We start from the raw sequence: 57,671 nt of genomic DNA, 5'->3' as shown, positions 1-57,671 counted from the left end.
TCGGCCGAGACCTCCGCATTCACGTATCCTTTATTGATAAAGAACCGCCTCAACTCATCCGTCGATTGCTCCACCAATGTAGTATCCAGAATGACAGGCGGCTCCCCGATCCGGCGAAGCTGCTTGCTGAGCCAACGTTTTTCATTCCGGCCCGACCAGTCATAAACAAAAAGCTGCCATTTCATCAACCCGAACACTTTAAAGTTCGGTTGCTGTCTGAGATATGGCTTCAGCTCATTTGTTTTATATGATTTATTATCGGAGACAATCTCTACTTTATCCAGCAGATATTCACCGTCACCGACATATTTCGTCGTACTACAGGCGGCCAGTATCCAAACAAGGCATATGAAATATAGTATATGGAGGATTCCCTTCATTATTCGAGCTTTTACGCACGCAAATGTAGCTGAAATTATTCAGAAAGCCAACTAGTCGATACAAGATACAATAAAGGGAATGCCTTTTTGAATAAAAAAATGGCGGCCATTAATAATATGACCGCCATTCAGTTACAAATATCTATGAAGATTTATATTGTATCCACAATTACTTAACCTCCATTTTTTCCGAACATACCTGTGTTACACTTTCGGCTTTGACGATATAAATTCCGGGAGCCAAGTCTTTGACATAGACCGTCTGCATATTCAGATTATCCAAATAGCGCAAACGTTGTCCGGAGACGCTATAGACGGAGATCCGGGTAAGCGGATCAACCGATGAGACCACAATCTGACCGTTTCCATTGGCATAACATACGATCTCGTTGCGAGCGATCACCTCGTTCGACGTAGCGATCGAGCCATTCAGGAAATAGCGTCCGGAAGTATTGCCGGAGACAGTCAGGGTCAAACCGTCAGTCACCGGATAGACCTTGCCACTCTGCTTGTCTACTAATGTGACATTCTGCATATCTCCCGACAACTTGAAACTCAGCTCTACCGGAGAAGCATCTTTACCATAGATACCGACCGGAATATCTTTCAGTTCCGGCGTCACGTTGATAGCCGTCATCTGATTACCGGCAAGCGTATACACTTGCGGAGCGGCGACTTCCTCATTGATCAGCAAGGCTGCATCTTCACCTTCTATATAGCTGTCTGATGCTGTAACAAGACCTGCCACAAGCGCTGTGTTATGTACACCACCACGGCTGGCAGTGATATGCAATTGAGGCAATGTCTTTTCTGATGCCGCAGCAGTAGCAGAACGCAAGCCGACTTTCTTTCCTGGTGTAGCAGGAGCTTTTGCTATCATAGCTGTAGTAAATACAGCATTTTTCAAATCATTTTTAATAAATGATTGAAGAGGAGCTACATAGTTTGGATCGTAATCGCTATCCGTAGATAAGTTATACTCGACACCTGCAATATTAGTTATCGTAGTATTGCCATTTAAAATATAATATGTACTACCCGATCCGTTCTCTGCTATGAATTTTGACATATCCAAATGTGACATAAATGGATTTCCGAACATACCTGTTGTTTGAACAGTCAAAGATTCTTTCTCATCCGGACTAAAATAGAAACGACCCTTCCCTGTCCGATTTTTAGAGATATCTATATAGTAGTCTTTAATATTACCATCATTACTATAATAATAATACTTTGAATCTTCTTTCGGCAAACGGAATAACACTTTTTCCTGTCTATTCAGGAAATCAGTCGAAACTTTTGTCCCAATAGAGAAACCGTGCCCTGGAGCAAACGAGACATTCACATCGTTATACAGATTCGACCAATTGCCCAAAACTGCATATTCAACCGGTTTATCTTTAGGATAAACAACTGTTACAGAAGAATTATTCCAACCGCGCATATAGACAGCAGGATTCCAACGAGTATAATCCGTATTGTTATAATAAATCTCTCCAAACGCCGGAGTTTCTTGCCGTGCATATTCACCGATATTGTTCTTTCCTGCCGGCAAATACATATCTCCCGAAACAACCCCTTTCAAAGGTGAAGCAAGCATATACCAACGGTTCGGATCCATTTCGTAGTCTACATGAGCTTTGTTGTAGGTCAGGTATTCCGTATGCAGGATTTCCGATTCGGGTTTAATATAGATTTCGTCGCAAGCGTTGCCGTAGAAGCGGACACAGGCGAAAGAATGTTCGGATAGGGTATTAACCGGTTTTCGGTTTAGTTCCACTTCAAAAGCCGGATCGGCCAACAAGTCATATTCGATGTTTTTAGTGGCGGCACCGATTTCATCCGATACATTTATACCAGGCTTCATATTCAACAAGACGTTTTCAGGATCTTTTTCCTGGTCACCGGTATTCTTCTCCAGCTTGTATAGATGAGGATAAGCGGCATAAGCAGCCCCCTTATCGCCATAAGAATAAGAACCATCTTTTTCTTCTACTGTAGCTTTGCCATGAATTGTCACTTTCGTGAAACGCATCGGAGTGTAAGCTTCGGGATGTGTGCCATTAGCCTCGGCTGCTACTTTATCACCTAATATATAAAGTTCTGCATTTGTAGAACGTCTCCAATGATTCTGGTCGTCATTATTCCAGTTGTGCTTTGTCTTTTCACTACCTACCCAAGTCACGTATTCCGGTACGATTTTGAGGGTAAGTTTAAAAGAATTTTCGTAAGCTATTTTGTCTACATTATCCTTATAAACTACAGCGTATGGTATATCAACCATATACCAGAAGCCTTCACGGAAATTACCGATAGCCTTGTCTGTAAATCTAATCTCGAAATAATTCTCCTTCCAATTAGCAGTAGTATTTTTATCTACAAGCTTATCCAATGTCGCAATTACAAGATCTTGATTGTTTACAAACTCCTTATCAGCAGTCAGGACTACTTTTATATCCGCATTATTTTTATTCTTAGAGAATATTCTATTTGCCTTTCCCGAATTCCGGAAATGAATAGGAATACGCAACGTTCCATTATTCTTCACCATCTCCTGAATCTGAACCAAGCCAACACGAACCGAACGAACATACGAACCGGTCTCCGGATCTTTATCCGGTTGAGGGTTATCGGGATCATCAGGATCTTCCGGATCGAGTTCTGGTACATCCGGATCACCCGGCGTAATTGTCGGAGGTGTTCCACCTAATTTGATCACTACAGGCTCCGTGCAATACAAATCACTTTCAATTTCCTCACCGGTTGTGGGATCTTTTTGTTTAGCTCGTGCCAGACCAACTACAGATTGGTATCCTCCAACCATCTCATAATCAAATGAAGGAACTTCTAAGACAAACAAACCGGTAGGATTACTTTTACTATAGAAACCATATTCTTTTTGTAAAGCATCTTTCAAAAGATCTCTATTATTGTTTGCATTAGTTGAAATCTCATTTAAGGCTCCCCATATCGAATAAGATTTTCCCTCTACCTCTACTGTTAATTTTTTAGCTTCTTCAAGAGTTCCAATAAACCAGTCGAAGTTGGCATTTTCCAATATATTCCATTTATCGTCTTTGAAATATTGAAAATTACCGACAATACGATACGTATTTTCTTGTTCTACATCTTCTTCCGATATTTCAGTTTGCGTATCATCCGAACCATATATTTTAAAGCGATCTTCCGCAACTGATATCTCAAACGGATCTCCAATCAAAGCACAAGCATCACATACAGGCGATATCTCCCCTGCTCCATTACCTATCGGTTGTGTTGAAATTCTAGCTATATACTTCTTACTCTTAAAATATTGACCGATTTCCAGAGACATAGAATAGATTTTATCCGTATTGTCTTTTTGTTCAGAACCAAAAGATGAATAATCAACCCATCCCATGTCTTCCTTACGTGTGGAAAGATAAGAGACACGACAATACTCAGGTTCTCCATCACCGTTATAATCTATTTTGAGAGGCTCATTCGTATTTTCAGAGTCATAAATAGAATAATAAATCTTTGTGAAGTAATTTTCTACAGCACCTTTCGGATCATCTTTGTAGTGTGCTTTTATATATTCAACTAACGCCTTCGGCAATGATTCTTCATTCCATACGACATCTTGATTCACACCCGATACCGGTTCACCTTTCGTCAGTCCCATTACATCTATTATATTGCTATAACTTGTCACAAACCGGACCTCTTTTAACTCCGCATCACACAAATCCCCAGCTTGAACAATTCCCACTTCCGGTTTTCTTTTGAAGATACGGATATCGTCGATAGCATAGTCGGCCCCATCAGTATGAGGCTCGTTGTTCTGAACTTCCAAACGAAAATCAGAGCATCCAGCGATCTTTTCTTCTGAAACAACGAACTTATAATGAAATTGCTGCCATTGCATCAGGTATTCATTAACCTCAGTTTCTTTGTTATTAGAACCTGTGCTTGAGACATAGTGATCTAATGCATCACCTGTTGTAAATCGATGAAGTACAACTTCTTCCCCATCTTTAGTTGCCTTAAAAAGCAAATTCAAATTAGGACGTAAAGGTCTATTCCCATCTGCATTACAAGGACGCGTCATATCCGCAAGCCACCCCGTCACTGTCAACTCCGTATTTCCACAAATAGTGCCATCTATCGGTACAGCCACCAATGTTCCCGGTTCATCCGTTGCATCAATATAATAAAAAAAGCCATATTTTTCATCATTTGTGCCTTTCGTTATTTCATATGTTCGATCATACAAAGGCTTTTCTTGATACATCTGAACAGTATGATTATGCGCTTTTTCGATATAAGGAGTTATCCACTTATAAACTCTATTCACACCGTTTTCTGTCGAACAGTTGTCTCCATTTTGGGAATGCCCAAAAGCATTTGCACTTCTGAACAAGCCATATATACCCGGAGCTGAAGTAAAACACTTCCCGTCTTTATCCAATAAAGACTTACCATTTTTTGCTAAAAATCCGTAAGTCGTATAAGAGTCACCAAATGAACCTAATGGTTCATTTGACATATTATCTCCCTTTTGAATCCCTTTTGTTGTATTGTTTTGGTCAAAATCAACCAATCCAATCAGTTCATATTTTTTTGTATTACCTCTAGGCCACCTTACACTTTGTTCTGTTTTATCTATATCTTTTTCTAGCAAAAAATTTGCATTTTCAATCGGACGAAAAGTAAATCGGGCGATAATAGGACTTTCACCCGTATGCCCCGGCGTTTCACATACAGCCCGAACCTCCACTGTGAAATCTTCAGTTACATTTTTCACATCTAGTTTCTGATTTTGCTGCAAAGTAAGAGAAGCTGTTTTCGTTATCAGTTTAAAATCTTCAAACACATCACTTTCTCCTACTATCCTGTACTGAAATTTCGCACCTTGATGTACGAGGTTTCCCTCTTTCCAAAAATAATTATCCGGAGCATAAGGCATCGAGAAATTTATATACTCAGAACCTTTTGGAAAATATATTGAATCTGGATCCGGATTACCATTAATTTGAGAAATACATTCTTCTGCCGTTTTGATTTTATAAATATATCGCTTCAACAATGTAGGTTCCTGATAATTATTATTTGATATTTTTTTTCCATCTTTATAAATACTCACATCACAATAGACTATATCATTCCCAGTATAAACACTGGGTAATTCATAAGTTATAGTAGAAGCATCAATACCCAATCCGCCAGTCACTACATTATCTTCTTTTAATCTATTTGACCAAATCAAACCATCTGTTTCTTTTACTTTTGCAAAGAAATCCTTTGTAACATATGAGTTATTACCATCAGTTTTTATACCCAGATATCCTCCACGTGCTTGAGCCTGATCACTGGTAACAGTTATTACCTCATGTCGAATAGTTCCTTTGCCTTTTACATACCAATGAACAAACCAGTTATAAGAGACATCACTACCAGATCTGGTGTTGATATTCAATTCAGGAAGAGATAACTTACGAGGTTTTAGAGGATCGACATAAATTGTCTTTACTTCATAATGAACATTGTCATGATTTTCTGAAGGAAGCAAACTAATTTCAGGTCGCTGCTGCCCCCATGCAGTCATTCCCCCCGCCATCAGCAAGGTGAATGACAAAGCCAGCGTTCGCAGCCACCTGTCATATTTTATTTTATTTCGTTTCATCGTATTCTAATTTTGTTATTACATCTGTTGTTTTTTATATTTTAATCTACTTATCAAGTAAACCTTTGCTTACTCGGTAAGCAAGCGAACGATTACTCGATAAGCAGACGGACAGCTACTCGATAAGCAGACGTCCGCCTGTTCGATAACCAGCAAATTACCGGTTTTATAACTACAACTATTGCTTGTTGAATATTTCCTCAAATTTCAGCGTAACAGGAAAAACGGATATCGTCTGACCGTTGCTTGTTGCTTTCAACTTAAATCCAAGGCTCTTTCCATTATCAGCATATCCAACCATACAACCCTTTATCGTCTTACCTGTTAATTCTAACTGTTCTATTAACAAATCAGAATTTTCAACATCTATGATTGACCATTGGATATCATTCGGTACAGTCAATTGATTTTCCGGCGATTTCAACATTCCGATTTCAAGAGTAAACGGACCACCACCATACAGCGTACCGTTCAAACCTTCCATCACCTCCGACGTCATCACAGGATAACCACCGATCGGCGGATTTTCTCCTTTCAACTTCAAAGTCAACGTGTAACCACAAACCCACAAGTTCAGACTCCAAATATGATTGCGTTCGACTTCCGTGTTTTTAGTATATCTTATTCCACTATGCATCTTGGCATCATGAAATATCTCCCCCTCACTTGTCGTATTAAAATCAAGCCGAAAACCTTTTGCCTGAGCTGTCTCAAAAACATACATCCACTCGGAGGTATATTCTTCCGGCTTATTCCCCATCGGTTGCAGCGTTGTCTTCGCAGGTAAAAAACTCACATCACCTTTTTCATACCAATCCTTAATAGCCCCACCAAACAAAAGCGTTCTATTATTAAAAGAACCAAATGTAAGGTCATCCAACTGCAACTTATGACTTGTGGCATTAGCCACCTTCACCTGCAAACGACTCACTAAACGGGTAAGTTCGATTCTTTTCTTTACCGAAAAGGCCTCCCACGTCTCAACGTAACTCATCGGAAGATAAACTCCATTCTTTGGGTCAAAACCACCTTCAGGCCAGGAGACCTCTTCCGGTAGCATCGGCATCTCATCACCTTCTTCTGCCTCGATAGCAGCTTTCAGCGTCTCATTCTTCAGCGACTCCCAATTGGCAAAGGCATAAATTCGTTTCGTTCCTTTGGGCAACCGGAACTCTTCGGAACTCCAACTTGTCAGTTCACCCTTCAAAGCCTTCTCATCATTCGTTAAATCGGGCAAAAACTTCTTCTCAATCTTTTGGGTAGAATTATTGACAATCAGCACGGCCAGTGAATGAATCTGTTCACCCGGCAAAGCATTCTCGTCTTTCTTTTCCACCTCCTCACCTTCGTCAGCTTTCGTTTGCAACGAGGGCGCAACATCCGCTATGCCCACTTGCAAATCCACCTCCACTATTTCGGGAAGGTCCAGGTCGCCGGAGCCACCCTTCTCGCCACTCACACAACCGAAGGCGAGAAAAGCAAGCAGGCAGACAACCGCTGACAGGTTCCTATATGGATTCAATCGACCTTTCATAATGTCATCTCCTCATTTCCAAGTGTCAAGTCTTCCAAACGAACAATCCAGTCATCAACGATCACTTCAAGACAGTGTGCCCGTCCGCCGACAATGTCGACGTATGCGGTGATCACATATTCGTCTTGCCGATCCAAATACTCCTGTCCCGGTAGTTTATGAGATGCTATCTGTGTCAATTTCAGGAGCTCCGTGAGACTGACGTTGATAAACGGCGTCTTCTCACTCGCATAACGGATACGAAGCGTACCGGTAGTGTTGTCGATCAGACGAAGTGTATTCAATTCCGTACAAACAGCTTCATACTTAATCGTTTCGTTACCGGAGGCTTTCACTTCCTCTACTTGTTGCAAATAAGGCAACCAGGTGATTCGTGTAGGAGAAACCGGTTCATTGTGTGCATCAAGATCGCCGTTTGTGGTAGTAACAGCAAAGTCGAATGCATCCGACGTCAGTTTCGTTCCCCGGTTGGCATCGATCAATATGAAACGTATCTTATTGGTATTCTTTACCAATGGGAACTCGGTATCGGTAGTACCTCCGACAGGTATCGTATATTCCAGTTCTCCTTGAAAAAGACCGGACAATTCGCGGTCGACACGATTTTCCACCATTTGTACCGACATACGGAAGTCATCGATAGAAGAACCGGGGGCCGGTTCCGTCCACGTATAATCCTGAGCGTTCAAACCGGCCCAAGCCAACAGGCGGTAATCGCCCGGGGCAAGTTCGCTCAGATCCACTTCGTTCTTTTTTAACTCTTCCCCCTCGATCAGGCGAGATGAAAGAAACTTGCCATCAGCACTATAAATATACAAACAAACATTTTTTGCTGCCTCCTGATTCTCCATTTCATAGGCAAATGCATCGGCATGTTTGATATTATGCCGGTAAACAAAACGGAGTGTATGCCGACAAAGAGGTAGTTCGTCATGGATATAATCGCATGAAGCCAACCCGGCCAGGCACAACAGTACCAGTACCGGGAAAAAGATATATTTTGTTGTTATTGATTTCATCGTTTTCTTATTTTAACGGTTAGAAATAAAACGTTTCAGGGTCGATTATCAACCAAGGTTTCACAACCACCTCGATCTGGATAAGCGGATCGGTATCCGGGTCATCAGGATCATCCGGTCCGGGTGGCGTTGGTGGATTATCCGGATCATCAGGCCCTGGTGGCGTCGGTGGGTTATCCGGATCGTCCGGGCCGGGAGGTGTAGGAGGATTGTCCGGGTCATCCGGACCGGGAGGTGTCGGATCGACAGGTTCCGGATCGAACGGCGGTTCGTATGGGATATCATGTCCCAGGCCATAAATGTCACTAAGACGCAATTTGTAAACATTATTACGCACAATCGCATATTCCATAATCCCTTTTGATGGATCATTGTTGTTAGAATGACGAATCCAGTGAGTATAATAGCAAACTCCATCAGCATACGTATGTAGTCTGTAACGCGCCAACAATCGGCGAGTGTCCTTGCCATTCAGATTAATAATGGATGTACCGTTCGTACCCAACGAGTACCCAAAGGTGACATACATATAATTATTCCAGGACAACTGGTAGGCTTCTGCTTCGGTCAAACGGTCGGTTGCCGTCTTGCCTTTTGCCTTCTGAGTAAGAAAACGACGGTAACCCACCGGATCGTTTTCCTTTAACTCCTTCGTCAACTTCTCGACATCGCCCCAAGTCTTACCGGCAAAATCATAGCCGACCACATTCGTGCCGTTACCTGTAAATGCGGCCATAACAGCTTCCGCCGAGTTGTATATAACGCCTTTGTATGCAAAGAACGTGAACGGTGTTCCATCCAAGCCCGTCCGTTCGATCGCTTTACCGGAAACCGGATCATAAACAATGCATTTCTTAGGTCCATAAGAAGCTTTAAATACGACTCCCGTATTGATGTAAGGCGATTGTTCCGCCTTTGCCACCGTATTTTCTTTCGTGTAACCCACACGGTACCAGTCACCCACACGTTCACCCAAACCGGGAGCAAACTTCCAGTTGGATACCGATGTACCGTAGCTCGTAAAATAGTTTTCATAAAGTGAAGCAAGCGGTTGTCCGGAACCGGAAGGCTGTTCCGGATTAAAAACGCGACGATCCACATTGGCCAGCGTCTTCTTGCGACTCCACGGATCCAGCACGTAGTTGGTCTGGTGATCGCCCCATTCAGGTAATTCCAAGCCGAGGTATTTAAGCGTACTTTCCGCACCGTACGAACCGTCCGATGCTGCACCTATCACTCGTTTGAGCATATAGGAACCGGCATCCAGTTTGTTCACGATCAAAGCCCCGGTAATGGAAACCTGGGCCTCGCCGGCTGTCTTGTCCGTCACATCATAATATTTGTGTACCAATTGATAATCGATGCGTGCCGCATGACGTTCCACCTCAACTGTGGCAGAAGCCGGATTATCGATCGTATTCTCACCACAGATATACACTTGTGTGTCCAAATGACCATCCGAAGCCATCACAAAACGAGAATATTTTCCTCCATTCTCCGTCCAGGCGCGCTTTTGCAAATAGTCACGCACACCGCCGAGCGTCATTCCCTGAAGCTGCGAACGTATGTTGCCGGTGTTGGTAATGACCAACAAGTCATACCAACCACCCGGAAGCCCCACTAATACTGGTTCGGTGCGATTATCACCCTCCATGGCGTCACGATCCAGATACATAATTTTATCTATCGGGGTCGAGGCAGGAGAATTCACACCGTCTGTCCCTTGATAAAAGAGTAGCATCAGATCGTCGATGCGCGTCTCGTAGTCCTGTCCCGGCTCATAGCCGTCACCATTCTCGCCACCGGTGGGGTTTGAACGGGTTAAGTGTTTGGCTTCCGGACTACTGATAGTCAGACGAAGGTAGTTTTCCACCACCACATCCTCCTCTCCGTCATCACGGTTCAAATGAACTTCGTCAGTACAGCCAACCTGCATAAAACAGGTTGCCATACAGACGTATAAAAGATATTTATAGGCTATGTTCATAATCAATCATTTTTTGACGTTTTTCATTCTTCACGTTTTGCTTTGATCTGTTCGAGGTTTGCCTGGGCTGCTTTTCCTGTCACCGGACTATTCTGCAACGTATTCAAGATCTTTTCCGCACCGTCCAGATCGCCGCGAAGCATCAGAATAGATGCACGTGCCAACTGTTTCTCATCTCCTTCGGCTGCTTTCTGAAGGTAACGTTCGGCTTGATCCAACTGGCCTCTTTGAATAGCAGTGTTGGCAGCATTCAGGTTCGATACCGGATCTTCCGGGAACATGCGGACAGCAATTTCGAACACTTCGTTATATTTCTCACTTCCAGCCTCATAACTTTGAGCCACCATAAACATTTCATTCAGACTCAACTGCTTCGGATCAGTATAGATAAGCGACCGGGCTTCTTCGGCTGTGAAATTGCGGATGTTATACTTCACCACATAGTCCGAATGGCGTAACGCCGGATAAACATCCCTGAGCAAAATTTTATAAGAGTTACCACCATTCAAGACTTTCAACTTCTGTTCCTTCTTATCGAGGTCGCGTGGTTCCTGATCACGAATAATAGCCAGCAACTCAGCTTTGTCCGGTAAATTCATTTCTTCCAGACGCTTTTCCAATCCTTCCCAGTCTTCCGGTTCGAAATCTACGCTGAATGTAGCATGTTCGAAACGATAAAGACTTTTCACGTAGTCGCGCAAGGCCTTGGCACGGTTTTCCGCTAAATATGTGTTATTGGCGTATGAGCCTTCGGGAGAAGCAAAACCTTTGATCCACACCTCCGTGATGGTAGCATACGGATCGTCTTTCACGGACTCGACCGTCGCACGGATAGCTGCCAGCTCACGCGGATTGTTTCGGTAGTCGGGATAAATCGTTATTTTGTTAACCGGGAAATCCAGAAACGCTTTTCCTTCGATCGAACGCGCCTTGACCGCCTCGGCTTCAGGCGTACGATAGGCAAGCAACGGTCTCAAAACAACCGGCTCTGACAAATTGATCGGAAAGAGTGGAGAACGGTCGTTCTGCAACGCTTCCCAACCACAACCGCAGAGGTCGGTTACGAGAGCCACTTCCGACTTCTTCATCCAAGGCGCCATTGGTGTGCGAGTGGTGTATTCAAAGAATTGTTCCTCACCATTATTACGACGCAGTTCATATTCCCCGTGTGTCGAATAAGTACGCCCTGTGCGGTCGTACAAAATATGACGATCGCGACCATTGAGAATAACCGGTGTCAAAGGGCGGATACTATCCCCCGAAACAACCACCGGTGTGCATACCAGACTACGGTCAGCAGGAACCTTCACTTTACCAAAATCGAACGTCATACCAATAATCAACGCATTGTCCGATTTCTCTACAATCTTATCCTTTACTTTAATCTCCTGTGCCTGCAAAGCAGTTGCCGCCAGCAGACTCGTTACTATAAGTATATGTTTGTTCATTTTCATAAGGCGGCGAAAATTAAAATTGATAAATCAGGTTAATTGCAGCCTGTGTTGGACCGAAATAATGTTTCTTGACGTATTCCTGACGACGACCGCAGTTTGTACAGGGGTATTTCTCCGATTCGAGATAGAGATATCCCACACCGACCGTCGCTTCCAGATTCCAATGCTTGGAAAGCAACCATGAATAACCGTAGCTAACTCCTACTCCTGCCCCCCAACCTTGATGGCGTTCATTCTCGGTACCCAGTATTTTGATGTCCGATATATTATATAATATGTAAGGGACATGCAGACCGATAAAATGTTTGTAGGAAGTTTCACAAAACCAATAACGCAACTCCGGATGAAGTCGCCAATGCTTAAGAGATTTACCATAGCTACCATCCTCTTTCTTTCCGTCGAACGGGTTCAGACCGGTCTCTATATCTAATGACCAATGACGTGCCAGACGGAATTCAACTCCGGCATTGAAAGTCGCCATCGCTCCCCAATACGGAATATTCGTTTTCAGACCGACGACTGATCCTTTCTGGCCACTCAATCTATCCTGTGCATAAAACGACAATGGAATCACAAACAGGAAGATCATGATAACAAGTTTTCTCATCATACTTTTTGTTTTTAGTTATTTTGTTTTATTCGTTTATTATCTTCTTCACATCGCTATCAATCTATTCATTTCATTCATATCCAAACTACATGCATTAGGGTTACATGTAAATTAAGTAAATAAAATATATATAATTTTTTGCTGTGCATACAGCAAAAAACCCTCATGAGGGTTACTGGATTTATCCATCAATACTAATTTTTCGAAAACTTCGCCTTAAAATTATAAATTATAAAAAGAGATTATTCCAAATACCATCAATTTCAAGACATATGGTATCATAATAGAGAAATTTGTTCCTTCATTAGTTCACAAAGACAATAGGCACAATCCTCCTAAAAGAAGAACTGTAATGTATTTACCTTATATCCACTTTTCAATGAAATGTAACTGAAATTAAATAAATTCCTGTACTTTTGCTTTGTAAAAAGAGTAAAGATGCTGAGTAAGTCTAAAGTAAAACAGATCCGTTCACTGGAATTAAAGAAGTTTCGTAACGAGTTAAATGCATTTGTTGCCGAAGGAAATAAGTTGGTGGCAGACATGTTACATGCATTCGAATGCGACCTGCTGATAGCCAAACCGTCATGGATGGCAACACAAGGCGACATTCCCGCTAAGGAATTATTGGAAGCTGACGACGATGATATACGGAAAGCCAGTTTCCTGAAAAACCCGCAGGACGTACTGGCCGTCTTCAAACGTCCGGCTTGGTCATTGGAAGATGCCGACCCGAAAACCCAGTTAATCCTTGCCCTCGACGGGATACAAGATCCCGGTAATCTCGGTACGATCATACGGCTGGCAGACTGGTTCGGCATCGAACATATTGTTTGTAGCCAGGACACCGCTGACGTATTCAGTCCCAAAACAGTACAAGCCACTATGGGAGCTCTCGTCCATGTAAAAGTACATTATACGGATTTGCATGGCTACCTGAAAAAACAGGCAGAACAACAAATCCCGTTATACGGAACGTTTCTTGACGGAGAGAACATGTACACGAAAGAATTATCGGAAACAGGTATCATCATCATGGGAAATGAAGGAAACGGTATCCGTCCCGAAATAGAAACACTTGTCAATGAAAAGTTGTATATACCTAATTACCCTCAGGACAGGGAAACATCAGAGTCGCTGAACGTAGCAATCGCCACTGCTGTAGTCTGCGCCGAGTTCAGGCGTCGCCGGGGAAATGCGGGGTAAATGGCAGACTTGTACCAGAGAGTCTACGGTTACTGAATCCGTAACAGCCAGCCATTCCGCTAAAGAAGAAACTCCAACCGGAGGAAAAGTAATGTCTGACGGTACCGGCAATAAAGTACCGTCATAAAATTCTGTATTCGCAATCTCCTGTTCCAAAGGATACACACCGGTCAAACGTCCCTCCGCATCCAATTCGAGATAATGCATACGGTACCATTTACGCCAGTATATATAATGCGAAGCAATCCTGCGCATATTTTGATCTAATTCTTTATGGAATCCTTACGTGCTACTTGTATGGAGTCGTTTTCCGGTAACCGACCGTAGTTATACCTCATCAGATTCAAACTATCCACATAAACTTTGAAATAAGAGGTGGAATCATCTTTTCCGTTCAGGCGGATAAAACCATACACGCTCTTTACCTGTTTGGTAGGCAAAGTCCTTAACGTTGTTTCATGATAACCGTCGCGAAGAATTTTGTCGTTTACGGTAATAATCGTATCGCCCTGATTTGCGCTCAGACGGATCTCCGGACGATTCTTCATCGCATCGTTCAATCCCCAGACGCGCATTCCCAATACAAACGTACTGCCGGACGGATAGTTGGTTTCCGGTTTAATATCGACCGCTATCCCGTTAAACAAGGCATTCGGTTCTAAGGTAAGATAAGTAAGACGCGGCCAGATATCTACCGAATCCTGTTTAGATACAGGGGCGGCATTTGCCTGCACATCTCCCAGCGCCTTTTGCCGTTCATTCAGTTCGGCCAATACCAGATCGTACACCTGCATGTACACATCCAGGTTACGCCCATACCAGACCAGCGAACTGTCATAAACAGCCTGTTCTATTTTATGCTTGCGGAATACAGACTGGTAAAGCGCATCTTTCTCAGCATCGTCGCTATACTTTTTATAATCCGTGCTGATCATAGCTTCAGCCAGTTGCATATCGATCAGGACAGCCTTCATTTCCTTTTCCGACAAAATACCATCAGGCACTTTACTACAGGAAACCAACAAAGCTGCCGTCAACAATGCGACACCATATCTGCGCAATTTATTCCGCATTTATTTATTACTTTCTTTTTCTTTAGAGAGACTGGCCGACAAGGTATGCCGGTAAAATATCAATAATAAGAAAACACCTACGCAGATTGCTGAATCCGCCAGGTTGAAGATAGGACGGAAAAAGACAAACTCCTCCCCTCCCCAGATAGGAAGCCAGTCAGGCAATACCGTCTGAATCAACGGGAAGTAAAACATATCCACTACTTTCCCGTGCAGCCATCCCGCATACCCTCCGCCCGCAGGCATAAAAGATGCGATCTGACCGAAACTATGATCAAATACCACTCCATAAAATATAGAGTCGATAATATTACCGATTGCTCCTGCAAATATCAACGAGACACAAGCAATAAAACCGAAGTTATATTTGTCTTTTACAAGCTTATACAGATAATAACCGATAAAGCCGACCGCCACAATACGGAATATCGACAAAAACAACTTACCTATTACTTCTATACCGAAAGCCATTCCCGGATTCTCGGTAAAATAGAGATAAAACCACGGGGTAATCTCTATACTCTCATGCAACTGCATGTGTGTCTTGATCCAAATTTTGAGAGCCTGGTCAAGAATAAGGAGCAGCATTATAATCAACACTGCTCCCCAACCTTTAGAAAATTTCATTTATCTCTTACCTCCTTGTTTTGCTTCGATACTCAAAGTAGCATGAGGAACGGCACGCAGTCTTTCCTTCGGGATCAGTTTACCCGTTTCACGACAAATGCCATACGTTTTATTTTCTATACGGATCAAAGCAGCCTGTAAGTTCTGTATGAACTTCATCTGGCGTTGTGCCAAACGTCCGGCCTCTTCCTTCGACAAAGTTGCGGCACCTTCTTCCAACACCTTAAATGTTGGTGATGTATCAGCCACATCGTTACCATCAGAATTGGTTACACCCGATCTCAACAACTCGTAATCCTTCTTGGCTACCTCCAACTTCTCTAAAATAATGGCGCGGAACTCCTCGAGTTCAGCATCCGAATATCTAGTCTTTTCTGCCATGGTTCATTTAATTTTAGGTTCCACAATTCATAATATATATCAGGCGACCAAGTCGCAGTCCAAATATACGATAATATTTATATGCGGCAAGGGACGCCTTTCTTTTTTATAGAAAAAATCACTCTTTTTCGATTCGTACCGACAGATTGAAATCTTCGAAATCAAGGACAGTCGCATCGCTTATGGCATGTTCCGTTATTTCAACAGATACAGCCAGCACTTGGTTCGCAATGTACTCATTAAATTCCTTAATTGCATCATCCATTTCATCGGTCGAAAGAATAGTCACATTGATTTTATCCGTTATATCGTAACCGTTGCTCTTACGCAAGTTCTGGATACGGTTTACCAATTCGCGTGCCAAACCTTCCTTACGCAGGCTTTCGGTAACTGTAATATCAAGAGCTACAGTCAGACGGCCTTCATTGGCAACCAGCCAGCCCGGGATATCTTCCGAGATAATTTCAACATCCGTACGTTCAACGGTTGCATCCTGTCCTTCCACTTTCAGCGTGAATGTTCCGGCAGCTTCGAATGCAAGGATATCCTCCTGACTCATGCTTTGAATAGCGGCAGCCAGACTCTTCATGATCTTACCGTAACGCGGGCCTAACTTCTTAAAGTCCGGCTTGATACGTTTTACCAGGATTCCGGCAGCGTTATCGACAAACTTCAGTTCCTTCACATTCACTTCGTTCAGGATCAGATTCTTCACAGCTTCGATACTTTCCTGCTGATGGGCATCCATAACCGGCACCATAATGGTTTGAAGCGGTTGACGAACTTTGATATTCACTTTACGACGCAAAGCCAGCACCATGGACGAAACATCCTGCGCCATCTTCATACGTTCTTCCAGATCTTTATCGATCAATGCTTCATCATATTTCGGGAAATCGGATAAGTGGACAGACTCAACCGTCTCACGTCCGGTTACAGCAATCAGGTCGCAGAACAACTGATCGGCATAGAACGGAGCAATCGGAGCCATCAACTTGGCTATCGTTTCCAGGCAAGTATATAAAGTCTGGTAAGCCGACAACTTATCGGTTGTCATACCACCACCCCAGAAACGGCGACGGTTCAGGCGTACATACCAGTTACTCAGGTTATCGTTTACAAATTCGGAGATAGCACGTCCCGCACGGGTCGGTTCGTAGGTATCATAGAATCCGTCCACATCTTTCACCAATGTATTCAGCAAAGAAAGAATCCAGCGGTCGATCTCCGGGCGTTCGTTCAACGGAACATCCGGTTCCGAATAATCGAAGCCGTCCACATTGGCATAGAGCGAGAAGAATGAATAGGTATTATATAATGTACCGAAGAACTTACGGCGTACTTCATCCATTCCGTCGATATCGAACTTGATGTTATCCCACGGAGATGCATTCGTAATCATATACCAACGCAACGGGTCGGAACCATATTGTTCGATCGTAGAGAACGGATCGACCGCATTTCCCAATCGTTTGGACATCTTATTTCCATTCTTGTCCAGTACCAGACCGTTGGAAACAACCGCTTTATAAGCCACACTATCGAAAACCATCGTAGCCAGGGCATGCAGGGTAAAGAACCAACCGCGTGTCTGGTCGACACCTTCCGCGATAAAGTCGGCCGGATAAACCGTACGGTTATCCAATATTTCCTTATTCTCGAACGGATAATGGATCTGGGCATAAGGCATCGCACCCGAGTCGAACCAAACATCGATCAGGTCGGTTTCCCGTTTCATCGGCTTACCGCTTTCAGAGACCAGGATCACCTCATCCACATACGGACGGTGCAAGTCGATCTTTTCGTAATTATCCTTATTATATTCACCCGGATTGAAGCCTTTATCCTTATAAGGATTGCTTTCCATGAATCCGGCTTTAACAGCCTTTTCTATTTCGTTGTACAGTTCTTCCACCGAACCGATACATTTTTCTTCCGTTCCGTCTTCCGTACGCCAGATTGGTAACGGAGTACCCCAATAACGGCTACGGCTCAGGTTCCAGTCCTGAAGGTTTTCCAACCATTTACCGAAACGTCCTGTACCGGTGCTCTGCGGCTTCCAGTTGATCGTATTATTCAGTTCGATCATACGATCACGGCAGGCTGTTGTGCGGATAAACCAGCTATCCAACGGATAATACAACACCGGTTTGTCGGTACGCCAGCAGTGCGGATAGTTGTGTACATGCTTTTCGATGCGGAACACGCGGTTCTGCACTTTCAGCATCATACATATTTCAATATCCAATGTTTCGTCTTTATCGGTTTTCTCCGGATCGTACGCATTCTTTACGAACTTACCCTGGAACGGATCATAGTCAGCCGCATTCATACGGGTCTGTACGAATTCAGGATCCAGGTCTTCCAGCAGATAGAATTTACCGGTCATATCCACCATCGGACGTCTGTTGCCATCCTTGTCGATCATCATTAACGGCGGCACACCTGCTGCCTTAGCCACACGGTCGTCATCCGCACCGAAAGTCGGAGCGATATGTACGATACCCGTACCATCTTCGGTTGTTACATAATCACCCGTAATTACACGGAAAGCACCTTCGCCCGGATTTACCCAGGGAATCAGCTGTTCATAATGCATGCCAGCCAATTCCGGTCCTTTCCATTCGCCAACCACCTTAAACGGTATCAGCTTATCTCCTATCTTATAATCAGACAGTTCCAGACCGGCAGCTTTCGGATTGAAATGTGCATCCATCAAATCCTTTGCCAACACGACAGTCATCGGCATACCGGTATACGGATTGTACGTCTGAACAGCCACGTAAGTGATATTCGGACCTACGCAAAGAGCCGTATTTGAAGGCAATGTCCACGGAGTAGTCGTCCATGCCAGGAAGAATGCATCACCGAACTGTGCCATTTCGGGCTTCGGATCGAGGATATGGAATTGTGCCGTACAAGTCGTATCTTTCACATCGCGGTAGCAACCCGGCTGGTTCAACTCGTGTGAGCTAAGACCTGTTCCGGCTGCCGGCGAATACGGTTGGATCGTATATCCTTTGTACAGCAAACCTTTTTTATATAATTCTTTCAGCAGATACCACAGCGTTTCGATGTAACGGTTATCGTAGGTGATATACGGATTTTCCATATCCACCCAATAGCCCATCTTGTTAGTGAGGTCTTCCCATTCTTTGGTAAACTTCATCACATCGCGGCGGCAAGCTGCATTATAGTCAGCGACAGAAATCTTCTTGCCGATATCTTCCTTGGTTATACCCATGGATTTCTCCACGCCCAACTCAACCGGCAGGCCGTGCGTATCCCATCCCGCCTTACGGTTGACCAGGAATCCTTTCATGGTCTTGTAACGGCAGAAAATGTCCTTAATCGAACGGGCAATAACGTGGTGAATACCCGGCATACCATTTGCAGAAGGCGGTCCTTCGTAAAATACAAATGAGGGGTATCCTTCGCGGATTTCAAGACTCTTGTGGAAGATGTCTCCATCCTGCCACTTCTTCAGCACCTCTTTATTGACATTCGATAAGTCAAACTTAGAATATTCGGCAAATTTCTTACTCATTTCGCGTTATATTTATCTTTCTTCTAAAAATGCCGCAAAGTTAGTGATTTAATTCTAATTAGGCAATAAAGAAATTCGTAGAACCTGATTGGATTTTACAAAGCTAAGTAATCTCCCTTTCAAAAAAATATAACTATCTTTGACCTCATAAAAGGTAACTGCTATGAAATCGACAAATGAATACTTGACACTATTACGGCAATATATGGATTCCCATGCCGGTAAATATGGTATTGTCCGTATGGGGATTTTCGGCAGTGTTGCCCGTGGTGAGCAAACAGAAAATAGCGATGTGGGTATTTGTTTTGAAGCCCCCGCTCCCAATCTACTCACATTAGCCCGTATCAAATTTGATCTTGAAGCTTTGCTAGGATCCCGGGTCGACCTGGTAAGATTGCGTGATCGTATGGATGAGTATCTGAAACGAAATATCGAAAAGGAAGCTTTATATGTTTGACAAAAACAGGATAGTATTAATTCATTCGTGTATTCTTGATCTTTCCTTGACTAAATAGGAGAAAGATCAAGAATAATATTTATCTTTGTATCGGATTTATAAACTATAAACAATTATTACGATGGCCAAACCGATAAAAGAGACTCCAATCATATTTGGAGAAGACGCAAAGCGTTTTAATCAATCCATTAAGGATGTGAAACCAGCTTCTGACGATGAAAAAAGACGTATAAAGGAAGCTTACGAGAATATAAAGAAAATAGCAACCTTTATGATGTGAACATGAAATTAGCAAAGTTAGAAGAATTAGAAAAGATAAAACCGTTTGATTGCGGCGACGCGGATTTAAACAATTAGTTAACGATGTCGAAGACGATACAATTCCAATGTACTATGATTTGAAAGAACTGATTTAAAAATATCCTTTAATAACGATGAGTGATGCCTATATTACATAATCGAATTGCAGCAACAACAAACCTGACAAAGTTTCACAAAACTTTCTCCGCATACTCCTTAATCTTCGATTCACAAATCCGTTTTGTTATATCCCTTAACAATTCTACTTTCGGAGTTAGTTGATCGATATCCTCTTTGGTCACAACAAAATGCGGATTGTACCGGGCATCCACATAAGCAGCCTTTAATAAAGTAAAAAGCCGTTTTTCTTCAAGTGTATCTTGTGGAAAAACTGTTGCCAAATCCTCTGAATACCTTTTAGTGGAAGATGATAGTTTGGAAAGATTATGTTGCTTATTATTTCGTAAAGTATATGTCAATCGAATTGCATAGTAATAATTCTCACAGGCTTGATGAAGATTAAATGAACAAAGTTTATAATTATTCATATTCTCGTAGATAAGCTTGGTAACTCCAAGAAAATCATTTGCGTAACTAAACTTCTCATCAAAATATTCCTGCGCCTGTTCCTTTATCTCTGCATAATTTAATTTCCGGCGGCGAGCCAGTTTGTATTTACCGCTATTATACAGAACAATACCTTCCTGTTTAATCTGTGTATAGAAATATCGCCCCTCCTCCAGGTACTTATTTACTATCTTAATATCATCATTGATAAACTGAACAGGAGTATCCCGGTCAAAATCCTTTCCGGCAAAAAATATATCTTCCACGTTATCCAGAATAGTATCAGCCTTTTTACTATTGATGCCACTGGTTATCACATAGATATCATAATCGGATATTTTGACGGTAGGAATACCGCCATCTTCAATCCGTATGCTACGGCGTACATAATTTCCTCTTGCATAGCTACCATACAGAATAATAAACTCCGTCTGAGGTAATCTTTTCTGTATCTCATTAACCAGAAAGTTTAAATCTTCCTGCTTGTCTTTGGGTAAATAAGCTATCGAGTCTTTCATTATGCCTGTATTATTATGTACGATAATGTCTACAAAAGTACAAAAAGTTTACTGCCGTAACTAATCAAACTTACATACATTCATTTTTTCTGAAACTGCAATACAGTTATAAACCATCTGCTTGCTCTATGCCATATATGCCGAATAAATGTTTTCCCATTTTTTCCTTCATTTATTCATCTGCAAAGTTATAACACTAAAAATAAACGCCTTGCAGATGAACAAAATGAAGAATATCATCCGATCTCTTCTACATGATACAAATTTCCACGCAAAGCGTGGCGAGAAGGATAGTTATTTCGGCGCAGTAAACGACCAAAGCCATTGATCGTTGTGCTACTGAAACTAAGGCGGCTACGCTTACGGATATGTTGCATGATCTCAGCTACTGATAACCAATCGCCTCCATCTTACCGACTTCGAGAAGGACAAGACCATTGTAGGCTGCCATTTTCATCTCTCCGTTCTTCTTCCGGTATTCGGCACCAAAAACAATCCGGGGCAGTTTACTTGCCGCCGGACAAGGACAACCCGGAGGACACTCCTCCAGTTTTTCCCGGAATTCTTCTACTGCACGACCGGACGCACGGTCCTTCATCGTATCGACTAATTCACTAAGTGAAAAGGTTTTAACGGACTTACTTCCGTCTTTATACTGTGTTACATTCATTTGCTTGTGATCCAAGGTGTATTTTCTGCTTAAAGATAAGAAAAAAAACTATGGATAACAAGGCTTCTGTCGATTATTATTTATATCTTTAGTGCGTTATTCTTTCTTGTTTTTCAATTGTCATACGCTTATTCAACAGTAGTCTTACAAGCGTCCTACAGCAGTCGAACAAGCGTATGATAACTGACAAATAAGATATAAGAAAGCACTCCGGCATTACCGGATGCCTGGTTACACCTTAAAAAACAACTGATATGTGTGCAAGATATCGAATGGTTCGCAATCCGAACCCAACGGGAGATAAGAAAAAACAGGCGTTGCATCCGCGTGTAGTACCTTACGGAACAATCCGTACGAACGATCTGATAGAAGAGGCGGAAGCTCGCTCCGGAATGTCGGGAGCCGATCTAAAAGGGGCGTTGCGGGTCATTGCCGATGTGATGGCCAGCCGTCTGGATCAGGGATATAATGTCGAACTGGAGGAATTGGGCTTTTTCAGTGTCTCGCTTTCTTCGCGTCCGGTCATGGATAAGAAGGAGATCCGAAGCGAGTCGATCCACTTCAAGAATGTGAATTTCCGCTGTGGCAAATACCTGAAAAACAAACTAAAGACAATGGATCTGGAACGCATGCCGGAAGGAAAAGGTGTGTTGCCTCCTTTCGAAGAACGGGTCCACAGGCTGACGGAATACCTGGAAAAGCATCATTATATCACTTGTGGCGATTACCGGGAACTGACGGGTTGCTCCAAGTATCGTGCTTTGGAAGACCTGAAAAAGCTGATCGATGAAGGTAAATTGGAGAAAAATGGGTATCGAAGCACCAGGGTTTATTCATTGCCTTCATCTGTAGAGGGTTGATAATAAGCAGATATTACTCACAGATGAACAAATGAAGGAATTATTCCGGAAAACTTATTTTGAATAGAAGAAGTAGAAATCATTCTATTTTGAGATGAATTCAGGACTATAGTATAATGCCCAACCAGGCAAAACTATAGTCCTTTTTCCAAAAAATACCACTTCACCGAGGAGTATGGGAAGTAGAAAAAGTAAACCACTCCAAATTCATTAAGTCTTCATCCTCTGTATCCGCCGGTTCAACCGCTTTAAAAACCAGTACCAACGCATGTTTGCCTGTAACCGGTTTAATTTTTGTTTCATGAACGGCATAAGCCACTTCACCCTCCATAGGAGTCAGATCACAGACTCCAAGCAACTCACCTTCCGGACCATCCAAACGAATTTCGATCTTTGCGGCCCTGTTCTTGCCCCATGTCTTACAAATAAAACGGTCGGCATCGGTACCGGTAAAGTCATAATATTTCCAATAAGCATAATCCCCGTCACGAATACCTGCCAAATACTCTACCGGAATATCGTTATCCGGCCTGCGTACGGATACCATCACATTGCCTGACAATAGACAAGCCCTGGCTGCATCCATCCGATAGAACGGAGAGATGGGACCGCCGATTCCCTGTGTAGTCATTTCTACTTCAGGTATCGTGCCGTCCGGATTAAAAGTGATAGGCTCCAGACAGGCTTTCCGCATAGTACCTGTTGCAGTTGCATGGGTAGGACGATGATAAGCGATATACCATTGTCCGTCGATTTCGGTGATGCAACCATGATTGTTCACCAGATTCCTGTCACTACCCCAATTATCGATAATGACCCCTCTGTATGTATAAGGACCTAACGGAGAAGTCGCTGTCGCATAATCCAACGTAGCGCAGTTGGACTCTCCATGCCGTGAATGGCTTCCATATACTAAATAATAGATGCCGTTTCTTTTGCGGACCGAGCTGCCTTCATTGAAAAAATGCGTTTTATAGGTCAGCAAACTGTCATGAACAGCTCCTTCTATGGAAAGCATATCCTTACTCAGCTTTGCCCCCCTGGCATGCCATTGTCCCCAAAACAAATAGGCCTGCCCGTCATCATCGATGAATACGGACGGGTCAATACCGCTTATCCCTTCCATTACCTTCCCATCCCTGAACGGACCATAAGGAGAAGAAGAAACGGCAACACCTTCATCTTCCCCACCTCCGGCCAGGCAATAATAGAGATAGTATTTTCCATCCCGGTAGATACAGTCGGGTGCAAACAAAAGCCTGTCGGTATAGTCGACCTGCTTCCCCACCCCTTCGGTGGCAAAGGAGAATTGCTCCACATGCCAGTTCACCAGATCGGAAGAAGAAAGCACGTTATAAGAATGCGAACACCAGCTGTTACCGGGTTCGTCGCGCGAACCATAAATATAGACACGTCCGTCAGGCATTTGCCTAACTTCCGGATCGGCTATAAATACACCCGAAGGTGCTATCGGATTCAATGCCCGATGAGTGGAGACAGGAAAGACACTTTCACCTTTATCGGACAATGTCTTCTTTTCTCCTGATTGACATCCGACCAGTAGTCCCACCATAAGCAGACAACCTGCCCAAAAATAGTAATTCATATAAAATCAACTGTTTTTCTAATTATGATTTAAGAAGAAGCTGTATCAAAACCCCATTTTGACACAGCCCTTCAATGTTTATTACGATGGAAAGATCCAGCTTAGTTCCATCCCGGATTTTGCGTCAACGAACCGTTGGTCAGGTCGATGTCTTTAGATGGTACCGGGAACAGGTAATGCCTGGAAGGATCGAATTTATATGTTTCCACATAGCGACGGGGAACACCATCCACAGTTACTGTCCTGTCGGTAGCACCGACACCGTCCAAACGCATAAAAGCACCATATACTTCGCCATTCATTCCCTCACCGGAGACTGCCACAGTCTTTTCAGCAACCTTCCAACGGCGAAGGTCGAAGAAACGCAGACCTTCATTTGCCAATTCCACACGGCGTTCGTTACGAACCAATGTCCGCAGTGCATCTTCCGATGTATAGTTGGCCGCCGTTACACGTCCGCCGCCACAACGATCACGCAATTGGTTGATAATACCGAAAATTTCAGAAGAAGCGGCAACCCCTTTCGTTTCGAGCAATGCTTCGGCGTGCATCAACAATACATCTGCATAGCGGAAATAGATAACATCTACACCACCGTCCAGGATTTGGACCATGGCATGATCGCTCCAGTCGCAATACTTCTTCCAGACATATCCGGTAGATGAAGGCTCTTTCGCATCATAACGTTGTCCCGGGATACTTTCTTCTGATTCCGGATCATAAAGTACCCATGTCATTGTTTTCGATTCACGAATCGTAGAAGTGGGATAGATAATAGATTGTGCCAGACGGGGGTCTCTATCTTTATAAGGATCTTTCGGATTATAAGTAGAACCATTTTCATGTATCAACCGGCCATCAGCCATCGGGTAAGCATCGATCAAACTTCCGGTAGGGGTAAGTGCACGAAGAGCATCTCCACCAGACATTTCTTTCAGGAAAAATGCTTGATTCAACCGGTTACCGGTTGTGATACTTCCACTTGTATGGGCATGTTCACGTGCCAGAATAATTTCGTCCGCATCTTCGGCATTCCCGTTGAACAGGTCGGCATAAGGTGTCTCACCGGCAGTGTTGAGCGAATATTTACCAATCAATTCCGATGTAACAGCCAGCAGGTTACTATAATCATTTTCCCATAAATAAGCACGTGCTTTCAGGGCCTTACATGCTCCGGCCGTAACACGTCCTTTTCCGAGTGCCTTACCATCCAACTCCTTAATAGCCTGGTCGAGTTGACCGTGGGCAAACGCCAGCACTTCAGCCTTGGGCGTTCTGGTCTGAATTTTGGACTCTTCTTCTGTCAACACTTTTTCAACCAAAGGTACATCTCCGTACAGGGCGACTAAACGGATATAACTGTAAGCCAGGAAAAAGCGTATTTGTCCGGTAAGCGCCTCTTTTTCCGCAGTATCCAACTCTGTACATTTCTCTATGTTTTGCAGAAACTGACAGGTCATACGGATATTGGTATAGGCATAAGCCCAATTATTATTTACAACAGAAGTGGTTGTAAGATATGAACCGTTAGCAATCAATTTTATATTGGTATACCATCCCTCCCATGCCATATGGGAATTATCAGACATCGCTTCATCGAAACAAGGATGCATTTCATATTCCAACGGGAAAGAGCGGGAATATACGTCTGCAACAAATGCACGGACATTACCGGGTGTCTGCCAAAAAGTTTCTTCCGGCAATTTATCTTCAGGAAGTGCGTCCAGCACGTCGTCACAAGAACAGAGTGCACATCCTACTAAAAAGACTATCGATAATAATTTATTATTCATGATGATTTCAATTTTTAAAATGTAACATTAGCACCTATGCTATATACTCGTGAGTTCGGAAAAGAAGTGGTATTCAATCCGTTTTCCGGGTCAAAGACTCTATATTTTGTCAACGTGAACAGGTTGGAGCCGGAGAAATAAATCCGGGTCCTCTCTACCGGTGACTTTTCGCCGAACTTAAATGTATACCCTACCTGTAAGTTCTTCAAACGCAGATAAGAGGCATCTTGTACCCAATGCGACATATTGGCATAATTGAGGCGGTTGGCCATTGTCATACGCGGATAATATTTACCGGTAGTCGGGTTCGACGGGTCGAAAGAATCATAATAATGTTCTTCCATAGCCGTTTGAGAACCCAGCGGTTCGATAATGTCGCGTCCGAGGAAACCATCGACTTTACCTACTCCCTGGAACATGGCAGAGAAATCCAATGCCTTATAATTGAATCCCAGGTTCAGGCTGAAGGTATAACGGGGTATCTGGTTACCGATAATCTTTTTGTCGGCTTCCGTAATCTTTCCGTCTTTATCCAAATCCGCGATAATAATATCACCCATTGAGAAATTCGAGTTGTATGTCAACATCACATCTTTGTATTGTTCATATTTTTCCTGCGTGTCGGCAAGTCCCAGCGTTTGCCAACCGAACAGCGCATCGATCGGTTCGCCTTCGATACGGGTAGTCAGGCTGGATGTCGGTGACTTGTATCCGTGCATATCCAGAATTTTATTCCTTACGTCGGACAACATGAAATTAACGTTGTAACTGAAGTCGCTGTTTATCTGATCCTGCCAGTTGACAGTCAATTCCCATCCGCGGTTTCTCACCTTACCTGCATTCGAAATAGGCGGTGTGATACCCAACAGGCTGGGAGCTTCGAGGCTTAACAAAATATCATCCGTATCCCGGTTATACCAGTCGAACGTAAGACCTAAGCGATTATCGAGTACATTGACATCGAGACCGAAGTTCAGGTTCGTACTCGTTTCCCATGTGATAATGTTATTACCCATAACACTTTCCGTCATTAATGATTGTACAGTACCATCGAATAAATAAAAACGGGTACCGCCACCTACAACAGCATACGTAGACATACTCAGATAATTATCGATACTCTGGTTCCCCAGCTTACCCCACGATGCACGCAGTTTAAGGTTCTGCACAGCACTCTTAAGCGGACTGAAAAAAGATTCTTCAGATATTCTCCAGGCAGCCGAAAAAGAAGGGAACGTACCCCAACGATGTCCGCGGGCAAATTTGGAAGAACCGTCACGACGAACATTCGCTTCAAACAGGTAGCGATCTTTGTAAGAGTAATTCAATCTACCGAATACAGAAGTCAAGGCACTATAGGTCTTATTTCCTGTGGCCGTAGCTGTGGCGGCATCACCCGGATCGATCACTTCAAAATCATCGGTCGGGAAATCTTTTCGTGAAGCTGAGGTTGTATTATATCTGAACTGTTCGCGTGATGCTCCCAACAAGACATTAATATCATGGTCGCCGAATTTTTTCATATAATTGGCTGTAGCACTTAAGGTCAGGTTACGGTTGCGATACCAGGTATCTGTCTTGGTATTACGGGCCACGAATATATTCTCGCTCTGTCCGGCCGGTTCGAAAGCATCGTAAATAACTTTCTTTTCAAACTTGTCCACATAAGATGTTTTACTTTCGTAGCCTAATACGCCCTTCAGGAACAATGAGTTCTCGAACAGTTTGATTTCAGGCGAAAGTAACAACGACAGCTTATCCGTTTCATATCGTTGATAACCATATTCATCAGTCGTCATACGCACCGGATTCTTCGGTGTAGAGTGGAACGACCAGGTACCATCCGAATATTTAACCGGCATATTGGGGAATGAACGTGGTGCGTAATAATAGGCATAACCAAGTCCCGGACTCTCTTTGCTGACATCATTGATATAAGCAATGTTTGATTGAATAGTAAGCCAATCAGCCAGGTTAGCCGTCGTATTCAAACGAGTATTATAACGTTCGTATGACGACTCGATAATACCGTCCTGTTTTGCATACCCTACTGTTCCGACATACTGCACGCGGTCGTTACCTCCCGTAATAGAAATATCATGAGTATGTTGTAAAGCTGTATGTAACAGTTCATCGAACCAATCGGTATTCGCTTCATTATGATCGATATCTCCTGTACCATTCTTCATACGATCGATCTTATCCTGCGGGAATAGTAATGTCGTTCCGTCAGGCAATGCTTTGCCGTCGGCCAACATTGCACGGTTGTACAACTCCGCATACTGCCAACCTGTAGCCGATTTTGGCTGACGCGTAGCTTGTTGCCAACCGACATTTCCGTTATAATTCACTTGCACTTTACCTTCTTTTCCTTTTTTCGTTGTAATCAGAATTACCCCGTTGGCAGCACGTGAACCGTAGATAGCAGCCGAGGCCGCATCCTTCAATACCGATATACTTTCAATATCGTTAGGTAAAACATCAGCAATGCTCATCGACATACCGTCTACCAATACGAGAGGACCTGCGTTTTTCCACGTTCCTACCCCACGTACTGTGATGGTCGGATTACTCGATCCGGGTTGTCCGGACGACTTCACAACTGTCAGACCGGGAACCAAACCTGCCAAAGCATCCTTCATGGTTACGATCGGTTGACGTTCCAGCTCTTCACTCTTAACAGATGATACCGAACCGGTAAGATTTATTTTCTTTTGTACGCCATAACCTACGACTACTATTTCATCCAATGCTTGCGAATCCTCTTTCAACACAACATCCAGATGATTCTTACCGCCCAAACGAAGTTCCTGAGGGACATAACCGATATAAGAAACCTGTATGACTGCATTTGCCGGCACTTCTAAAGCAAAATCACCATCGATACCGGTAATTGTTCCTATAGTCGTACCTTTTACAGACACATTCGCACCGATAACAGGTTCACCATGTTGGTCTTTGATAACACCTGTAACTTTTTTATCTTGATTAATTTGCTGAATTTCCTGCTTCTCTGTCGACAGGATTATCTTTCTATCCACTACTGAATAGCGCACATCCGTACCGGCAAACACTGTTTCCAACACTTTAAATATATCGCTTTTCTTAGCTACGACAGAGACTCTCCGATGCAGATCGACATGTTTGATATTGAAGAAGAAAGAGAAATCTGATTGTTCCTCGATCTCATCCAACACTTCTTTTACCGTTTGGTTCCGCATCTCCAGATTCACTGTAGCCTTCTGTGCATAGCTGTCTGTTGCTTGCGCCAAACCTATGGAACATAATAGTAAGAAGACTGATAACTTCATAACTCTCGGTATTTTATTTAAGATAAACCGCAGAAACTCTGCTACCCAAAACTGTTGGGTATTAAAATGTTTTTGCATAACTTTGTACTGATCTAATTAATAAAAGTGATTTACTACTGCTTGTCGCCAAACAAGCGTTTTAAATTAATTCTTTCCATCCGGTGAAATACGCCAATATTTCTCCGGATGTTTTTCTTTAGGGTGGTTTACTTTTCATGATCTTTTCAATTAGATTAATAAATTTCTATTCTCGCTCTCTCATTTGTCGTATTCTGGGTATCCAGATAACGCCATTTTATATTCGATGATATTTTAAATATTTCCAATATACGTTCCAGACGCTGGTTTGTGAAAGTACCGTTGAAGGCTTCACTACGAAGGCGGTCATTGGATAATACGAAGTTTACATTAAAACGTTTCTCCAACATCCGCAATGCTTCCGGTAACGGAGTTGCCAGGAAAACGATCTTTCCGTCTTTCCAGGCAGTCTCTGTTTCACCACTTGTCCGAAGCAGCTTAACCTGAGAAGAGGTTGTATCATACAGCAGTTTTTGTCCGGGTTTCATCTCTACCGTAGCAAGTTTCTGATTCTTCTGATAAGCAAAGCGGACTTTCCCTTCCACCAACGTTGTGGAGATAAACGAATCTCTCTCGAACGCCTCTACATTAAAAGAAGTTCCCAATACTTCAATCTGTGTATGACAAGGACCGGATACGATAAAACGATGCTCAGGATCTTTCTGTACTTCAAAGAATGCCTCTCCTTTTAGTTGAACATTTCTCTTTTCTCCACTGAAAGAAGAAGGATAGATCAAAGAAGATTCTGAATTAAGATAAACTTTGGAACCGTCAGGAAGGTCGACAGTCGTCGTCATTCCCGGATTTGTTTTTATCTCGATCATCCGGGCAATCTCAGTCCGGGGAGTAAAGTGCTCGATGCCCCAGATAATAAGAAGGGGAACAAAGAGAATAGCTGCCACCCGCTGTACCCAGGTAAACCAGTTTACGAGCGAACGTTCCTTACTCATTTTACGGTTGACGGAAGCCAAAGCCCTCTCTGTATTCACCTGCGATTCCATCCGCACCGTGCCCATTGCCTGATCGATGGCATACATTTGTTTGACAATCCGGTAATTATCTTCCGACTGCCCGATCCATTCCTCTACCATCCGGCATTCTTCTATCGTTGCCTCACCGGAACAATACCGGGGAAGAATCTCTTCTATCTTATCTATATTGAATGTTTCCATCTGCACTTTTATCCCTGTTTATATATTAGACAAGAGAACTACGACAGATTACTAAACGGAAATCCACTTTTTTTTGATATTTTTTTTCTACGACAAAAAACCTACCTTTGCAACCAGGGAGAAAGTGATATGAAAAATACCTCACAAGCGATAGATGATTCATTTCTGTTATCAGCCATGCAACATGGGGATAAAAAGGCTTATGGTACCTTATTCAGAAGATACTATCCGATGTTATGTACGTATGCAAATCGATTTGTTAGTCTGGAAGATGCCGAAGAGATCGTGCAGGATGTCATGTTATGGTTATGGGAAAATCGGGAAATACAAACCTTCAACACCTCCTTCAGCCAATACCTGTACAAGGCAGTCTACCACAAATGCATCAATCAACTTACCCGCCAACAGTCACAACTGCGGGCAGAAACACGTTTCTACGAATATATGCTGGAAATGCTACAGGATACCGATTTCTATCAAACGGAAGAGCTGAAAAAGCATATCTTTGAGGCAATACATGCCTTACCGCCCAGTTACCGAGAGGCATTTGTAATGCATCGCTTTGAAAATAAAAGTTATAAAGAGATTGCCGAAATCCTGCAAGTTTCCACCCAGACGGTAAATTACCGTATCCAGCAAGCCTTAAAACAGTTACGGGTCAGTTTAAAAGATTATCTACCGATCATCTTCTTATTACTCCCCAAAAACCTGCTTTCTTAAAGGCTTACTGAATTGTAAGGTTAGATTTCAGAATCATTCACCGGCTTCCCGTAACTGTTCCGCCAGTTTATCCATATCTTCCGGGCTGGCTGCTTTCTTGAATTGCAACTCTCCCTTCTTATTGATGATAGCGCAATGAGGTATGTATAAGGCACCGTTATTTCCGAATGTATTGTAGATATCCATCTTGAAAAACTCATTAATAATAACGTGGTCGCCCTTCAGATTATAATACCCGGCCATCTTCTTCCACAAAGCGGCATCGGTCGGACGGTCGATAGAAACATACAACAATACGATGTCATTCTCTTTCGCATATTGTTGCAAAGGTTTCACATGGGCAAAAGACTCACGACAAGGACCGCACCAGGTAGCCCAGATATCGATAAAAATAACTTTGCCGGCATATCGGTCGGTTATCTCTTTAAAGGAACGCACACTATCGGTGTTCAGTATATGAATGTCTTCGGGAAGCTCCTGATTGTTGAATGCAATATTTTTCTGTATCGCTTTTTCCAATGCCGGAGTCAGCGTGCTACCCGGATGCAATTCTTTAAACTGTTCGTATAAAGCCGGTATCCCCGTTGAATAACTCTCGTTCGATGCGTCTTCAAGGATCACGTTAGCCATGGCGACTTCCTGTACACGCCCTTTCAGGTTGCTTTTATACCAGTCGAAAAGTTTCTGTTTACCTTCATTCCGGTCTTTAGGCTGCTGTTTTGTTTTCATGTAAAGTTCTATACCGCCTACATTGGATATCACATCAGCAAATGCTTCGGAAAAGACATTCTCCGGCTGACTGATATCCGCATATGCCAACATTTCCGGATAGACGGCCTCCCACTCTTTCTTTGTTTCTTCCGTACCCTGATAGTTAATACCAAAATATTGGTTCATAAAGGCCAGCAACATCTGCATACGAACGTCTTGTATCGCCCTCTTTTTGAATACATCATCCCCCCCTGTAATCTTTTGCTCTATTCCCGACGCATAATCCGTCAGTTTCTGATAGACGGAAGAGGCTACTGTATCCTTTGCTACCTGGAAAGCATCGCCTCTTCGTGCTCTCAAATTAAAGACTTCTTCCTGTAAACGGGAAAGTTCTTTTACTATTTCATTTTCTTTTACCAACGTATTTTCAATACTCAGGTTATTTTCGAGGGATGCGTCGATATCGAGTACATTCTTTCCCGGTTCAGCATAAACCGTTCCCAGGTATTTTTGCCCATAGATATAGAAAGATATCTTCTCATTTCCTTTAGACGGAAGAGTGATACGATACGTACTGTCGGCTTGCAGAAACAAGGTATCCCTTTGTGTCGCATTGTATATACCATCCATTGTCGGCCGATAAACAATCGTATTACCGGAAAGATTCGAAACTTTACCTTCAAGGATTATCGATTCCGGCGAACACCCCGTTAATCCCCAAATAGCTATACCAGCCAATACACATCCCAGTCTTTGATTTTTCATCTTATTAGTTTTAGATATTTGCTACATAATTGATATACGCAAAAGTAGAGAATTATTTTAATCCATATCTACCGTTAGGTATTTATTTCTGTTGGCTTGTTACGCGATCATTTTTCTTGTGAGGAAGCATCCAGAGCCATTAAAAGAGCGACCACTTCCGAATAATTCTGACGGCCGGAAGGAATGTTGTTTCCTTTCAGGAACCAATTATAAACTGTGTCCTGTATATCACCGATTATCGGGCTATACAACGTTTGCCAGTAAGCCACTTTACGGTTGTAGGCATCTTTCACATCCGGAGAGATCGTTTCTTTCCAACGGTTGAATTCCTCTTCCGGCAACAACTGGTACGCATTACCCAGCACATAAGGCAGCAAACCGAAATAAGCGGAGAAACGTATTTCCGGCACTTCGGATCGTGAACATGCCAGAAAACCGCACAGGTTTGCCTCCGCCTCATTGGAAATGCCCAGTACATGTGCCATTTCATGAGCATAGGTGAAAGGATACTGAACCGGAAGCAGATCCGGATTCAGATTGTATTCGGTAAAGAACGGCCCCATATATCCCAGTACGCCGACACCGCTCATCAGGGCCGGGACCAGCATCGGTTTCGGATGCAGGTAAGTTGCAGGCGAGACCAAGCCGAAACGTCCTGCTATTTCCTGGTAGCTTTTCTCCACTTCCTTCGCCACGATAGCCTCGTCAATCTTCCCGACAGGAACAAAAGAAGCATTCAATGCCTCCGTGTAATCAGCCAGAAACGAACGGAAGTTATCCTCCGAATAGGCTGCATAAGGCACCTCCGCCCGGGCATAGAAGTTCATCCTGAAATAATTCATCCCCCAGGCCATATAGAACCAGACATATACCCAAAGCAAAAACTCGGCCATCCGCCCGATAGTTCTGAGCCACGGACGCCGTTTCACAATCGCATAAACCAGATAGACTACCAACCCTGCAATACTGCCATAAATGAAGCAATCGCCGATCGAGAAAGGGAAAAGAGAAGAAAAACGGGACAACACCGCCGAAAACACCGGATAAACCGTACGGGCATACCACTCTCCCATCACAGGAAAAGACATAGTCGTCCGGATAAACACCAGCAAAACCACCAGTACAACCCAGCGCAAACGTATATTTTTAATCACATCCTTTACATTCATCATGCAAACAAAGATAGATAATCCCTTTCACTCTCCAAACGGATTATGAATTTATACAGAGTTAATTTCCCCATTTACCATCTACTTTAAAACAAAAAACAACATAAATATACCACCACTTTAAAACAAACGAGCTATCTTTGTAAAAAAGAAAGGAGAAACTTTATGGAACAGGCATTAAATCCCGTAGATTGGTATATGAAACTGTTGGCTCCATTAAGTCCGGATATAAAATTAGACTTAATCAGCAAATTGTCTGAATCTTTAAAAGACACGCATACATATTCAAAAAAAACCTCATCCAAATCTTCCGATTTCTTCAGTGCATTATCAGGAGCTTGGGAAGATGATACTTCTGTTGAAGATGAAGTCCGGAAAATCAGGGAAAGCAGAACCAGTAACCAAACTCGAATAATAGACGAATTTTAATGAAAACTAAAGGTTATCTGTTAGACACCAATATCTGCATATCTATGCTTAAGAACAAATATGGTGTTCGCGAGGCGATATTAAAAGCCAAAGCTGAAAATTGTTATGTATCTGAAATAACTTTAGGAGAACTCTATTTTGGTGCATCATTCTGTGACAATAAAAAAGAACGTTTAAAAGATGTTGCCTTTATAGTAGACCGTTTCAAAGTAATTTCCGTTTCAGGAACATTACCTTTATTTGGGGATATCAAAGCTAATTTGAAAAGAAAAGGAACATTAATTGATGATTTTGATATCTTAATAGGATGTGCAGCTATTCATAACAACTTAATCCTGGTTACAGACAACATAAAACATCTGGAAAGACTGCCTGGAATTTTCATCGAAAACTGGACAGTTAGATAGGATGCACAAATATAAACCGTGCCCCGCCGGTATAAGCAGGATCGACAGTTAGCGTGCCACCGAAAAGTCCGGCGATCGTACGACAAATAGGCAGGCCCAGACCGGCTCCCTGCTTGAATTCATCCACCTTTTCAAAGCGGTTGAAAATGCTTTCCTGTTTGTCGGGAGGTACACCGCAACCGGTGTCCGTGACAGAGAAAATAACTTGCATCTTCTCTTTGTCGACCTGATAATCGAGGTTGATCTCTCCCTGAGCGGTGAATTTGGCGGCATTGGTCAACAGGTTCAGCAATAATTGCTGCAAACGAAGTATGTCGGTCTTCATGACAAAATCCTTTTCCGAACAGGTCAGAGTCAAGTTTACACCCGGCTGTATTTTCTGCTGCACACTCTTTTCAACATCCTTACAACATGCATAAATATTGCACTCTTTGAGGTTCAGATTATAAGACCCCGATTCCAGACGCGATAGGTCGAGAACGTCATTTACCAGGTCGAGCAACAAGTCCGAATTATTATTGATGATCCGGACAAACTCTTTCCTTTCTTCCTCGTCCGCATCTTCCAGCAAACCGGAAAAGCCGACGATCGCATTCAACGGCGTCCGTATCTCATGGCTGATGTTGGCGACAAACGCGGACTTCAGCCGGTTGGATTCCTCCGCCTGTTCTTTGGCTATACGCAGTTTATCGGTCGTATCGATCAATACCCCGCGTTCCTTTTGCAAGTCATCCTTTAGTTTGCGGACATGGTAAACGTAACGAAGTAAAAAAGAGAACAGCAACAACAGCACACCGAAAAAGACAAGCGAGACAGTCAGTTGGGTTTGCTTTTGAGATAACTGTTCCTTCTGGTAAACCAGGCGTTGCTCCTGTATTTTCTGTTCATTCAGATCATGCAGTGTACGGAGCTGGTTTAGCTGGCGGGTGAAAGCCTTAACATTTATCTGTTCTACAAACGTCAGCAGTTGATCGTAAAAGACCAGCGCCTCCTCTTTCTTTCCGGCCGCTTTCAGTATCTCAGCCTTCAATTTAAGAGGTTCGGTAGAATAATCGACAGACAATACTTTATCTATTTCACGGATCGCCTCGGGATACTTTTTCACATAAAAATAATACCGGGCCATCGCCAGGTTGTATACCGAGATCAGAAAAGGGTCATTCCTGTTCGTATCGTCCACATAAGAAGACGCCTGTTGCATAGCCTTCTTCGCCTCTTTCGGTTTATCTTCTGCAATATATAAGTTCGTATAATAGGAATACAAGAAACAATACTTCTGCCGGAACGGATAATTCATCCATTTAGCTGGTTGTTCACTCTCCATCATATGTATTACAGACTCATAATAAACAAGGAGCGACCTCATTTTCTCCAATTCATTAAGCCTCAGGTAAGCAATCAAGAGGAAGGGCGTCAGTTGCATTTCATAATCAGGTTGCCCCCCGGACTCTTTCAGCAAGCTCATCCCTTTTTCAAGAGCGGTCGCAGCATCCCGGTCGCGACCGATCATGATATAAATCAATCCCAAGTATTCATTACTCGAGATAGTTCCTTGCAAATTACCGGTCTCATCCGACAGCATCTGAAGACGCACGGCTTCATTCATCGCCAACTCGTATTCTTCATTATTCAGGTAATAACGACAATAATAATTCAGGAAATCAAACGCCTCATGAGGAGTTTCCTTGCGAACCTTCGTTACCGAATCGAATATCCCTCCCCAATATAGCAGGCTATCCAGTTTATTCAGGTTGCAATAATAACGTCCCAATCCGGAAAGGGCATAATAATAATGATTCATAGAATCGACCGGAGCCGCCGTTTCCATGAGTTGTTGCAGATAACCGACTTCTTCCGGCGTTTCCCAGTTCAGCCGAGACAACCCGAGCAATGACTTTAGTTTCACTTTCACATCCGTTGTATTCCGAAGAACGGACAACAAACTATCCTGACCTGATTTCTTTTGATTTTCAAAACTATTCATACCCAAACAGTAATCAAATCCACTCAACAAGATCAGATTAACGATAATAAAAAACCCTCTTACATATATGCATTTCTTCCTCATAAACCCACCTATAGCTATTGATTTCCAAAGATAGATGTTTTTGCGAGACACTGTCCGATATTATACAAAATAATAGACTTTATTCATCATTATTATCACGCACACATCTGGCATAACCTACGACATCCGTTCCCGGCGCACATACTATCTCCTGCTTATCATACTCCACTCCAATATACTCGACAGACAATGCGCTTCCACTATACCGGGTACACGACCACATGATCCGACCGACAGTCTTATCCCACAAATTATCCGTAAACTTAAACAACATAGCCATCGCCTCACAGGAATTAGGCAAACGCCAGGTCCCTTTGTCCGAGCGATCGGTCTGTTCCGAATAATTGTAACATAAGTTATGGGCCTCGTTCCAAGTGACAGGAGAGTTACCTGCCCCGTAAAGTAATTGTTTTGCCGTGATAAAACTACGATACGGACGGGCGGCCGCCTGGAACTGTGTATGACTTCCCAATGAACCGACACCGATATACGAACGCAGTGCCGTAGTACTTAGCTTATTATATGTAATTATATAATTTACACCCGTACTACCCGGTGCCGGAGAGACGAACGCCAAACCTTCATGTGCATAGCCGGTGCCGGTATAAGGTGCATGTGCCTGCATCACCGGCGGAGTACCCAGATTGCGAGCGCACCGGATATAGCAATTCTTCCTGTCCGTCTCACTGAATGAGCCGTCTTTCATCCAGTCGATCGCAGCTCCCTTATTGGCTACCAGGATAGCCAGTCCCTTCGATGCGTCGAAAGTGCTGGTTGCATAACACAGATTATCCCCCTTCTGCAAACGGGCCTGATAAAGCGGGTCATCCATCAGGAAAGTACCAACATAGAGGTGCATCATCTGTTCTTTAGCCGGTACATACCATACAATCTCATCCAGATCGATCAGGCCATTGCGATTGTTGTCTCTGTTGCGTGAAAGTGCAGCGACATTGACATAGCGACTGCTTCGCGCCATAGGCCACCCTGCACCACTATCGGACGTCCGATCGGTCACCGGAAAGATTCCGTTCCCGCCTTTCCAGGTAAACTCACCAAGGGCTTCAATCACTAGAACTTTGTTATCCCAAAGTCCTCGACAGGTATTATCGAGCCCGTCGGCAGAGGTGGAAGAAGCGGAAAGCATAGGCGCGTCAGACGTTATGTTATAGTTTCCTCCATACTCGTCCGTATGTTCGATACCGAAAGCCTTGTAGGTCAATTGTTGCCCGCTTTGTCCCGGCGAATATAAGGTCTGGATGGAACGTTGCCGGATATTCATGCCCGAACGGGTGTAGCTACTGTGACCATCGGCACTCATATCCATTCCCTGAAAAACACTCATCGTACGGTCGGCTGCATTACAGAATCTCATCCAAAATGTATTCGAAGTCGTTCCGGTCACCGGGTCCTGGATATAATAATATTCATCGACATAGACTGTGAAATAGCGGTAGAGGTAAAAATAAGCACCTCCGTCGAGCACGATATAAGGATCTTCCTCACGCCCCTCGATCTTTTTCCCTTTTGCTAACTCCGCGTTATAGATATTAATCCACGACTTCAGGTGTTGCAATAGAGTGACAGGTCCCCATAGCTGTACCGGATTACTGACCGAGCTTTCCCCCGACTCCAGGTCATACGTATAAGTATAAGGCAAGCCGTACCCGCCGGTTTCCTCTATCCGCCGGTGCAGCGTCTCCGACAGTCCTCCGTAAATATCGTTTCCCAGATAAGCAAAATGTACCCATCCGTCATCCAGCATGATCGACCGGTCGCTGCCTCCGTCATCCTGAAGCGTCACCGATACCGGACCGGAAGTAAAAGGAGTATTCACTGTATAAGAATAACCGGCACCGGTCTGATTCATTCGCGCAACCACACTCTTGAGATTCAGTCTAACCAGCCGCTGTTCATAATGTGCATCCGCCTGGAAATCGAAGTCCGAATCGACTACATTCCCTTCGGCAGCGGGTTGGTTCTCAACGCCACCAGCCTCCGCCTCGACCCGGATATTATCCACTCCGCCGACTGTAACCGTATAAGTATAATTCGAATTACGCAAAATACGATAGTCGTTCAGCTTATCCAGCTCTTGCTGTTCCGAAGAACTGCCTACCATTGATTTTTCCATATTCCCTTCCCCGATATATCCCAGATGGATGAGATAGGTTACAGTTGCCGAACATTGCTGCGTAATGCCTCCCAGCACCTTTTCCGCCGGATTGTAATATTCACCCTTCAAAACGACATAGGCGGCATTACCGGGTGCATATTTAAAACTGCCGTCCGGATTTTTCTTTTCACGTAACATATATGCTTGATCGGAAGTAAAGCCGGAATCTTCGTTCCACGACAATCCTTCGGCCTCCATCGCTGTTTTCACCTTATCGACACTCGTGAAAGGGGCAGCCGGAGCATGCCGGTTTTCAAACGTATAAAAGGTAAAGCTACTTGTTACTTTGCCATCGGCAGAGGTTTCGTCGATATAATTACCATTCATATCGGTAGTTCCTCCTAACTCTTCTGTTCCCGAAGAACAGGGGCTATCCTGCTGCCAATGCACAAACGACCGCATATGTAGTTTTTTCACCTTCCATGATTTCAGTTTGAAATAAGCGCCCGACGGCAATCTGTCCGCCAGTTTCACAACGAAATTAAACCGGGCATCCAGATGATGAAGCCGGATGGCCCCATTTACAGTCTCACCCGTAGTTTTCTTCATTATTAAGCGGCCTGTTGCGACATCACTATCCAGTACAAACTGTTCTGCACTCGCATAAGGAGAATAATCCGGCGAAGAAGAGTAATGTCCGGCAGAAAGCAAACTGCCCTGCAACCGATCGACCAGCGCCAGGCTCCTCCCACTCTCCGGCTCCGCATCCGTTGCCGTCTTAAACACATCCAACCGAGCCGTTATACTTTCCAGTTCAGCTTCATTGGCTGCATTGTGAAAAGCCTCCAACATCTCTTTGTTGTTCGACAACTGGTTAGCCGTATTCAGATTGGCAACGGCGAATATCCGAACAGAGTTGCAGGAGACAGCAGAAATACCGACCTGTATATTCCCGGAAACATCACGCGGGAAACTCTGCGTATCAGGAAACCATTTTCTCGACAGGACCGGATGAGTCGCCGGACCACCTGTCGAAGTCATATCCAGAATAAAGACATAGAGCGATGAGATATGTTTCTCTTCCTCTTCCGAAGCCCGTGTAACCACATGCAGGGCGGGATTGCCGGAAGTGACCGACAGGGTCAGCGTGCCGGGAATCCCTTCTTCCACTTCCAGGACACCACCTTTACCGGCCATCTCATCACGGCACGAGGCAAAGATGAAAAAGAAGGAAAGTATAATCGACCAAACTGGGATATCTTTGTATTTCATAGCCTGATATTTACGTAATACTCATTTGAATTCGGGAATATCGACCGAGGGACGGTCGTTCCAATCGCGCATCTCAACCGTCACGTCTTCCAGTTGAAGCGCACTGGTGTTGATCGTAGAAATTACCTGATAGGAATGGTTCCGCAGGAAACCATAATGCTTTTTACCTCCTATCCCCCCTGAGCTGTACAGGGGCGCAGTCAGTGTACGTGCTTTTGTACTTCCATTACCGGTTACGGTAATATCGAGGGTGATGGAAGGCGCCTCCGCCTCATCGTCACAAAGGTACTGGCAGGTACGGAAATAGAGAGGGGCCACACTGGAAGATTCTGCATAAAGGGTCATGAGGGATCCCCCTGTAGATTGCTCCCCATTCGTATTCGTACCCCCTTTGGCATCTTTAAACACTCCCGGACCATTGACCGCGGCAGACCATACCAAGGAACCTAAAGGAGTCTTATTATCTGCTTCATTCTCTTCCAGAAACAAATACCCTTGGTTACTCGTCTTGTCAATTGTGATCTTATCAATTTTAATTTTGTCCTCGGAATTACCGGTAAACAGGAACGAAAAACCGATACGACAATAAATCCGCTCCAACGGCATATGAAGATAAGATACGCCGCCTACCACTTTCATCGACTGTACCATAACCGGGTAATCGAGAGCGGCTGAAAGACCATTGGCTTTTACAACCAGTTTTTTTAATTTGTCTTCAACATTCTGACCTATTGCCTGACTCGGCCTACCTATCAGATAGTTTTTCACCACCTTCTTTATTTGCTCATTATAGTCTCCAAAAGAATTAAAAATGTCCGTATAGGCAGAAACCAACTGTTCAACATTGGCTATTGCATATATATTCACATATTCAATATTATCCCCTCTGTCATTCCTTTCAAAAAGCGAACTCATGATAACAGCCGTATCTCCTCTGATCTCTCCCCAAACTTGCTCATTCCAAATCGGGTTAATCCCCGGAGCATGAAATATATTAACAATAGAATTACTTCCCCGGACAATCCCATAGACATCAAGAGATTTTATACCATCCTCATTCCCTATCGCCGGAGTATGCAGATCAGCGTCTGTCTTCATAAAATCCGAAGGAGTGAACACAATCTTCGTAAATTTCTCTCCTTCGGGAAGTCCTTCCCCTACCGGTAATTCCTTTGTACATCCGGGTATTAGCAAGAATGTTACTAACCGGATAAGCGTTCTATACAGTGTCTGATAATTCATATTCACTTCAATTTGTCGTATCAGTATAATCCGGATAAATATCCTCCTTCTCCCACGGCTGTATATCACAGATAATATCGGAAGCACTCATATTGATCCGAACCGTCAGATAATCATTCCGTTTTAAATAAGGCAAGGCAAAAGTTCTATCTCGTCCGTCATCCAAAACAACATGTATATGGCTATACTTCGTCTCATCGATCAATCCTTCCTGTGCATCGTCCGGCAATGTAGGACCAAAATAGTTTTCATACAGATAATGCGTTCCCCGGTCAAACTCCAACCACTCCTGCCCCGAATGATTTTCTTGCTTGCCATACACATATCCGACAGTTCTCCTCAAATCTGCCGCCTCCGTCATGGAAGGAAAATCAATTACCCATTTTCCATTCGTCACGGCATATTTTGGGAACAGAAATGTTTGTCTGTTTGCCTGGAGGATTTCAAAGGTTTCCAGCTCAAAATTATTACTCGGAAGTTCCTTCTTCACCCGGCAGATCAGGCGGACTTTGGCAACAGCACGGATAAGCTTAAAAGTATCAGACCCGTCATCCAACATCAAATTTCCCTGTGCCGTACCCTCAGTCCCGGTCTTGTTCTTGTTCAAGGTTATCCACCCTGTCACACTCATCGACATCGGTATTCCCCTTCCGTCTTTTAGGGCAGTCATGAGCTGGTCCAATTTTAACCCTCTGCTCAATTCTCCGTCCGAACTATAGTCATCCTCATGATCATTCAGCACCATTGTCCGTAAATCCTGCAATTCCGCCTGGGTATAGCTGGCGAGGTTCGACCGGAGATCGATTCCGGGATTAGCCACCAGATAAAAACGTTTATAGCCGGGAGTGACTTCCATCTTAAAGGTATATTTTCCGTCTGTACCCTCTGCCATATCATACACACTGAACCTTTCCGCTTCGCAATACTGGCTGGCACCGATGTTGAAGACAAAGACATAAAGCGAACGGATCGCCCTTTCCTCTTCCGATCCGGCATCGGTATCGCCGGAGACTGAAAGCGGGGTGGCACGTACCGTCATGGCCAACATCACCTTACCATCGTCGGAATCGTCTTTCCCGCCTTTCTCCCCGATAAGCACCTCATTGGAGCAGCCGGACAGGAAATACGCCAACCCTGCCAGCAACAAAACAGCAATCATATGTCGGAATATTCCTTTCATTTCTTATAAATCCACAGAGCCGGGGCGTAAAGCCCAGCCGTTAATAATGATCAACCCGTCAAACCATTGTTCCTCGCCCGATTCACCTTTCAGGTAAAGGGTGATGGTATAGAAATCCTGACGGTCGAGGTATTCCTGGTCAGACTTTATCCTGCTGTCCTGTTCCCTGCCGGTCATCAGGAGGTACTCCACCAGCGGAATATCGACCAAGGTCACATCACCGGAAGCATCGGTAATATGCAACCGCATGGCATCGTTTTCCATCAGGCGCGAGAGGGACAGTTCGGCTATCACATTCGAAACCGCCTCCGCACCGCCGGACCCCTCGCCGTCCGTCCCTTCCGTTTGCAGGTAAGGGCGGTAAACCAGGGGGTGGCAGTCGAGCAACGTATTGTCGTAAGCCAGCCGTCCGTTGCCATGCGGGCATAGTATGCTAAAATCGTAATCGGCTGCATGTAGGATCGCTCCGTCACGCCGTTGAAGGATGACACGCAGAATATTCGTATCCTTGATAAGTCGGAGCGTATCGGTCTGTTCCGTACCCGGCTGAGGGACGGTGACCGTTTCCTGCATCGCCTGCCAAAGCGGGGAAAGGGGTTTGTCGCAGGGAACTTCGCCGTCGCCATCGCATCGCAGGGTGACCACCAGGTCTTCCGGTCCGGAGACACCCGCTTGCATGCCGGAAGGTTCGAAGCACCCCTCTTTCAATCCAGCCCACGCGACCAACCGGTATTTACCGGGGTCGAGCGGTAGAGGCAGGCGGTAACCGGTTTTGCGCAAGGCTTCTCCTCCGTCGCTGAACGTGCGGAGGTACTTCCCGTCGGCATCGAAGACATAAACGGAAAGGCTGTCGACCTCACCGGCAAACCGGTCGGTGAACCCCATGTTGTAATCGTAACGAAAACAAACGGAGTAGGCCTGCGGGCATCCCGCCAGATCGTCATGGATGCAGGAGGTAAAGACCGACAGGCATACCAGCCAGGCTACCAGCAATCGCCATATACGAACAGGTTCAGTCATACAATCCGGACTTTACAAGTCGATACTATGGTCTCTTTTCGCCCATGCAGAGATTTCGATACTGCAATTGATATAGGCAGTTTCAGTATCGACGGGTTCCTCCGGATCAATGGGGATCGTCGGTTCGCCCGGTTCTTTGATCGAGTTGATGGTTACGGTGTACCAGTTATTTCTTACCACGCCGTAACGGCCGAGTTGGGCCTGTGCATACTCGCCCTCTTTTACCCAGGGAGTACCGTCAGCCGGTGCATAACCACCCTCCTCATCCGTAAAATGACGGACAAAGATTTCGTAGTAACAGACGCCTTTGTCGTATTTCTGGATTCTTCCCATGCTGGAATGGAAAGCGTCCAGGGAGGCTCCGGAAAGATCGGTTGTACCAAAATCGTCTGTTTTTTGATAAGATACTTTATCCAATTTATAATGTAAATGACCATCGGACTTCAAAGTGATCTTCCATCTATTATCAGAAGAAGTACCTGTTAATTCATCTCCTGACTCAGCAGTTGTAATGCCATCTCCATTATCAGGAGCATCCGGCATATCATTATCTTTATTCAAATTATCATGTGCCCACTTTATAATATTCCAATACATATTTTTTGCTGAATAATGGGCAGCCACTGTGGTGAACGACCACCAGGTAGCATCATCATCGGTTGTATTATTTCCCGTGGCTGTCTTATTCGTACTATTAGGAATATATTTGGCCTTGACAATCAGACGGGTTACCTGGGATTTATACATCCAATTATAATCACAGGTATTTTCCAGGCAATATTCAGTGGCATCAGTCCAACCGGTATTATCCGTTACAGATTCCGGAGTCGAGAATTGAGATTCGGCAACAGTCCGGTCATAATTGGGATCGACTGCCCAATAGATACGTGCAGGATTCGTTTTAGAAGGACAAATCGCATTTCCACATAAATTTCGGGAAGACCGACATTTCCGGCGGGGTCGAGCACTAAGATTTTGTCATTGGGGTCAGAGGTAACAGAATTATCCGTCAGATATCCTCTTAATTTGTTTTGCATAATACTAGTTTTTCAAGATTAATAATTCGTTCTTACGCATGTTACGGGCGTTGTCTGCCGCGAAATCTTAACCGGACCAAACGTTCGTTCCAACACGCCGACAAATCTATGCCTTTTTTATTATCTCGCCAAATATTATTGTAATTTTTATATATTATAAAACAATCATAAAAGACCAATTCACAGATAACAGATTTCTTTTAAAGAATAACTTCAGAGAAATAGAAGCATCTTAAAAACACCAAAAACAAACCTTGTTTATCAAAGACCATACTATCCAAATAGCATAACAAGCAATTACTACCTGTTATAAAAGAAGGATTAAACCACATTTAAAATGTAATGATTTTCATAATATCTTACTGTAAAAAATAACACTTTCAAAACATCGGTTATTGTATAAAATAATAGAATAAAAAACTCTTGTATCCCCCCTCTAATTAAGCCACCATATCCAACCATCACAAACTCAAACTCAAACCCACATAACAAAAAGCAATCGGAAAACACGAATGCCGCAGGCTCTCTTTTGCCGTTGGTTTCAACCAACGGTTTTAAACACAGGAGGCAAAGCCTCTTCCTCTGTGGGATTTATCCCCTTTCATAATATCCTCCCGGAAAAGGGGTTAAAACCCACAGAGGAATCCGGCAAAGCCGGAAGGTTTATCTATCCGTCAGTTCAAACTGACGGCAAAAGAGAGCCTGCGGCACGAGGCGAGCCTCGTTTAAGAGATAATTATGGGAATAATTTTATTCTTTATTCAGGATATATTCTTATTCAACAATTTTTTAGCCTCCGCTTCCGACAGGTTGCGACGGGCGGCGTAATCTTTCATTTGTTCTTCGTCGATCGAGCCGATCATAAAGTATTGTGAGTCGGGATGGGCGATATAGATACCGCTTACCGTTGCTGTCGGGTACATGGCGCCGTTTTCCGTCAGTTTCACATGGATCTGCGACATATCGAGCAGGTTGTCCAGCGTATAATTCAACAACTGGTCGGGCAATGAAGGATAACCGATTGCCGGACGGATACCCTGATATTTCACTTTGTACAGGTCAGGGATCGACAAGGCTTCGTCCGGAGCATACCCCCAGTATTCCTTGCGGACTTTTTCATGGAGATATTCCGCCAGGGCTTCCGCCAGACGGTCCGTCAATGTCTGAAGCAACATGGAATTGTAGGTGTCCCCTTCTTCTTCCAGCTTATTCTTCAAGTCTTCGGCACCAACACCGGCCGTTACGACAAACGCCCCCGCATAATCGGTACGGCCTTCCGACACCGGCATGATATAATCGGCCAGCGATTTATAAACGCCCTCCTCCTTTTTCGACTGCTGACGCAATACCGGGATCGCGATCTCTCCCATCCGGATCGTATCGCCATCGCTGTTAGCCGGGAAGAAACCGTAAATGGCCTTGCAATATTCAGCCTTCATCTCCACCAGGCGGTCCAGCAGTTTGGCGGCGTCTTTATACAGTTGCATGGCTTCGGCAGCCTTGGCACGGTCCTCTTCCGGAAAATCGGCCAGCCAGGAAGCACGACAAGCGTCGCAACCGTGTATCTGGGTGATACCGGCAAAGCGGCCGTTTAGTTTCCAGGCGGTAAAGAAGAATGTCCAGTGTATATACGGAATAATTTCCTCCAACGGGATATAAGGCAATACATGGATACCCATCTGATTCGGAACCACCGGCGTATACCCCTTCCAATCTATCTGCTGAGGATTAGCACGAGCTTCGCTCAATGAAACCAGCACTTCCTTTTTCTTTTCCATGGAAGCACGCAAGGCTTCATATTCATTATTCAGGTTTTCGATATACGCATCACGGGTATCCGGATTCAACAACTTGGCTGCGATCAACGGATTCTGCGACGCATCGAGCACATGGATCACCGGATAGTCGTAATGAGGAGCGATCTTGATAGCCGTATGCAATTTGGAGGTTGTTGCACCACCCACCATAATAGGTATGGTCAGACCTGCTTTCTGCATTTCGTCCGTCACATACACCATCTCTTCCAGCGAAGGGGTGATCAGGCCGGACAGGCAAACCAAGTCGGGCTGCTCCTTCATGGCAGTCTGCACGATCACTTCGGCAGGAACCATCACACCCAGGTCGATCACTTCGTAGTTGTTGCAGGCCAGGACGATCGAAACGATATTCTTTCCGATATCATGCACATCGCCTTTTACAGTAGCAAAAACCACCTTTCCGGCTTTTGCCGAGCCGGCTGCCGATTTCTGCGCCTCGATGGCCGGTTGCAGGATAGCCACTGCCTTTTTCATCGTACGGGCAGTCTTCACCACTTGCGGCAGAAACATCTTTCCGGCCCCGAACAGTTCGCCGACCTTATTCATGCCGCTCATCAACGGACCGTCGATAATATCCACGGCACGCGGATACGCCTTCAACGCCTCCTGCAAGTCTTCTTCCAGATGGTCGCCGATACCTTTTATCAGGGCATATTCAAGACGTTCTTTCAAAGGCTGCTCACGCCAGGCTTCATGCTTTTCTTCCGTTCCGCCCTGTTTCTCAACGACCAGGTTCTGGGCATAGGCGATCAGCTCCTCTGCCGCTTCGGGACGGCGGTACAGGATCACATCTTCCAGCAAATTGCGGAATTCAGGTTCTATATCTTCATACAGTACGGCCGACGACGGGTTGACAATACCCATATCCAGTCCCTTGCCGATAGCATGGTAAAGGAATACGGAGTGCATCGCCTCACGTACATAATTATTTCCACGGAATGAGAACGACAGGTTACTGATACCGCCGCTCACCTTCGCACCCGGCAGGTTCTGTTTGATCCATTCGACGGCACGGATAAAATCGAGTCCGTATCCGTTATGTTCTTCCATCCCGGTTGCGATTGCCAACACGTTCGGGTCGAAAATAATTCCGTTCGGATCGAAATCTATTTTCTCCCGGAGGAGACGGTAAGCGCGTCCGCAGACCTCGGCTTTCCGTTCGAAAGTATCCGCCTGCCCTTTTTCATCGAAAGCCATCACCACGGCGGCAGCTCCCAACTGTTTGATACGGGCGGCATGAGCCAGGAAGACTTCCTCCCCTTCTTTCAGCGAGATCGAGTTGACAATACTCTTTCCCTGCACACACATCAGTCCCTCTTCGATCACTTCCCATTTGGAAGAGTCGATCATGACGGGGACACGGGCGATATCAGGTTCGGAAGCTACCAGGTTCAGGAAAGTAGTCATCTCCTTCACCGCGTCGAGCATACCATCATCCATATTGATATCGATCACCTGGGCACCGTCTTCCACCTGTTTGCGGGCAATGGTCAGTGCCTCTTCATAGTTTCCTTCTTTGATCAGACGCAGGAACTTGCGCGAGCCGGCCACGTTACAACGTTCGCCGATATTGATAAAGTTATTTTCTTTCTTTACTTCCAGCAGTTCGAGGCCCGACAGCCACAGGCAATCCGGTTTCGAAGCCGGCACATGCGGCATCGCTCCTTTTACCAATGCCGGATACTGGGCGATATGGGCCGGAGTCGTACCGCAACAGCCACCGATAATATTTACCAGCCCTTCTTCGATAAACGGTTTGACATGGACAGCCATCTTTTCGGGTGTCTCATCGTATGTACCGAAACTGTTAGGCAACCCGGCATTCGGATAGGCACTGATAAAGTAAGGGGCATGTTTGGCCAGTTCCGCCAGATAAGGCTTCATATCGGCCGCACCGAACGAGCAGTTCAGGCCGATGCTGACCAGGTTGATATGCTGGACCGATGCCAGGAAAGCACCCAGCGTCTGGCCGGACAACGTGCGTCCGCCCTGAGCCGACAACGTCAGGGACAACATGATAGGCAGGTCTTTGCCTTTTTCCTTCAAAACTGTTTCGGCTGCCTCGAGTCCGGCTTTCACATTCAGCGTATCGAAGGTCGTCTCGAAAAGGATAAGATCGACACCACCGTCAATCAAGGCCTCCACCTGTTCCTTATATGCTTTATATACATCTTTATAGGTAACGGCACGGTAAGCTGGGTTGCTTACATCTGGGCTCATGGAGGCGGTCTTGTTAGTCGGACCGATCGAGCCGGCAACAAAAATAGTCCTGCCGGGATGCTCCGCCATGAACTCATCGGCCACTTCGCGTCCCAACTTTCCGGCAGCCAGGTTTATTTCGCGCACATATTCCTGCATGGCGTAATCTTCCATCGAGATCGCGTTGGCATTGAATGTGTTGGTGGCAAAAATATCGGCCCCGGCATCCAGGTATTGCCGGTGAATGGATTTGATCACGTCCGGACGGGTGATACACAACAGGTCGTTGTTCCCTTTCAGTTGTCCGGGGAAATCGGCAAAACGGTCGCCGCGATAATCCTGTTCATTGAGTTTGAAACCCTGGATCATGGTACCCATACCACCATCCAGTATCAGGATACGCTCCTGCAGAGATCGTATAAATTGTTCTTTAGTCATAGATATGTTGTTTCTTTATGAAAAGAGAAACGGCAAGAATATCTCTTACCGTTTGAATGCCCTGTCCATCTCCCGCTTATCGTCACGGGCTTTGATGGAATCGCGCTTATCGTATTCCTTCTTACCTTTGGCAATAGCGACAACCACTTTCGCCAGCCCTTTTTCATTAATGAACATACGGGTCGGGATAATGGTAAAACCACTGTTGCGGGCGGCACTGTCTATCTTGCGCAGTTCCTTTTTGGTAAGCAGCAGTTTGCGGTCGCGGCGTGCGACGTGATTATTATAGGTACCATAGAAATACTCGGCGATATACATGTTCTTTACCCACAACTCGCCCTTCTCCATGATACAGAACGTATCCACCAGGCTGGCTTTTCCCAGGCGGATGGATTTGATCTCCGTCCCTGTCAGCACAATCCCGGCAGTAAAAGTGTCGAGCAATTCGTAATCGAAGGTTGCCCGCTTATTCTTTATCTGTATATTATTACTAATCTTTTCTTTCATCTTTTTCTAACTGTCAATAACGTAACCCCGGCATCAGCATGAATAAAACAAACTCGATCACCGCCGGTGTCAGCAAAATGATAACGGTCGTTATACCGGCAAACTTCAGGCGTTCTTTCTCTTCCACCTGCATGTAAGGGCCGGCCCCTTCCCATACAATATAAAATGTATAAAGTATAAAGATGCGCAGGAAGAAAAACTCCGGCAACAGCATCAGTACGACGTTCAACGCAAACATCAGGGAGGATGAATAACCGACAAAACGCTGGCAAAGTTTCATGTCTTTCTCTCTTTTGAACAATCCCTGCCAGGCTTCATTCAGCAAATACGCCCCGAGATAAAAACCTCCGAACGAAGCGACCAGCGTTTTGATCGACGACTTCAACGCCAGTTCGACATCAAATTCCTTCCGTGTAAACAATACGCCCAGAAAAGCTGCCACAGTTACCAGCCCGATTAACGGATATATAAAGCGCGACAAGAACTCGTCGCCCTTCTCTTCTTTCCTCGACAGCATATCCCAGGCCTTCCCCGGTTGGGATATGATGGCTATAACCCATTTTATTATCTCCTTGTACATCTCTCTGTTTTTCTATTTGAATGTATTCTCCCTATCCCCTCTATTTATCTGTTTTTCCTTATTCCGTCCTGCTGTTAATTTTATATTCTATCGGTTCCGTCCTGTCCCAGATACAGGCCGTCGTATCCTTATTAAAAGCAGAAGCATAATTGATCGCTATAGAAAATGTGTTACTGCCTTTTTCTTCCTCCAAAGCACTCACCATATTATAGAACTCTTCCACACTAAAGGCATTCACCAGGTTCAGTTGCTGGCCTTTAGGCAGCTCCTCTCCTTCCCCGACTTCAATTCTCGCTATCGCTCTCAGATATAAATTGTAAATACGTTTGCCGTCTTCCTGGGTATACAGGTTTTCAGGATTATAGCTTATCATGAAACTATCCTTCTGGTTCTCCACAACCGTATGGGTACTCCATAAAAACAGCCGGCCTCTGATATAAAAGTCCCTTCCAGTGATAGCTTTTGTCAGCATCTCGTCTTTCAATACAACCGTCGTATCCGTCCAGTTTTTATCCACAGGCCACAAATCCACAGGAACAGGATTTTCTATCAACTCGATAGACAAACTATCCGAATTCTGTAACTCAGGAGCAGCCGAATCAAATGAATATTGTATCAGAAAACAATCGCCATTATTCCCGCTTACGCCTAAATTGGTACCATAAAGGAAACGCCCGCCCTCAACAAAGAAGCCCTGGGTCGGACGGGTCTGATACACAGCTTCCTGCTCCCCTACGGTGATCTGTGTATTCGTATCCCCCAGACAAGAGGACATCATCAACAAGCAAACTATGAATATGCTATATAACTCTTTATTTTTCATCACATTCTATCTTTACGAACATTCAAGTTAAACCACACCCCACATGACGGGATCGTACAAAGGTAGTAAAAAAGGAAACACAACAAACAAGAAAACCGGGAACCTTTGCAAAAACAAAGAAACCCGGCTTTCTCTATATAAATAATTAACAATTAAATCGTATCGGAGTAGTAGGCTTTCGGAAGCTGGCGGCAGTTGTACTGGGAAGCCATCACCTCGCCGTAAGCACCGGCCGAACGCAAGGCGATCAGGTCTCCACGATGCGCTTTATTCAATTCTACATCTTTACCGAACACGTCGGATGATTCGCAGATAGGGCCAACTACATCATACAAATCAACCTCTTCATCACTGGAAATATTCTCAATCCGGTGATAAGCGTCATACATGGCCGGACGGATCAGTTCAGTGAAACCGGCATCCAGGATAGCGAATTTCTTTGTCTCGCCCTCCTTTACATACAGCACCTTTGAGATCAATGTACCGCACTGGGCTACTACCGAGCGGCCCGGTTCGAAATGTACCTGCTGGCCGGGACGTACTTTCAGCAATTTGTTGAATACGGCAAAGTAATTATCGAAAGCCGGGATCGGCAAATGATTCGGATGATAATAATCGATACCGAGGCCGCCACCGAAATTCACATTTTCGATCCGGATACCACGTGCTTCCAGGTCTTCCTGTATTTCGTTTACACGAATCACCAGGTTACGGAAAGCCGACATGTCCGTGATCTGCGAACCGATATGGAAATGAATACCGATCAGTTTCACATTTTTCAGATTCGCCAGGTTATCCAGCACCTGTCCTAACTGGCTCAGGTTGATACCGAACTTGTTCTCCTTCATACCGGTCGTGATCTTGGCATGTGTATGGGCATCCACTTCCGGGTTGATACGGAGAGCGACCGAGGCTACTTTATTCTTTGCGGCAGCCAGTTCGTCGATTATCTCCAACTCTACCGCCGATTCCACATTGAAACAGAAAATATCGTTATCCAGTCCCAGGTTGATCTCCCAGTCGGCTTTACCCACACCGGCAAAAACGATCTTATCAGCCGGGAAACCTGCATCCAATGCCGCTTTAACCTCACCGCCGCTTACACAATCAGCACCCAATCCGTTTTCAGCTATGATAGAAAGGATTCGCGGATTGGCATTTGCCTTTACGGCATAATGTGCATGATAGCCGTATTTGCCGGCTTCATTCTTCACCATATCCAGTGTATCCTGTAATAACTTTACATCATAATAATAGAAAGGCGTAGGAAGTGCCTTCAATTTATCTATCGGGAATGTTCCTTTGAGCATATTACTTTATTATATATAAATTAAAAAAAAGGGCAGTCCGGAAAAGGCTGCCCTCATATATTTAGTTGTTAAATAAATGATCGCTTAACGCTTGCAGCGCTTTCACTTTATCAGTAGCTTTCACCAGAAGCGAAACGTTGTAGTTGCTACCGCCATATGATATCATACGTACCGGAACATCTTTCATCGCCTGAACGATGCGGGCTTCAAAACCGACGTTATCCCATTCCAGGTCACCAACTACGCAAACAATTACCATATCTTCATCTACGGTAACGGTTCCGTATTTCTTCAGGTCGTCTACAATTTCTTCCAGATGTTTGCGGTTGTCGATCGTTACCGATACGCCTACCTCAGAAGTAGTAACCATGTCGATCGGAGTCTGGTAGTTTTCGAAAGTTTCGAATACCTTACGCAGGAAACCGGTAGCCAGCAGCATACGGCCGCTCTTTATCTTAATGGAAGTGATATTGTCTTTCGCTGCAACGGCTTTGATCTTTCCTTTTTCGGTGTTGTTGGAGATCAATGTACCCGGAGCATCCGGCTGCATAGTATTCAGCAGGCGAACCGGTATATTGTTCAACTTGGCCGGCAGGATACAAGTCGGGTGCAGGATCTTCGCACCGAAGTAAGCCAGTTCAGCTGCTTCCTCGAAATGCAGGTTACGGACAGGAGATGTTTTATCTACGATGCGCGGATCGTTGTTGTGCATTCCGTCGATATCTGTCCAGATCTGGATTTCATCAGCATTGAGGGCTGCACCGATCAAAGAAGCGCTATAGTCGCTACCACCACGCTGCAAGTTATCAATTTCACCGTAAGCATTACGGCAAATGTAACCCTGAGTGATATACAACTCGGCATCCTTATGTTCATTCAGCAGTTTAACCAGACGCTCTTTGATATATACAGGGTCCGGTTCTGCATTCTTGTCCGTCCGCATATATTCCAATGCCGGAAGCAGGACAGACTTCACACCTGTTTCATTCAGATACAGGTTCATCATGCCGGTAGAGATCAACTCGCCTTGTGCCAGCACGACCTTTTCTTCGAACAGGGTGAACAGGTCTTTAGTAAAAGTGCGGATATAATCGAAATGAGATTTTACAAGTTCTTTGGCTTTCTGCTTATATTCGTCGGTACTGTACAGTTCTTCGATATGTCCGTAATATTTCTGTGCAAGCTTATTGATGATTTCATTTGCACCATCCGGATTTTTCTTGTACAGGTAGTCGGATATTTCAACCAACGAGTTGGTTGTACCTGACATGGCAGACAATACGACAATGTTACGGTCGCCCGTGCAAATCAATTTTGCTACATCTTTCATTCTCTGTGCAGATCCCACAGAAGTACCGCCAAACTTTAAAATTTTCATTTTCTTTTCCTATAATTAAATTGTTCGTTCCTTGCTTCTTTTGCGTGTGCAAAGTTACATAAAAAATTATTCACCGACATCACCCAGGCGTGCATTCTCACATTTAACTATACGGGCCGGATAATTATGCACCAGTGTGTAGTTATGTGTAGTCATTATCACCGCCGTACCCTTCTCACAGATGTCGTGCAGAAGCTGTACGATCTGGCCGCTTGTTTCAGGGTCCAGATTGCCGGTCGGCTCATCGGCTAATATCAGTTTAGGATCATTCAGGAGTGCTCTTGCTATGACGATACGTTGCTGCTCGCCACCCGATAGTTCGTGCGGCATCTTGTACCCTTTGTTATGCATACCCACCTGGTGAAGCACATCGTCGATGCGCTCCTTAATCTCGCTCTTCTTCTTCCAGCCTGTCGCCCGCAAGACGAACTCCAGGTTTTTGATCACCGAACGGTCGGTAAGCAGCTGAAAATCCTGAAACACAATCCCCAGCTTACGGCGAAGATACGGGATATCTTTCCGTTTCATCTTACAGAGATTGTAATCCAACAGCCAGGCATCACCTTGGCTGATGGGGATTTCGCAATACAAGGATTTCAACAGACTGCTCTTTCCGGAGCCTACTTTTCCAATGACGTACACAAACTCCCCGTTACACAAGGTAAAAGAGGCATCATGTAAAATGACATTTTCATCGCGGCAGATTTCTACGCCATCCAGTCTGAGCAGTGTTGTATCTTCCATAGTAATTTATCCTTTATGTCTTTTCTTTAATTCGCGTGCCAGGTCTTCCAGACGAAGTCCTTTGCTGGTGAGTAATACGATCAGATGATAGATCAGGTCGGATGCTTCGTAGATAAAGCCGTCTTCCGTTCCGTTGGTCGCTTCGATCACAGTTTCAACCGCTTCCTCTCCCACTTTCTGGGCCATACGGTTCACACCTTTCAAAAACAGGGAAGTCGTATAAGAGCCTTCCGGCATTTCCTGGCGGCGCTGTTCGATAAAGTCCTGCAAATATTTCAGGAACATGATATCTTCCACATTCTTTTCGCCGAAGCAGGTATCAGCACCTGTATGGCAAACCGGACCGGCGGGATTGGCTTTGATCAGGATCGTATCATTGTCGCAATCCACCATCATGCTAACCACCTGCAGGGTGTTGCCGCTGGTTTCGCCTTTCATCCATAAACGGTTCTTTGTACGGCTAAAGAAGGTCACCTTACCGGTTTCCTTTGTTTCTTCATAGGCTTCTTCATTCATAAAACCCAGCATCAATACTTTGTTGGTATTGTTATCCTGAACGATTGCCGGGATAAGTCCGCCCATTTTTTCAAAATCTAATTTCATCTTATTCTTGTAATTATATTCTTACATTGATTCCTTCCCTGTTCAGATACTGCTTCAGGTCGGCTATGCCGATTTCACCGAAGTGAAATACGCTGGCAGCCAATGCCGCATCAGCCTTACCTGCCGCGAATGTATCACGGAAATGTTCCATCTTTCCGGCACCACCCGATGCAATGACCGGGATATGCAGGTTGTCCGCCAGAGTCGACAACGCCTCGTTTGCATAACCGTCTTTCACACCGTCGTGTGTCATGCTGGTAAACAGGATCTCTCCGGCTCCCAGGTTTTCGGCTTCGGCCGCCCACTGGAAAAGATGTTTCTCTGTCGGGATACGTCCGCCGTTCAGATAACAGATCCAGTCGCCATTCTCATAATTTGCATCGATGGCCACGACGCAGACCTGGCTTCCGAAGTTCTTCGCGATCTCTTCGATCAACGAAGGGTTGCGCAGTGCCGCCGAGTTGATGGATACCTTATCGGCACCGGCACTCAACAGACGGTCTACGTCTTTCAATTCGTTAATACCGCCGCCCACAGTAAAAGGGATGCAGATATTAGCGGCCACTTTCTTAACCAGTTCGGTAAAGGTCTTACGTCCTTCATGCGAAGCGGTTATGTCCAGGTAGACGAGTTCGTCAGCTCCTTCCCGGCTATATTGAGTTCCCAACTCCACAGGGTCTCCTGCATCGCGGAAATTTACAAAATTAATACCTTTTACTGTTTTTCCATCTTTAATATCCAGACAGGGCACTATTCTCTTGGCTAGCATACGTTGATTTCTCCTTTGTTTCACGTAAAACGAAGCAGATCTTTCAAATCGATCTTTCCTTCGTAGATGGCTTTGCCGAAAATTACCGCCGGTATTCCCGCCTCAGCCAGTTTTTCTATATCTTCAATTGAACTGACGCCGCCGCTGGCTATAATATATATAAAAGGTAATGCTTCCCGTATTTCCTTATATAATCCGATAGCCGGTCCCTGCAGCATTCCATCCCGACTGATATCCGTACAGATCACTTTTGTGATTCCTTTGTCGTAATACCCCTCGATGAAAGGGATCAGTTCCTTATCAGTAGTTTCTTCCCACCCGCTGATAGCAATCTTTTTATCTTTCGCATCAGCGCCTAATATAATCTTTTCGCTTCCGAACTTGGTAATCCAGGAAGTAAAAACTTCCGGGTTCTTCACTGCGATACTTCCGCCGGTCACCATCTGCGCACCGCTTTCAAAAGCAATCTCCAGATCATCTTCCTGCTTCAGTCCGCCACCGAAGTCTATCACCAAAGCGGTCCGTGTCGCCAGTCTTTCCAACACACGGTAATTGATGATCCGTCCCTGACGGGCACCGTCCAGATCCACTACATGCAAACGACGGATGCCATGCGCTTCGAACATCTTCGCCACTTCCAGCGGATCTTCGTTGTACACCTTCTTGGTATCGTAATCGCCTTGCGTCAGGCGGACACATTTGCCATCTATCAAATCTATTGCAGGGATAAGCTCGATCATATTCTCTTACAGTTTTAGAAAGTTCCTCAGAATTACTTCACCGACCGAACCACTTTTCTCCGGATGGAACTGCGTTGCGTAGAAGTTATCCTTATGCAGCGAAGCACTGAACGGTAATATATAATTAGTGGTAGCAGCCGTATATTCATTTACGGGTACATAATAACTATGTACGAAGTAAACAAATTTATTCTCCAATTGTGCGGTAAATAAACCGTCTTTAACCTGAGTTATAGTATTCCATCCCATATGGGGCACCTTATCCTCATGACGGTGGGGAATGAACCGCTTTACTTCCGTGTCAAAAATCCCCAGGCACTCTGCATCTCCTTCCTCAGAATGACGACACATTAATTGCATACCCAGACAAATACCCAATACGGGTTGTTTCAGATCCTTAATAACAGCATCCAGTTTATGTTCCTGCAGATGAGCCATTGTCGTTTGTGCCTCCCCTACACCCGGGAAGATCACTTTATCTGCTTTACTTAATACTTCCGGGTCCGCTGTTATCACAGGACTTACGCCCAATCGTTTCAGTGCATAATTCACTGAGTAGATATTTCCGGCATTATACTTAATAATGGCGACGTCCATTTTTCTTTCTCCGTTTTCTTTTTTTATATTGAGTTGCAAAAGTAACAAATTATCATAACATATCACCGTATGGTTTATGAAAAGTTGCCAAACAGTATAGATTTGTAACAAACCTGTTTTCTAAATAGGTAATTGGAAAATGAAAAAAGCCATAACACACGAAACGCCCAAACATAAAAAAAGCCTGCTAATCTAACGACTAACAGACTTTTTTT

At 44.5% G+C, this 57,671-nt stretch carries 45 protein-coding genes (1 of these 45 cut by a window edge); 7 read left to right on the top strand and 38 right to left on the bottom strand.

The window, feature by feature from the left end; translation table 11 throughout:
- The 7 genes from DWW91_RS05750 to DWW91_RS05720 form a co-directional block, all read right to left on the bottom strand.
- Positions 1–383 carry the 5' portion of a BamA/TamA family outer membrane protein gene (locus DWW91_RS05750; protein ID WP_199722557.1) on the bottom strand. It extends 1,972 nt beyond the left edge of the window, so the window shows 383 of its 2,355 coding nt (coding positions 1–383); it begins with the start codon at positions 381–383; the stop codon falls past the left edge of the window.
- A gap of 166 nt (positions 384–549) precedes the next feature.
- Positions 550–6,045, bottom strand: coding sequence for a T9SS type A sorting domain-containing protein (locus DWW91_RS05745; RefSeq protein ID WP_122327212.1), 5,496 nt, complete (start codon positions 6,043–6,045; stop codon positions 550–552).
- Positions 6,046–6,223: 178 nt separating this feature from the next.
- Positions 6,224–7,579 carry a hypothetical protein gene (locus DWW91_RS05740; protein ID WP_122327211.1) on the bottom strand — a complete coding sequence of 452 codons (1,356 nt, stop codon included), beginning with the start codon at positions 7,577–7,579 and terminating at the stop codon, positions 6,224–6,226.
- On the bottom strand, positions 7,576–8,598 hold the full coding sequence (locus DWW91_RS05735; RefSeq protein ID WP_122327210.1) for a FimB/Mfa2 family fimbrial subunit: 1,023 nt from the start codon (positions 8,596–8,598) through the stop codon (positions 7,576–7,578). Before DWW91_RS05735 ends, DWW91_RS05740 begins: the two co-directional genes overlap by 4 nt.
- Positions 8,599–8,617: 19 nt before the next feature.
- Complete coding sequence (locus tag DWW91_RS05730; RefSeq protein ID WP_046145129.1) at positions 8,618–10,585, bottom strand: Mfa1 family fimbria major subunit; 1,968 nt, start codon at positions 10,583–10,585, stop codon at positions 8,618–8,620.
- Between the two features lie 23 nt (positions 10,586–10,608).
- On the bottom strand, positions 10,609–12,039 hold the full coding sequence (locus DWW91_RS05725; RefSeq protein WP_046145130.1) for a DUF3868 domain-containing protein: 1,431 nt from the start codon (positions 12,037–12,039) through the stop codon (positions 10,609–10,611).
- Positions 12,040–12,052: 13 nt separating this feature from the next.
- On the bottom strand, positions 12,053–12,646 hold the full coding sequence (locus DWW91_RS05720; RefSeq protein ID WP_199722556.1) for a DUF3575 domain-containing protein: 594 nt from the start codon (positions 12,644–12,646) through the stop codon (positions 12,053–12,055).
- A gap of 441 nt (positions 12,647–13,087) precedes the next feature.
- On the opposite strand from DWW91_RS05720, the gene DWW91_RS05715 reads away from it, so the two are divergent.
- Positions 13,088–13,855 (top strand): RNA methyltransferase, encoded by a 768-nt coding sequence (locus DWW91_RS05715; RefSeq protein WP_122327208.1) that lies wholly within the window; start codon positions 13,088–13,090, stop codon positions 13,853–13,855.
- Here DWW91_RS05715 and DWW91_RS05710 read toward each other — a convergent pair.
- The 5 genes from DWW91_RS05710 to ileS form a co-directional block, all read right to left on the bottom strand.
- Positions 13,778–14,110 carry a hypothetical protein gene (locus tag DWW91_RS05710; protein ID WP_122327207.1) on the bottom strand — a complete coding sequence of 111 codons (333 nt, stop codon included), beginning with the start codon at positions 14,108–14,110 and terminating at the stop codon, positions 13,778–13,780. The genes DWW91_RS05715 and DWW91_RS05710 overlap by 78 nt on opposite strands.
- Positions 14,111–14,118: 8 nt before the next feature.
- A complete protein-coding gene (locus tag DWW91_RS05705; protein ID WP_122327206.1) occupies positions 14,119–14,928 on the bottom strand; it encodes a DUF4296 domain-containing protein in 810 nt (269 codons plus the stop codon).
- Complete coding sequence (locus DWW91_RS05700) at positions 14,929–15,555, bottom strand: lipoprotein signal peptidase (RefSeq protein WP_122327205.1); 627 nt, start codon at positions 15,553–15,555, stop codon at positions 14,929–14,931.
- On the bottom strand, positions 15,556–15,936 hold the full coding sequence (locus DWW91_RS05695; RefSeq protein ID WP_007657507.1) for a TraR/DksA C4-type zinc finger protein: 381 nt from the start codon (positions 15,934–15,936) through the stop codon (positions 15,556–15,558).
- A gap of 118 nt (positions 15,937–16,054) precedes the next feature.
- Positions 16,055–19,483: an isoleucine--tRNA ligase gene (gene ileS, locus DWW91_RS05690; protein ID WP_122327204.1), complete on the bottom strand. Its 3,429-nt coding sequence runs from the start codon at positions 19,481–19,483 to the stop codon at positions 16,055–16,057.
- Between the two features lie 163 nt (positions 19,484–19,646).
- Between ileS and DWW91_RS05685 the strand changes: the two genes are divergently transcribed.
- Positions 19,647–19,940 carry a nucleotidyltransferase family protein gene (locus DWW91_RS05685; protein ID WP_122327203.1) on the top strand — a complete coding sequence of 98 codons (294 nt, stop codon included), beginning with the start codon at positions 19,647–19,649 and terminating at the stop codon, positions 19,938–19,940.
- Between the two features lie 121 nt (positions 19,941–20,061).
- Positions 20,062–20,220, top strand: coding sequence for a hypothetical protein (locus tag DWW91_RS27800; protein WP_007657504.1), 159 nt, complete (start codon positions 20,062–20,064; stop codon positions 20,218–20,220).
- A gap of 211 nt (positions 20,221–20,431) precedes the next feature.
- On the opposite strand, the gene DWW91_RS05680 is transcribed toward DWW91_RS27800, so the two are convergent.
- From DWW91_RS05680 to DWW91_RS05670, 3 genes are all read right to left on the bottom strand, one after another.
- Complete coding sequence (locus DWW91_RS05680; RefSeq protein ID WP_010802343.1) at positions 20,432–21,325, bottom strand: HEPN domain-containing protein; 894 nt, start codon at positions 21,323–21,325, stop codon at positions 20,432–20,434.
- Between the two features lie 236 nt (positions 21,326–21,561).
- Positions 21,562–21,702, bottom strand: coding sequence for a DUF3874 domain-containing protein (locus tag DWW91_RS28360; RefSeq protein WP_081615940.1), 141 nt, complete (start codon positions 21,700–21,702; stop codon positions 21,562–21,564).
- Positions 21,703–21,710: 8 nt separating this feature from the next.
- Positions 21,711–21,995 (bottom strand): BT4734/BF3469 family protein, encoded by a 285-nt coding sequence (locus tag DWW91_RS05670; RefSeq protein ID WP_122327202.1) that lies wholly within the window; start codon positions 21,993–21,995, stop codon positions 21,711–21,713.
- A gap of 254 nt (positions 21,996–22,249) precedes the next feature.
- On the opposite strand from DWW91_RS05670, the gene DWW91_RS05665 reads away from it, so the two are divergent.
- On the top strand, positions 22,250–22,855 hold the full coding sequence (locus DWW91_RS05665; protein WP_048316454.1) for an HU family DNA-binding protein: 606 nt from the start codon (positions 22,250–22,252) through the stop codon (positions 22,853–22,855).
- A gap of 163 nt (positions 22,856–23,018) precedes the next feature.
- On the opposite strand, the gene DWW91_RS05660 is transcribed toward DWW91_RS05665, so the two are convergent.
- From DWW91_RS05660 to DWW91_RS05645, 4 genes are all read right to left on the bottom strand, one after another.
- Positions 23,019–24,461 carry a family 43 glycosylhydrolase gene (locus DWW91_RS05660; protein WP_122327201.1) on the bottom strand — a complete coding sequence of 481 codons (1,443 nt, stop codon included), beginning with the start codon at positions 24,459–24,461 and terminating at the stop codon, positions 23,019–23,021.
- A gap of 101 nt (positions 24,462–24,562) precedes the next feature.
- Entirely contained in the window at positions 24,563–26,254 is a 1,692-nt protein-coding gene (locus DWW91_RS05655; protein WP_122327200.1) for a RagB/SusD family nutrient uptake outer membrane protein, read from the bottom strand.
- Positions 26,255–26,268: 14 nt separating this feature from the next.
- Positions 26,269–29,565: a TonB-dependent receptor gene (locus DWW91_RS05650; protein ID WP_007657492.1), complete on the bottom strand. Its 3,297-nt coding sequence runs from the start codon at positions 29,563–29,565 to the stop codon at positions 26,269–26,271.
- Positions 29,566–29,798: 233 nt separating this feature from the next.
- Complete coding sequence (locus DWW91_RS05645; protein ID WP_046145146.1) at positions 29,799–30,815, bottom strand: FecR family protein; 1,017 nt, start codon at positions 30,813–30,815, stop codon at positions 29,799–29,801.
- Positions 30,816–30,944: 129 nt separating this feature from the next.
- Between DWW91_RS05645 and DWW91_RS05640 the strand changes: the two genes are divergently transcribed.
- Positions 30,945–31,535, top strand: coding sequence for an RNA polymerase sigma-70 factor (locus tag DWW91_RS05640; RefSeq protein ID WP_122327199.1), 591 nt, complete (start codon positions 30,945–30,947; stop codon positions 31,533–31,535).
- 33 nt (positions 31,536–31,568) lie between these two features.
- Here the strand turns inward: DWW91_RS05640 and DWW91_RS05635 are convergent, their stop codons facing one another.
- The gene (locus DWW91_RS05635; RefSeq protein ID WP_122327198.1) at positions 31,569–33,011 is read right to left on the bottom strand and encodes a TlpA disulfide reductase family protein; all 1,443 of its coding nucleotides are present in this window, start codon (positions 33,009–33,011) and stop codon (positions 31,569–31,571) included.
- Positions 33,012–33,118: 107 nt separating this feature from the next.
- Positions 33,119–34,183 carry a DUF3810 domain-containing protein gene (locus DWW91_RS05630; protein ID WP_370449563.1) on the bottom strand — a complete coding sequence of 355 codons (1,065 nt, stop codon included), beginning with the start codon at positions 34,181–34,183 and terminating at the stop codon, positions 33,119–33,121.
- 162 nt (positions 34,184–34,345) lie between these two features.
- On the opposite strand from DWW91_RS05630, the gene DWW91_RS05625 reads away from it, so the two are divergent.
- On the top strand, positions 34,346–34,609 hold the full coding sequence (locus DWW91_RS05625) for a hypothetical protein (protein ID WP_007657482.1): 264 nt from the start codon (positions 34,346–34,348) through the stop codon (positions 34,607–34,609).
- The gene (locus DWW91_RS05620; RefSeq protein WP_122327197.1) at positions 34,609–35,016 is read left to right on the top strand and encodes a PIN domain-containing protein; all 408 of its coding nucleotides are present in this window, start codon (positions 34,609–34,611) and stop codon (positions 35,014–35,016) included. Before DWW91_RS05625 ends, DWW91_RS05620 begins: the two co-directional genes overlap by 1 nt.
- Here the strand turns inward: DWW91_RS05620 and DWW91_RS05615 are convergent.
- The 17 genes from DWW91_RS05615 to hisH form a co-directional block, all read right to left on the bottom strand.
- Complete coding sequence (locus DWW91_RS05615; protein ID WP_229102473.1) at positions 35,009–37,000, bottom strand: HAMP domain-containing sensor histidine kinase; 1,992 nt, start codon at positions 36,998–37,000, stop codon at positions 35,009–35,011. The genes DWW91_RS05620 and DWW91_RS05615 overlap by 8 nt on opposite strands.
- 163 nt (positions 37,001–37,163) lie before the next feature.
- On the bottom strand, positions 37,164–40,472 hold the full coding sequence (locus DWW91_RS05610) for a DUF4906 domain-containing protein (RefSeq protein WP_122327195.1): 3,309 nt from the start codon (positions 40,470–40,472) through the stop codon (positions 37,164–37,166).
- Between the two features lie 21 nt (positions 40,473–40,493).
- Positions 40,494–41,714 carry a hypothetical protein gene (locus DWW91_RS05605; RefSeq protein WP_122327194.1) on the bottom strand — a complete coding sequence of 407 codons (1,221 nt, stop codon included), beginning with the start codon at positions 41,712–41,714 and terminating at the stop codon, positions 40,494–40,496.
- A 7-nt stretch (positions 41,715–41,721) separates the two neighbouring features.
- Positions 41,722–42,894 carry a fimbrial protein gene (locus DWW91_RS05600; protein WP_233584421.1) on the bottom strand — a complete coding sequence of 391 codons (1,173 nt, stop codon included), beginning with the start codon at positions 42,892–42,894 and terminating at the stop codon, positions 41,722–41,724.
- 3 nt (positions 42,895–42,897) lie between these two features.
- On the bottom strand, positions 42,898–43,914 hold the full coding sequence (locus DWW91_RS05595) for a FimB/Mfa2 family fimbrial subunit (protein WP_122327193.1): 1,017 nt from the start codon (positions 43,912–43,914) through the stop codon (positions 42,898–42,900).
- A gap of 12 nt (positions 43,915–43,926) precedes the next feature.
- The gene (locus tag DWW91_RS05590) at positions 43,927–44,661 is read right to left on the bottom strand and encodes an Mfa1 fimbrilin C-terminal domain-containing protein (protein WP_233584419.1); all 735 of its coding nucleotides are present in this window, start codon (positions 44,659–44,661) and stop codon (positions 43,927–43,929) included.
- 1,051 nt (positions 44,662–45,712) lie between these two features.
- Positions 45,713–49,405, bottom strand: coding sequence for a methionine synthase (metH, locus tag DWW91_RS05580; protein WP_122327191.1), 3,693 nt, complete (start codon positions 49,403–49,405; stop codon positions 45,713–45,715).
- Positions 49,406–49,450: 45 nt separating this feature from the next.
- Entirely contained in the window at positions 49,451–49,912 is a 462-nt protein-coding gene (gene smpB / locus DWW91_RS05575) for an SsrA-binding protein (RefSeq protein WP_007657455.1), read from the bottom strand.
- A gap of 13 nt (positions 49,913–49,925) precedes the next feature.
- Positions 49,926–50,492 carry a YIP1 family protein gene (locus tag DWW91_RS05570; RefSeq protein ID WP_007657454.1) on the bottom strand — a complete coding sequence of 189 codons (567 nt, stop codon included), beginning with the start codon at positions 50,490–50,492 and terminating at the stop codon, positions 49,926–49,928.
- Positions 50,493–50,550: 58 nt separating this feature from the next.
- Positions 50,551–51,315 carry a hypothetical protein gene (locus DWW91_RS05565; RefSeq protein WP_007657453.1) on the bottom strand — a complete coding sequence of 255 codons (765 nt, stop codon included), beginning with the start codon at positions 51,313–51,315 and terminating at the stop codon, positions 50,551–50,553.
- Positions 51,316–51,467: 152 nt separating this feature from the next.
- On the bottom strand, positions 51,468–52,625 hold the full coding sequence (gene lysA, locus DWW91_RS05560; protein WP_046145156.1) for a diaminopimelate decarboxylase: 1,158 nt from the start codon (positions 52,623–52,625) through the stop codon (positions 51,468–51,470).
- Positions 52,626–52,686: 61 nt separating this feature from the next.
- On the bottom strand, positions 52,687–54,003 hold the full coding sequence (locus tag DWW91_RS05555) for an aspartate kinase (protein ID WP_007657450.1): 1,317 nt from the start codon (positions 54,001–54,003) through the stop codon (positions 52,687–52,689).
- 66 nt (positions 54,004–54,069) lie between these two features.
- The gene (locus DWW91_RS05550) at positions 54,070–54,747 is read right to left on the bottom strand and encodes a cell division ATP-binding protein FtsE (RefSeq protein ID WP_007657449.1); all 678 of its coding nucleotides are present in this window, start codon (positions 54,745–54,747) and stop codon (positions 54,070–54,072) included.
- Positions 54,748–54,753: 6 nt separating this feature from the next.
- Positions 54,754–55,350, bottom strand: coding sequence for a bifunctional phosphoribosyl-AMP cyclohydrolase/phosphoribosyl-ATP diphosphatase HisIE (gene hisIE / locus DWW91_RS05545; RefSeq protein WP_007657448.1), 597 nt, complete (start codon positions 55,348–55,350; stop codon positions 54,754–54,756).
- Positions 55,351–55,363: 13 nt separating this feature from the next.
- Positions 55,364–56,119, bottom strand: coding sequence for an imidazole glycerol phosphate synthase subunit HisF (hisF, locus tag DWW91_RS05540; protein ID WP_122327190.1), 756 nt, complete (start codon positions 56,117–56,119; stop codon positions 55,364–55,366).
- A 20-nt stretch (positions 56,120–56,139) separates the two neighbouring features.
- Positions 56,140–56,859 carry a 1-(5-phosphoribosyl)-5-[(5-phosphoribosylamino)methylideneamino]imidazole-4-carboxamide isomerase gene (gene hisA / locus DWW91_RS05535; protein WP_007657444.1) on the bottom strand — a complete coding sequence of 240 codons (720 nt, stop codon included), beginning with the start codon at positions 56,857–56,859 and terminating at the stop codon, positions 56,140–56,142.
- Between the two features lie 6 nt (positions 56,860–56,865).
- Positions 56,866–57,456 carry an imidazole glycerol phosphate synthase subunit HisH gene (hisH, locus tag DWW91_RS05530; protein WP_007657442.1) on the bottom strand — a complete coding sequence of 197 codons (591 nt, stop codon included), beginning with the start codon at positions 57,454–57,456 and terminating at the stop codon, positions 56,866–56,868.
- Between the last annotated feature and the right edge of the window lie 215 nt (positions 57,457–57,671).

It is taken from the genome of Parabacteroides sp. AF17-3, from assembly GCF_003635445.1.
In the GTDB taxonomy this organism is placed as follows: Bacteria; Bacteroidota; Bacteroidia; order Bacteroidales; family Tannerellaceae; genus Parabacteroides; species Parabacteroides goldsteinii.
The sequence above is the reverse complement of the archived record's forward strand: the minus strand, read 5'-3'. Positions and strand labels throughout refer to the sequence as shown.

What these genes read in the sequence shown, in the direction of transcription:
- DWW91_RS05745 (WP_122327212.1), bottom strand. Translation starts at nt 6,045, where the DNA reads ATGAAACGAAATAAAATAAAATATGACAGGTGGCTGCGAACGCTGGCT.
- DWW91_RS05740 (WP_122327211.1), bottom strand. Translation starts at nt 7,579, where the DNA reads ATGAAAGGTCGATTGAATCCATATAGGAACCTGTCAGCGGTTGTCTGC.
- DWW91_RS05735 (WP_122327210.1), bottom strand. Translation starts at nt 8,598, where the DNA reads ATGAAATCAATAACAACAAAATATATCTTTTTCCCGGTACTGGTACTG.
- DWW91_RS05730 (WP_046145129.1), bottom strand. Translation starts at nt 10,585, where the DNA reads ATGAACATAGCCTATAAATATCTTTTATACGTCTGTATGGCAACCTGT.
- DWW91_RS05725 (WP_046145130.1), bottom strand. Translation starts at nt 12,039, where the DNA reads ATGAAAATGAACAAACATATACTTATAGTAACGAGTCTGCTGGCGGCA.
- DWW91_RS05720 (WP_199722556.1), bottom strand. Translation starts at nt 12,646, where the DNA reads ATGAGAAAACTTGTTATCATGATCTTCCTGTTTGTGATTCCATTGTCG.
- DWW91_RS05715 (WP_122327208.1), top strand. Translation starts at nt 13,088, where the DNA reads ATGCTGAGTAAGTCTAAAGTAAAACAGATCCGTTCACTGGAATTAAAG.
- DWW91_RS05710 (WP_122327207.1), bottom strand. Translation starts at nt 14,110, where the DNA reads ATGCGCAGGATTGCTTCGCATTATATATACTGGCGTAAATGGTACCGT.
- DWW91_RS05705 (WP_122327206.1), bottom strand. Translation starts at nt 14,928, where the DNA reads ATGCGGAATAAATTGCGCAGATATGGTGTCGCATTGTTGACGGCAGCT.
- DWW91_RS05700 (WP_122327205.1), bottom strand. Translation starts at nt 15,555, where the DNA reads ATGAAATTTTCTAAAGGTTGGGGAGCAGTGTTGATTATAATGCTGCTC.
- DWW91_RS05695 (WP_007657507.1), bottom strand. Translation starts at nt 15,936, where the DNA reads ATGGCAGAAAAGACTAGATATTCGGATGCTGAACTCGAGGAGTTCCGC.
- ileS (WP_122327204.1), bottom strand. Translation starts at nt 19,483, where the DNA reads ATGAGTAAGAAATTTGCCGAATATTCTAAGTTTGACTTATCGAATGTC.
- DWW91_RS05685 (WP_122327203.1), top strand. Translation starts at nt 19,647, where the DNA reads ATGAAATCGACAAATGAATACTTGACACTATTACGGCAATATATGGAT.
- DWW91_RS27800 (WP_007657504.1), top strand. Translation starts at nt 20,062, where the DNA reads ATGGCCAAACCGATAAAAGAGACTCCAATCATATTTGGAGAAGACGCA.
- DWW91_RS05680 (WP_010802343.1), bottom strand. Translation starts at nt 21,325, where the DNA reads ATGAAAGACTCGATAGCTTATTTACCCAAAGACAAGCAGGAAGATTTA.
- DWW91_RS28360 (WP_081615940.1), bottom strand. Translation starts at nt 21,702, where the DNA reads ATGCAACATATCCGTAAGCGTAGCCGCCTTAGTTTCAGTAGCACAACG.
- DWW91_RS05670 (WP_122327202.1), bottom strand. Translation starts at nt 21,995, where the DNA reads ATGAATGTAACACAGTATAAAGACGGAAGTAAGTCCGTTAAAACCTTT.
- DWW91_RS05665 (WP_048316454.1), top strand. Translation starts at nt 22,250, where the DNA reads ATGTGTGCAAGATATCGAATGGTTCGCAATCCGAACCCAACGGGAGAT.
- DWW91_RS05660 (WP_122327201.1), bottom strand. Translation starts at nt 24,461, where the DNA reads ATGAATTACTATTTTTGGGCAGGTTGTCTGCTTATGGTGGGACTACTG.
- DWW91_RS05655 (WP_122327200.1), bottom strand. Translation starts at nt 26,254, where the DNA reads ATGAATAATAAATTATTATCGATAGTCTTTTTAGTAGGATGTGCACTC.
- DWW91_RS05650 (WP_007657492.1), bottom strand. Translation starts at nt 29,565, where the DNA reads ATGAAGTTATCAGTCTTCTTACTATTATGTTCCATAGGTTTGGCGCAA.
- DWW91_RS05645 (WP_046145146.1), bottom strand. Translation starts at nt 30,815, where the DNA reads ATGGAAACATTCAATATAGATAAGATAGAAGAGATTCTTCCCCGGTAT.
- DWW91_RS05640 (WP_122327199.1), top strand. Translation starts at nt 30,945, where the DNA reads ATGAAAAATACCTCACAAGCGATAGATGATTCATTTCTGTTATCAGCC.
- DWW91_RS05635 (WP_122327198.1), bottom strand. Translation starts at nt 33,011, where the DNA reads ATGAAAAATCAAAGACTGGGATGTGTATTGGCTGGTATAGCTATTTGG.
- DWW91_RS05630 (WP_370449563.1), bottom strand. Translation starts at nt 34,183, where the DNA reads ATGATGAATGTAAAGGATGTGATTAAAAATATACGTTTGCGCTGGGTT.
- DWW91_RS05625 (WP_007657482.1), top strand. Translation starts at nt 34,346, where the DNA reads ATGGAACAGGCATTAAATCCCGTAGATTGGTATATGAAACTGTTGGCT.
- DWW91_RS05620 (WP_122327197.1), top strand. Translation starts at nt 34,609, where the DNA reads ATGAAAACTAAAGGTTATCTGTTAGACACCAATATCTGCATATCTATG.
- DWW91_RS05615 (WP_229102473.1), bottom strand. Translation starts at nt 37,000, where the DNA reads ATGAATAGTTTTGAAAATCAAAAGAAATCAGGTCAGGATAGTTTGTTG.
- DWW91_RS05610 (WP_122327195.1), bottom strand. Translation starts at nt 40,472, where the DNA reads ATGAAATACAAAGATATCCCAGTTTGGTCGATTATACTTTCCTTCTTT.
- DWW91_RS05605 (WP_122327194.1), bottom strand. Translation starts at nt 41,714, where the DNA reads ATGAATTATCAGACACTGTATAGAACGCTTATCCGGTTAGTAACATTC.
- DWW91_RS05600 (WP_233584421.1), bottom strand. Translation starts at nt 42,894, where the DNA reads ATGAAAGGAATATTCCGACATATGATTGCTGTTTTGTTGCTGGCAGGG.
- DWW91_RS05595 (WP_122327193.1), bottom strand. Translation starts at nt 43,914, where the DNA reads ATGACTGAACCTGTTCGTATATGGCGATTGCTGGTAGCCTGGCTGGTA.
- DWW91_RS05590 (WP_233584419.1), bottom strand. Translation starts at nt 44,661, where the DNA reads ATGTATAAATCCCAGGTAACCCGTCTGATTGTCAAGGCCAAATATATT.
- metH (WP_122327191.1), bottom strand. Translation starts at nt 49,405, where the DNA reads ATGACTAAAGAACAATTTATACGATCTCTGCAGGAGCGTATCCTGATA.
- smpB (WP_007657455.1), bottom strand. Translation starts at nt 49,912, where the DNA reads ATGAAAGAAAAGATTAGTAATAATATACAGATAAAGAATAAGCGGGCA.
- DWW91_RS05570 (WP_007657454.1), bottom strand. Translation starts at nt 50,492, where the DNA reads ATGTACAAGGAGATAATAAAATGGGTTATAGCCATCATATCCCAACCG.
- DWW91_RS05565 (WP_007657453.1), bottom strand. Translation starts at nt 51,315, where the DNA reads ATGAAAAATAAAGAGTTATATAGCATATTCATAGTTTGCTTGTTGATG.
- lysA (WP_046145156.1), bottom strand. Translation starts at nt 52,625, where the DNA reads ATGCTCAAAGGAACATTCCCGATAGATAAATTGAAGGCACTTCCTACG.
- DWW91_RS05555 (WP_007657450.1), bottom strand. Translation starts at nt 54,003, where the DNA reads ATGAAAATTTTAAAGTTTGGCGGTACTTCTGTGGGATCTGCACAGAGA.
- DWW91_RS05550 (WP_007657449.1), bottom strand. Translation starts at nt 54,747, where the DNA reads ATGGAAGATACAACACTGCTCAGACTGGATGGCGTAGAAATCTGCCGC.
- hisIE (WP_007657448.1), bottom strand. Translation starts at nt 55,350, where the DNA reads ATGAAATTAGATTTTGAAAAAATGGGCGGACTTATCCCGGCAATCGTT.
- hisF (WP_122327190.1), bottom strand. Translation starts at nt 56,119, where the DNA reads ATGCTAGCCAAGAGAATAGTGCCCTGTCTGGATATTAAAGATGGAAAA.
- hisA (WP_007657444.1), bottom strand. Translation starts at nt 56,859, where the DNA reads ATGATCGAGCTTATCCCTGCAATAGATTTGATAGATGGCAAATGTGTC.
- hisH (WP_007657442.1), bottom strand. Translation starts at nt 57,456, where the DNA reads ATGGACGTCGCCATTATTAAGTATAATGCCGGAAATATCTACTCAGTG.